General features: G+C 67.6%; 43 protein-coding genes and 4 tRNA genes. 27 read left to right on the top strand and 20 right to left on the bottom strand.

Annotated features, from left to right (window positions below; genetic code table 11):
- Positions 1-180, bottom strand: a 180-nt coding sequence (locus AC6EI8_RS05645) for a winged helix-turn-helix domain-containing protein (RefSeq protein WP_498381472.1), incomplete at its 3' end; no start/stop codon positions are given.
- A 423-nt stretch (positions 181-603) separates the two neighbouring features.
- Here AC6EI8_RS05645 and AC6EI8_RS05640 point away from each other — a divergent pair.
- A complete protein-coding gene (locus AC6EI8_RS05640) occupies positions 604-1,479 on the top strand; it encodes a flagellar brake protein (RefSeq protein WP_150082188.1) in 876 nt (291 codons plus the stop codon).
- A gap of 159 nt (positions 1,480-1,638) precedes the next feature.
- Here AC6EI8_RS05640 and AC6EI8_RS05635 read toward each other — a convergent pair whose 3' ends face one another.
- The gene (locus tag AC6EI8_RS05635) at positions 1,639-3,327 is read right to left on the bottom strand and encodes an electron transfer flavoprotein-ubiquinone oxidoreductase (RefSeq protein ID WP_149319244.1); all 1,689 of its coding nucleotides are present in this window, start codon (positions 3,325-3,327) and stop codon (positions 1,639-1,641) included.
- A 420-nt stretch (positions 3,328-3,747) separates the two neighbouring features.
- Between AC6EI8_RS05635 and AC6EI8_RS05630 the strand changes: the two genes are divergently transcribed.
- The 5 genes from AC6EI8_RS05630 to AC6EI8_RS05610 all read left to right on the top strand — a co-directional run bounded on the left by AC6EI8_RS05630 (position 3,748) and on the right by AC6EI8_RS05610 (position 8,505).
- On the top strand, positions 3,748-4,533 hold the full coding sequence (locus tag AC6EI8_RS05630; protein WP_006578585.1) for an SDR family oxidoreductase: 786 nt from the start codon (positions 3,748-3,750) through the stop codon (positions 4,531-4,533).
- A gap of 408 nt (positions 4,534-4,941) precedes the next feature.
- Positions 4,942-5,547: a TRAP transporter small permease gene (locus tag AC6EI8_RS05625; protein ID WP_149319242.1), complete on the top strand. Its 606-nt coding sequence runs from the start codon at positions 4,942-4,944 to the stop codon at positions 5,545-5,547.
- A complete protein-coding gene (locus tag AC6EI8_RS05620) occupies positions 5,544-6,848 on the top strand; it encodes a TRAP transporter large permease (RefSeq protein WP_187829260.1) in 1,305 nt (434 codons plus the stop codon). Before AC6EI8_RS05625 ends, AC6EI8_RS05620 begins: the two co-directional genes overlap by 4 nt.
- Before the next feature lie 88 nt (positions 6,849-6,936).
- Positions 6,937-7,965 carry a DctP family TRAP transporter solute-binding subunit gene (locus AC6EI8_RS05615; protein WP_149319241.1) on the top strand — a complete coding sequence of 343 codons (1,029 nt, stop codon included), beginning with the start codon at positions 6,937-6,939 and terminating at the stop codon, positions 7,963-7,965.
- Positions 7,966-8,091: 126 nt separating this feature from the next.
- Positions 8,092-8,505: an acyl-CoA thioesterase gene (locus tag AC6EI8_RS05610; RefSeq protein ID WP_149319240.1), complete on the top strand. Its 414-nt coding sequence runs from the start codon at positions 8,092-8,094 to the stop codon at positions 8,503-8,505.
- A gap of 58 nt (positions 8,506-8,563) precedes the next feature.
- Here AC6EI8_RS05610 and AC6EI8_RS05605 read toward each other — a convergent pair whose 3' ends face one another.
- On the bottom strand, positions 8,564-9,109 hold the full coding sequence (locus AC6EI8_RS05605) for a PAS and helix-turn-helix domain-containing protein (protein WP_006575476.1): 546 nt from the start codon (positions 9,107-9,109) through the stop codon (positions 8,564-8,566).
- A gap of 173 nt (positions 9,110-9,282) precedes the next feature.
- Here AC6EI8_RS05605 and AC6EI8_RS05600 point away from each other — a divergent pair, with 173 nt between their 5' ends.
- The 3 genes from AC6EI8_RS05600 to AC6EI8_RS05590 all read left to right on the top strand — a co-directional run bounded on the left by AC6EI8_RS05600 (position 9,283) and on the right by AC6EI8_RS05590 (position 13,163).
- The gene (locus AC6EI8_RS05600) at positions 9,283-9,984 is read left to right on the top strand and encodes a CoA transferase subunit A (RefSeq protein WP_149319239.1); all 702 of its coding nucleotides are present in this window, start codon (positions 9,283-9,285) and stop codon (positions 9,982-9,984) included.
- A gap of 18 nt (positions 9,985-10,002) precedes the next feature.
- Positions 10,003-10,641 carry a CoA transferase subunit B gene (locus AC6EI8_RS05595; RefSeq protein WP_149319238.1) on the top strand — a complete coding sequence of 213 codons (639 nt, stop codon included), beginning with the start codon at positions 10,003-10,005 and terminating at the stop codon, positions 10,639-10,641.
- Positions 10,642-11,105: 464 nt separating this feature from the next.
- Positions 11,106-13,163 (top strand): hypothetical protein, encoded by a 2,058-nt coding sequence (locus AC6EI8_RS05590; protein WP_498381471.1) that lies wholly within the window; start codon positions 11,106-11,108, stop codon positions 13,161-13,163.
- 22 nt (positions 13,164-13,185) lie between these two features.
- On the opposite strand, the gene AC6EI8_RS05585 is transcribed toward AC6EI8_RS05590, so the two are convergent.
- Positions 13,186-13,707 (bottom strand): DUF411 domain-containing protein, encoded by a 522-nt coding sequence (locus tag AC6EI8_RS05585; RefSeq protein WP_498381470.1) that lies wholly within the window; start codon positions 13,705-13,707, stop codon positions 13,186-13,188.
- 22 nt (positions 13,708-13,729) lie between these two features.
- Positions 13,730-14,506, bottom strand: a complete 777-nt coding sequence (locus AC6EI8_RS05580; protein ID WP_149319234.1) for a 3-hydroxybutyrate dehydrogenase — start codon at positions 14,504-14,506, stop codon at positions 13,730-13,732.
- 205 nt (positions 14,507-14,711) lie between these two features.
- Between AC6EI8_RS05580 and phaZc the strand changes: the two genes are divergently transcribed.
- The 13 genes from phaZc to AC6EI8_RS05515 all read left to right on the top strand — a co-directional run bounded on the left by phaZc (position 14,712) and on the right by AC6EI8_RS05515 (position 26,993).
- Positions 14,712-15,602, top strand: coding sequence for a 3-hydroxybutyrate-oligomer hydrolase PhaZc (phaZc, locus tag AC6EI8_RS05575; protein ID WP_498381469.1), 891 nt, complete (start codon positions 14,712-14,714; stop codon positions 15,600-15,602).
- Positions 15,603-15,658: 56 nt separating this feature from the next.
- The gene (locus tag AC6EI8_RS05570) at positions 15,659-16,021 is read left to right on the top strand and encodes a RidA family protein (protein WP_149319232.1); all 363 of its coding nucleotides are present in this window, start codon (positions 15,659-15,661) and stop codon (positions 16,019-16,021) included.
- 99 nt (positions 16,022-16,120) lie between these two features.
- Complete coding sequence (locus tag AC6EI8_RS05565; RefSeq protein ID WP_226109059.1) at positions 16,121-18,349, top strand: RelA/SpoT family protein; 2,229 nt, start codon at positions 16,121-16,123, stop codon at positions 18,347-18,349.
- Positions 18,350-18,370: 21 nt separating this feature from the next.
- Positions 18,371-18,447: transfer RNA gene (locus tag AC6EI8_RS05560), tRNA-Val, on the top strand.
- Positions 18,448-18,774: 327 nt separating this feature from the next.
- A complete protein-coding gene (gene thrS / locus AC6EI8_RS05555; RefSeq protein ID WP_498381468.1) occupies positions 18,775-20,682 on the top strand; it encodes a threonine--tRNA ligase in 1,908 nt (635 codons plus the stop codon).
- A 41-nt stretch (positions 20,683-20,723) separates the two neighbouring features.
- The gene (infC, locus tag AC6EI8_RS05550; protein ID WP_149319229.1) at positions 20,724-21,245 is read left to right on the top strand and encodes a translation initiation factor IF-3; all 522 of its coding nucleotides are present in this window, start codon (positions 20,724-20,726) and stop codon (positions 21,243-21,245) included.
- A gap of 162 nt (positions 21,246-21,407) precedes the next feature.
- A complete protein-coding gene (gene rpmI / locus AC6EI8_RS05545; protein ID WP_006575466.1) occupies positions 21,408-21,605 on the top strand; it encodes a 50S ribosomal protein L35 in 198 nt (65 codons plus the stop codon).
- 28 nt (positions 21,606-21,633) lie between these two features.
- Positions 21,634-21,990: a 50S ribosomal protein L20 gene (gene rplT / locus AC6EI8_RS05540; RefSeq protein ID WP_006575465.1), complete on the top strand. Its 357-nt coding sequence runs from the start codon at positions 21,634-21,636 to the stop codon at positions 21,988-21,990.
- Positions 21,991-22,167: 177 nt separating this feature from the next.
- Positions 22,168-23,205, top strand: a complete 1,038-nt coding sequence (pheS, locus tag AC6EI8_RS05535; RefSeq protein ID WP_190286290.1) for a phenylalanine--tRNA ligase subunit alpha — start codon at positions 22,168-22,170, stop codon at positions 23,203-23,205.
- 123 nt (positions 23,206-23,328) lie between these two features.
- Complete coding sequence (pheT, locus tag AC6EI8_RS05530; protein ID WP_498381467.1) at positions 23,329-25,776, top strand: phenylalanine--tRNA ligase subunit beta; 2,448 nt, start codon at positions 23,329-23,331, stop codon at positions 25,774-25,776.
- Positions 25,777-25,837: 61 nt separating this feature from the next.
- Positions 25,838-26,254 carry an integration host factor subunit alpha gene (locus tag AC6EI8_RS05525; protein WP_149319226.1) on the top strand — a complete coding sequence of 139 codons (417 nt, stop codon included), beginning with the start codon at positions 25,838-25,840 and terminating at the stop codon, positions 26,252-26,254.
- A gap of 160 nt (positions 26,255-26,414) precedes the next feature.
- Entirely contained in the window at positions 26,415-26,858 is a 444-nt protein-coding gene (locus AC6EI8_RS05520) for a MerR family transcriptional regulator (protein ID WP_150082177.1), read from the top strand.
- 58 nt (positions 26,859-26,916) lie between these two features.
- Positions 26,917-26,993: transfer RNA gene (locus AC6EI8_RS05515), tRNA-Pro, on the top strand.
- Between the two features lie 87 nt (positions 26,994-27,080).
- On the opposite strand, the gene AC6EI8_RS05510 is transcribed toward AC6EI8_RS05515, so the two are convergent.
- A complete protein-coding gene (locus tag AC6EI8_RS05510; protein ID WP_498381466.1) occupies positions 27,081-27,452 on the bottom strand; it encodes a DUF2188 domain-containing protein in 372 nt (123 codons plus the stop codon).
- Positions 27,453-27,676: 224 nt separating this feature from the next.
- Here AC6EI8_RS05510 and AC6EI8_RS05505 point away from each other — a divergent pair, with 224 nt between their 5' ends.
- The gene (locus AC6EI8_RS05505) at positions 27,677-27,907 is read left to right on the top strand and encodes a hypothetical protein (RefSeq protein ID WP_149319211.1); all 231 of its coding nucleotides are present in this window, start codon (positions 27,677-27,679) and stop codon (positions 27,905-27,907) included.
- Positions 27,908-29,172: 1,265 nt separating this feature from the next.
- Here AC6EI8_RS05505 and AC6EI8_RS05500 read toward each other — a convergent pair.
- From AC6EI8_RS05500 to AC6EI8_RS05470, 7 genes are all read right to left on the bottom strand, one after another.
- Complete coding sequence (locus AC6EI8_RS05500; protein ID WP_498381465.1) at positions 29,173-29,607, bottom strand: hypothetical protein; 435 nt, start codon at positions 29,605-29,607, stop codon at positions 29,173-29,175.
- Positions 29,608-29,665: 58 nt separating this feature from the next.
- A complete protein-coding gene (locus tag AC6EI8_RS05495) occupies positions 29,666-30,217 on the bottom strand; it encodes a GNAT family N-acetyltransferase (RefSeq protein ID WP_498381464.1) in 552 nt (183 codons plus the stop codon).
- Between the two features lie 31 nt (positions 30,218-30,248).
- Entirely contained in the window at positions 30,249-30,887 is a 639-nt protein-coding gene (locus tag AC6EI8_RS05490) for a sugar O-acetyltransferase (protein ID WP_498381463.1), read from the bottom strand.
- A gap of 112 nt (positions 30,888-30,999) precedes the next feature.
- Positions 31,000-31,269 (bottom strand): DUF2188 domain-containing protein, encoded by a 270-nt coding sequence (locus tag AC6EI8_RS05485; RefSeq protein ID WP_498381462.1) that lies wholly within the window; start codon positions 31,267-31,269, stop codon positions 31,000-31,002.
- A 64-nt stretch (positions 31,270-31,333) separates the two neighbouring features.
- Positions 31,334-31,585 carry a DUF2188 domain-containing protein gene (locus tag AC6EI8_RS05480; protein ID WP_187829258.1) on the bottom strand — a complete coding sequence of 84 codons (252 nt, stop codon included), beginning with the start codon at positions 31,583-31,585 and terminating at the stop codon, positions 31,334-31,336.
- Positions 31,586-31,619: 34 nt separating this feature from the next.
- Complete coding sequence (locus tag AC6EI8_RS05475) at positions 31,620-31,844, bottom strand: DUF2188 domain-containing protein (protein WP_149319205.1); 225 nt, start codon at positions 31,842-31,844, stop codon at positions 31,620-31,622.
- Entirely contained in the window at positions 31,820-32,365 is a 546-nt protein-coding gene (locus AC6EI8_RS05470; RefSeq protein WP_498381461.1) for a YkvA family protein, read from the bottom strand. Before AC6EI8_RS05470 ends, AC6EI8_RS05475 begins: the two co-directional genes overlap by 25 nt.
- Positions 32,366-32,477: 112 nt before the next feature.
- Between AC6EI8_RS05470 and AC6EI8_RS05465 the strand changes: the two genes are divergently transcribed.
- The gene (locus AC6EI8_RS05465) at positions 32,478-32,756 is read left to right on the top strand and encodes a hypothetical protein (protein ID WP_149319204.1); all 279 of its coding nucleotides are present in this window, start codon (positions 32,478-32,480) and stop codon (positions 32,754-32,756) included.
- Between the two features lie 145 nt (positions 32,757-32,901).
- Here the strand turns inward: AC6EI8_RS05465 and AC6EI8_RS05460 are convergent, their stop codons facing one another.
- The 5 genes from AC6EI8_RS05460 to AC6EI8_RS05440 all read right to left on the bottom strand — a co-directional run bounded on the left by AC6EI8_RS05460 (position 32,902) and on the right by AC6EI8_RS05440 (position 42,637).
- Entirely contained in the window at positions 32,902-33,891 is a 990-nt protein-coding gene (locus AC6EI8_RS05460) for an aldo/keto reductase (protein ID WP_498381460.1), read from the bottom strand.
- Positions 33,888-35,732 (bottom strand): FAD-dependent oxidoreductase, encoded by a 1,845-nt coding sequence (locus AC6EI8_RS05455; RefSeq protein WP_226106556.1) that lies wholly within the window; start codon positions 35,730-35,732, stop codon positions 33,888-33,890. Before AC6EI8_RS05455 ends, AC6EI8_RS05460 begins: the two co-directional genes overlap by 4 nt.
- Positions 35,733-36,124: 392 nt before the next feature.
- Positions 36,125-40,984 (bottom strand): NAD-glutamate dehydrogenase, encoded by a 4,860-nt coding sequence (locus AC6EI8_RS05450; protein WP_498381459.1) that lies wholly within the window; start codon positions 40,982-40,984, stop codon positions 36,125-36,127.
- 347 nt (positions 40,985-41,331) lie between these two features.
- Positions 41,332-42,321: a Bug family tripartite tricarboxylate transporter substrate binding protein gene (locus tag AC6EI8_RS05445; RefSeq protein ID WP_370639505.1), complete on the bottom strand. Its 990-nt coding sequence runs from the start codon at positions 42,319-42,321 to the stop codon at positions 41,332-41,334.
- A 240-nt stretch (positions 42,322-42,561) separates the two neighbouring features.
- Positions 42,562-42,637: transfer RNA gene (locus tag AC6EI8_RS05440), tRNA-Lys, on the bottom strand.
- 168 nt (positions 42,638-42,805) lie between these two features.
- Between AC6EI8_RS05440 and AC6EI8_RS05435 the strand changes: the two genes are divergently transcribed.
- Together AC6EI8_RS05435 and AC6EI8_RS05430 are read left to right on the top strand one after the other, a co-directional pair.
- Positions 42,806-43,720, top strand: coding sequence for a LysR family transcriptional regulator (locus AC6EI8_RS05435; RefSeq protein WP_498381458.1), 915 nt, complete (start codon positions 42,806-42,808; stop codon positions 43,718-43,720).
- Positions 43,721-43,851: 131 nt separating this feature from the next.
- Positions 43,852-45,231: an 8-oxoguanine deaminase gene (locus AC6EI8_RS05430; protein WP_498381457.1), complete on the top strand. Its 1,380-nt coding sequence runs from the start codon at positions 43,852-43,854 to the stop codon at positions 45,229-45,231.
- A 201-nt stretch (positions 45,232-45,432) separates the two neighbouring features.
- On the opposite strand, the gene AC6EI8_RS05425 is transcribed toward AC6EI8_RS05430, so the two are convergent.
- Positions 45,433-45,508, bottom strand: a tRNA-Lys gene (locus tag AC6EI8_RS05425).
- Positions 45,509-45,722: 214 nt separating this feature from the next.
- Between AC6EI8_RS05425 and AC6EI8_RS05420 the strand changes: the two genes are divergently transcribed.
- The gene (locus tag AC6EI8_RS05420) at positions 45,723-45,986 is read left to right on the top strand and encodes a DUF1488 family protein (protein ID WP_006579010.1); all 264 of its coding nucleotides are present in this window, start codon (positions 45,723-45,725) and stop codon (positions 45,984-45,986) included.
- A gap of 136 nt (positions 45,987-46,122) precedes the next feature.
- Here AC6EI8_RS05420 and AC6EI8_RS05415 read toward each other — a convergent pair.
- Positions 46,123-47,970 (bottom strand): SulP family inorganic anion transporter (locus AC6EI8_RS05415; RefSeq protein WP_498381456.1); only part of this gene is annotated, 1,848 nt, incomplete at its 5' end.

Below are 47,970 nucleotides of genomic sequence, written 5' to 3'. Positions count from 1 at the left end.
GTCGGCCTTCAGTTGCGCGATGGCCTCGCGCACGATCGGCCGGCTGACGCCGAACGCCGTCGCCAGCGCGGACTCGGCCGGCAGGCGGGCGCCGGCGACGAAGCGGCCGGCGCCGATATCGGCGCGGATCGCATCGGCGATGCGCGAAGCCAGGGAGGAGGGGCGGGTCAGCGGTTCCAAGTGGAGCGTTCCGGCGGCTTGTGCGGGGCTTGTGAATACGGGAGGATCGGCGTCAAGCCGGCCCGCCGCATAAATCTGTAAGGCTGTCAGACAGCTTTTGCGCGATTTTGGCCCGCCTTTGCGCCGACGTCAAGGCGTGGACGACGGGCCGCCGGTGCGCGCCGTGCCCGCTCCGTCCCGCCTTGCGCGCCGCTGTCGGCGCCGGCGTCAGGGTGCGGTGACGGGCCGCCGGTTCCAGCCGTGCCGCCGTCCGCGCCGCCGCCATCCGCCCCGCCAATCGTTCCGCTATCCCCCTTAGGTAGGGGGTTGCTAAACCTTTGGGGCGTGGCGCCGATAGCTGTGGAATCGGGAAGGCGCGGCCGCGGCCCGGCGGCCGCCTCCGCACTGTCGCCCACGCCGGTGGGCATTGAGATTGGGATGCCCATGATTCCTCTGACACCGAACGACCTGCCGGTCGGCCAGCCCTTGCCCTGGTCGCTGCTGGACGGGCAGGGCAACCTGCTGCTCGGCAGCGGCAAGGTACTCGCCGACGGCCGCGACGTTGCGCTCGTCTTTCGCCACGGCTCGGTATGCCGGCCCGATCCGCTGCCCGTCTCGCTGCCGGCCGACGACGCCGCGCCGGCGGACGCGGTGCCCGCGCACGCGTCGGGCCCACTCGGGCTGCAGGTCGGCACGCTGCTGCAGATCAAGGCGCCCGACGATGGCGGCCGCGCCGCGGCGAGCCGGCTGATCGGCTTTATCGACCAGGGGCTGTTCGTCAGCTGGCCGCAGTTCGGCGGCAAGGATGCCACCTTCCAGGCGGGCGAGGAGGTGCTGCTGCGCGGCTTTACCGGGCGCTCGATCTACAGCTTCCACTGCACGGTGACCGCGGTGTGCCGCAGCCCGTTCCGCTATCTGGTGCTGTCCGTTCCGACCGAGGTACAGCAGGTGCCGGTGCGCAGCAGTCCGCGCGTGCAGACCCGGCTGGCGGCACAGCTGATGCATCAGGACGGCGACACGGCGAGCCCGCCGCGGCTGGCGGTGCTGTCGGATCTGAGCGCCGGCGGCGCGCTGGTGCAGACCGCCGCGCCGCTGCCCGCGCCCGGCACGCGCCTGCAGCTGCGGTTCGTGCTGCGGACGGTGGGCACCGACAGCGAGATCACGGTCGACGCGTGGGCGCGCAATCCCGCGCGCGACGACGGCGACGCCGAGTTTCCGGCGTTCGGCGTGGCGTTCGACCTGCTGGGGGAAAGGGAGGCCGCGCTATTGCACTGCTATATCTACGAGCAGCTGCTGGCGGCGGCGAGGATGCCGGTGTAGGGAGGAATGGATCCTCTCCCATCGCGTGGGAGAGGGCTGGGGAGAGGGCCCGGCGCTCGCGGGATGGCGGCGTTCGCGATTGCGGAGGGTGTTTGCCCTCTCCCCCGCCCCTCTCCCACCGTGTGGGAGAGGGGAGGAACGACAGCCGCGGAAGGCTGCCTACATCCCCACGTAGTTCGGACCGCCGCCGCCTTCCGGCGTCACCCAGACGATGTTCTGGGTCGGGTCCTTGATATCGCAGGTCTTGCAGTGGACGCAGTTCTGCGCGTTGATCTGCAGGCGCTGCCCGCCGCGTTCCTCGTCGGCGACGAACTCGTACACGCCCGCCGGGCAATAGCGGCTTTCGGGGCCGGCGTACTTGTCCAGGTTGATCTGCACCGGCACGCTCGCATCCTTCAGCGTCAGGTGAGCGGGCTGGTTTTCCTCATGGTTGGTGTTGCTGATGAACACCGAGCTGAGGCGATCGAAGGTCAGCTTGCCGTCCGGCTTCGGATAGACGATCTGCTGGCATTCGGCGGCCGGCTTCAGGTAGACGTGGTCCGGCTTCTCGCGGTGCAGCGTCCACGGCGGGTTGCGGATGCCGAGCTTGGGCAGCAGCCATTGCTCGATGCCGGTCATCAGCGTGGCGGTGGTGCGACCCTTCTTGAACCACTGCTTGAAGTTCTTCGCCTGCAGCAGTTCCTTGTACAGCCAGCTGTTCTCGAACGCGGCCGGATAGGCGGTCAGCTCGTCGTGCTGGCGGCCGGCCTGCAGCGCCTCGAAGGCGGCCTCGGCGGCCAGCATGCCGGTCTTGATCGCGGCGTGGCTGCCCTTGATGCGCGAGGCGTTCAGATAGCCCGCGTCGCAGCCCACCAGCGCGCCGCCCGGGAAGATCGTCTTGGGCAGCGACAGCAGGCCGCCCGCCGTGATCGCGCGCGCGCCGTAGCCGATCCGCTTGCCGCCCTCGAAGTACTGGCGGATCTCCGGATGGGTCTTGAAGCGCTGGAATTCCTCGAACGGCGACAGCCACGGGTTGGTGTAGTCCAGGCCCACGACGAAGCCCACCGCGACCTTGTTGTCCTCCATGTGATAGAGGAAGGAGCCGCCGTAGGTCGCCGGGTCCAGCGGCCAGCCGGCGGTATGGACCACCAGGCCGGGCTTGTGCTTGGCCGGGTCGATCTCCCACAGCTCCTTCAGGCCGATGCCGTAGCTCTGCGGGTCCTTGCCGGCGTCGAGGCGGAAACGTTCGATCAGCTGCTTGCCCAGATGGCCGCGCGAGCCTTCGGCGAAGATCGTGTACTTCGCGTGCAGCTCCATGCCGAGCTGGAAGTTGTCGGTGGGCTCGCCATCCTTGCCGATGCCGAGGTTGCCGGTGGCCACGCCCTTGACCGAGCCGTCCTCGTTGTACAGCACCTCGGCGGCCGGGAAGCCCGGGAAGATCTCCACGCCCAGCGCCTCGGCCTGCTGGCCGAGCCAGCGCACGAAGTTCGACAGGCTGACGATGTAGTTGCCTTCGTTATGGAAGCACTCGGGCAGCAGCGCCGGCGGCGTGCCGCGCGAGCCGGTCTCGTTCAGGAACAGGAACTGGTCCTCGGTGACCGGCTGGTTCAGCGGCGCGCCCAGTTCCTTCCAGTTCGGCAGCAGTTCGTTCAGCGCGCGCGGGTCCATGATCGCGCCCGACAGGATGTGGGCGCCGGGCTCCGAGCCCTTCTCCAGCACGCAGACATTGACTTCGCTGCCATTGTCCTGCGCCAGCTGTTTCAGGCGGATGGCCGTCGCCAGGCCGGCGGGACCGCCGCCGACGATGACGACATCGTATTCCATGGATTCGCGGGGGCCGAACTGCTCCACGAGCTGCTGCTGGTCCATTGTCTCTAACCCTCTTTTGTTGCTGCGTACTTGTGTATGGGGAAGCGGTGATCCGGGATGGCCTGTGTCGCCGGAACCGGGCGACGGCAAGGTCGGCAAGGATGGCATGGGGCCGGCAGGCGGGGGACGGAATGCTGCGGATTGACGCGTGGTCCGGCTGCTTGTGATCGGCTCTTCTGCTGGATCGCGATGGATCGGCGCGCGGTGTTTCGCTCGCACGCTGTCGCCTCGCTGTTTCCTTTTTGTGCCCGAGTTCTTAGAATCTCCGGCATTGTCCGGGACTCGACACCCACAGGCAAGCAATTTTTTGGAACGATCGTTCGTTTTTTAATATACTGCCTCCGTTTTCCCACGCAACGGGGCAGCCATCGAACGCGCATGACGGCGCCAGCCGCGGCGCGTTCCACTGCAGAGGTCCATATGGGTTTGTCGATCAATCTCGAAGGGAAGGTCGCGATGGTGACCGGTGCGTCGAGCGGACTGGGCATGCGCTTCGCGCAGGTCCTGTCGGCCGCCGGCGCCAAGGTGGTGCTGGCCTCGCGCCGCGCCGAACGGCTCAAGGAGCTGCGCGCGGCGATCGAAGCCGACGGCGGCAGCGCGCATGTGGTGCGGCTCGACGTGACCGACCCCGACAGCATTCGCGCCGCGGTGGCGCATGCCGAGACCGAGGCGGGGGCGATCGACATCGTCGTCAACAACTCGGGCGTGTCGACCACGCAGCGGCTGACCGATGTCACCGCCGAGGACTTCGACTTCGTCTTCGACACCAATACCCGCGGCGCCTTCTTCGTGGCGCAGGAAGTGGCCAAGCGGATGATCGCGCGGTCCAAGGGCGCCGAGCGCAACGGCACGCCGCTGCCGCAGTCGCGCATCATCAATATCGCCTCGGTGGCGGGGCTGAAGGTGCTGTCGCAGATCGGCGTCTACTGCATGAGCAAGGCCGCGGTGGTCCACATGACCAAGGCGATGGCGCTCGAGTGGGCCCGCTACGGCATCAACGTCAACGCGATCTGCCCGGGCTATATCGACACCGATATCAATCACCATCACTGGGACACCGATGCCGGCCAGAAGCTGATCCAGCTGCTGCCGCGCAAGCGGCTCGGCAAGCCGGAAGACCTCGACGGCCTGTTGCTGCTGCTGGCTTCGGACCAGTCGCAGTTCATCAACGGCGCCGTGATCACCGCCGACGACGGTATGGTATAAAGCCAGCCGCGCGCGCCGCCGATATCGAATCATCACGATCCGGCGAGCGCGCCCGACGGCGTTCGCCTGTGCCCGACTCCCGCCAGAAGCGGGGCGGGCCTTCCAGCCCGGGGCTTATCCGGTCCCCTCGGGCGCCACGGCCGACGCCTGGCCACCTGCATGCCGCTGCCGATCCCCTAGGGTATTGGAGGTGTCCGCCCATCGCCAGTGTGGGCATAATTCGCTGGTGCCGATTCCATAAGCCTTTAATTAGCTGAGCCCGATCGCTGCGACCATGCCCCGTGCGTGAGGGAACGCCAGCGACAGCGTCGGCGACGACAAGGCATTCACAAAAGTACGCCGCCAAGGCGTCATGCAGCAGCTGCCGCGGTCCTGCAGGCCCGGCAGACCGGACCGGAGGCCGGGGAGATGGAGCAGCAAGAGCAGGCACGGCGCGACGCCGCGCCACAGCACGCGGTCGATTCGGCCTTGATCACCGAACCCGTGGACCAGGCAGCGGATGCCGAATTCCGCATCAGCCCCCGCATCGAAGACTGGATCGGCATCGTCGTGATGATGCTGCTGGTGATCATCACGTTCGCCAACGTCGCGGTGCGCTATCTGACCGATGAGTCGTTCGCCTGGACCGAGGAATTCTCGGTCTTCCTGATGATCGTGCTGGCGCTGGTCGGCGGCAGCGCCGCGGTCGCGCGCGACCGGCATATCCGCATCGAATTCTTCTTCGAGCGCGGCAGCGAGGCACGCCAGCGCCGGCTGGCGGTGGTGTCGGCGGTCGCCGTCGCCATCATGTTCGTCGCGCTGGCGGTGCTCGGCGCGCGTATCACCTGGGACGAATACACCTACGGCGAGACCTCGCCGGGCATCGGCGTGCCCAGCTGGTGGTACTCGGTCTGGCTGCCGCTGCTGTCGGCCTGCATCGCGCTGCGTGCGCTGGCGCTGGCCGGCCGCAACCTGCGGGCGCTGAAGGCTCTGCATGCGCAGCGCGTGCAGGACGGCGGGGAGCGCCAGCCATGACGCTGATCGCCATCGTGCTGTTTGCCGTCTTCATCGTGCTGATGCTGCTCGGCGTGCCGATCGGCGTCGCGCTCGGCCTCGGCGGCCTGGCGGCGATCGGGCTGTCCAATCTCGACACGCAGATGTTCGGCCTGCTGGCGGTGCCGCAGAACTTCTACGCGGGCCTGGCCAAGTACCCGTTGCTGGCGATTCCGATGTTCGTGCTGGTCGGCTCGATCTTCGACCGCTCCGGCGTCGCGCAGCGGCTGGTCACGCTGGCGATCGCCGTGGTCGGACGCGGGCCCGGCATGCTGCCGCTGGTGGCGATCCTGGTGGCGATGTTCCTCGGCGGGATTTCCGGCTCGGGGCCGGCCAACGCCGCCGCGGTCGGCGGCGTGATGATCGCCGCTATGTCGCGCGCCGGCTATCCGGGCTCGTTCAGCGCCGCCGTGGTCGGCGCCGCCGCGGCCACCGACATCCTGATTCCGCCGTCGGTCGCCTTCATCGTCTACAGCGTGCTGGTGCCCGGTGCCTCGGTGCCGGCGCTGTTTGCCGCCGGCATGATTCCCGGCGTGCTGGCCGGCATCGCGCTGATCGTGCCGGCGGTCTGGCTGGCGCGCAAGCACAGGATGGGCGCGGCCGAGGCCTCGCTGCCGCGGCCGCCGTTCTGGCGAAGCCTGCGCGAGGCGGCCTGGGGACTGTTCGCGCCGGTGCTGATCCTGGGCGGCATGCGCGCGGGCTGGTTCACGCCCACCGAGGCCGCGGTTGTCGCGGTGGTCTACGGCCTGTTCGTCGGCATGGTGGTCTACCGCTCGATCGGCCTGCGCGACCTGTACGTGATCTTCCGCGAGGCCGCCGAGACCTCGTCGGTCATCCTGCTGGTGGTGGCGCTGGCCGGCATCTTCGCCTACGCGCTGTCGACGCTGGGCGTGATCGATCCCCTGGCGCATGCCATCGCCAATTCCGGTGTCGGCGAATACGGCGTGCTGGCGCTGATCGTGCTGCTGCTGATCACGGTCGGCATGTTCCTCGACGGCATCTCGATCTTCCTGATCTTCGTGCCGCTGCTGCTGCCGATCGCCAATGCCTTCCAGTGGGATCCGGTGTGGTTCGGCGTGGTGCTGACGCTCAAGGTCGCGCTCGGCCAGTTCACGCCGCCGCTGGCGGTGAACCTGATGGTATCTTGCCGGATCGCCCGCGTGCGCATGGAAGAGACCGTGCCGTGGGTGGTATGGATGCTGCTGGCGATGTTCGGCGCGATGCTGCTGGTGCTGGCGTTCCCGCCGCTGGCGACATGGCTGCCGGCGAAGCTCGGTTATTGAGTAGCGAGGTTCGCTGCCGCCCCCGTATTTCTGCTTGATCTTCGGTCCATTCAGTCCAAATAACGATTCCCGAGAGGAGAACTGACTCATGAAACGCCGTGTCCTGATGCTGTCGATGGCCGCCACCATCGCCGCCGCCGCGCTCGCGCCCGCCGGTGCGATGGCGCAGACCTACAAGTCCGAATACAAGATGTCGCTGGTGCTCGGCCCGGCCTTTCCCTGGGGCAAGGGCGGCGAGATCTGGGCCGACCTGGTCCGCCAGCGCACCAACGGCCGCATCAATATCAAGCTCTATCCGGGCACCTCGCTGGTGGCCGGCGACCAGACCCGCGAATTCTCGGCGATCCGCCAGGGCGTGATCGACATGGCGATCGGCTCGACCATCAACTGGTCGCCGCAGGTGCGCGAGCTGAACCTGTTCTCGCTGCCGTTCCTGATGCCCGACTACAAGGCGCTCGACGCGCTGACGCAGGGCGAGGTCGGCAAGCAGCTGTTCGCCACGCTGGAGAAGGCCGGCGTGGTGCCGCTGGCCTGGGGCGAGAACGGCTTCCGCGAGGTGTCGAACTCCAAGCGCGAGATCCGCAAGCCCGAGGACCTGAAGGGCCTGAAGCTGCGGGTCGTCGGCTCGCCGCTGTATATCGACACGTTCAACGCGCTGGGCGCCAATCCGACCCAGATGAGCTGGGCCGACGCGCAGCCGGCGATGGCCTCGGGCGCGGTCGATGGCCAGGAGAACCCGCAGTCGGTGTTTGCCGCCGCCAAGCTGTACACCGTTGGCCAGAAGTTCGTGACGACCTGGGGCTATGTCGCCGATCCGCTGATCTTCGTGGTCAACAAGCAGATCTGGGAAAGCTGGACGCCGGCCGATCGCGAGATCGTGCGGCAGGCGGCGATCGATGCCGGCAAGCAGGAAGTGGCGCTGGCCCGCAAGGGCCTGGCCGAGCCGGGCGCGCCGGCGTGGAAGGAGATGGAGGCCCACGGCGTCAAGGTCACGCACCTGAGCCCCGCCGAGCATGACGCCTTCCGCAAGGCGACCGCCAAGGTCTACGACAAGTGGAAGAAGCAGATCGGCGCCGACCTGGTCGGCAAGGCCGAGGCGGCCATCGCCAAGCGCTGATGCGGGCGTGAACCGTTCCCGCGCCCCGCGCGCGGGAACGGCCGGCTGCCGTGGGCGACGCGGCAACCCTGATCCACATTCCCGATCCACAATCCCGAACCACACGGCAACCCCGAACCACACGCGATGAAACACGTCTTCACGCTGCGCATGCCGATCCGCTGGGGCGACATGGACGCGATGGGCCACGTCAACAACACCGTCTATTTCCGCTACCTGGAGCAGGCGCGCATCTCGTGGTTCGAATCGCTGGGCTGCAACGGCCGCGACGAGAACGGGCAGGGGCCGGTGATCGTCAACGCCCATATGAATTTCCGCCGCCAGCTGCGCTATCCGGGCGAGATCGAATGCCGCGTCTTCGCCGGCGAACTGGGCCGCAGCAGCTTCGAGACGCGCACGGAAATCCGCCGCTGCGATGACGACGACACCAACGCCGACACCGTGTTCGCCGATGGCGGCGCCAAGGTGGTCTGGTGCGACTACGAGGCGGAGAAATCGGTGCCGCTGCCGGCGGCGATCCGGACGCTGCTGGAGAGCTGAGGGACCCGGCTACGGGGTCGGTTTTCTCCCATCCCGCTTGTCGGAGAGGGGAGCAACCTCAATGATTGACCAGCCGCTGCACTAGGTCCACCGCCGTATGCGCGCCGTATTTCTTCATCAGGCGCGCCCGGTAGATGTCGACGGTGCGCGGGCTGATCGATAGCGACTTGCCGATCTGCTTGCTGGTCTTGCCCTCGACCAGCTGGGCCGCGATATCGCGCTCGCGCGCCGTCAGCTGCGCGGTCACCGGGCGCTTCTGCGACAGGTCCTCGAAGCTCCAGATGCCGGCCCCCAGCGGCTGTTGCCGGTCCAGCGCGCGGCCGGTGACGTGGCACCAGAACAATTCCCCGTTGGCCCGCTTCATGATCCGTTCGTCGGAATAGAGCCCGCGTGCGTTCATGATCGGCACGATGCGCGCGCCGGTACGCTCGAACTCGTCGGCGGTCGGGTACAGTACCTGGAACGACTGGCCGATCAGCGCCTCCCGCGTCGTGCCGAAGATGCGGCAGACCTCGTCGTTGCAATCCTCGATCCTGCGCTCGCGCGAGAGCACGAGGCCGACCGGCGCCAGCTGGAAGGCGGTCTGATAGTCGATGGCAGGCATTGTCCTTATGTATTTCTACGTACTGGCGTCCGCCGCGGGGCTTGCGTATCCTTTGGAGCGCTGTCGACGGCCGGCGCGCGGGTCCCGCCCGGCGCGGCCGTAGCGATTGTAACGTTACCCGCGAGCGGCGTCGCCGCCTCGTCCGGGAACATCATCGAGGAAGGAGAGACGATATGAACAAGGTCTACGCCAGCGCCGCCGAGGCGCTTGCCGGCGTGGTCCGCGATGGACAGACCATCGCGGTCGGCGGCTTCGGCCTGTGCGGCATCCCGGAAGCCCTGATCGCGGCGTTGCGCGACAGCGGCGCGAAAGGGCTGACCTGCATCTCGAACAATGCCGGCGTCGACGGCTTTGGCCTGGGCCTGCTGCTGGCCACGCGGCAGATCCGCAAGATGATCTCGTCCTATGTCGGCGAGAACAAGGAATTCGAACGCCAGTACCTGGCCGGCGAACTGGAACTCGAATTCACGCCGCAGGGCACGCTGGCCGAGAAGTTGCGCGCCGGCGGCGCCGGCATCCCGGCCTTCTTCACCAAAACCGGCGTCGGCACCATCGTGGCCGAGGGCAAGGAGATCCGCGAATTCGACGGCGAGCAATACGTGATGGAGCGCTCCCTGACCGCCGACGTCGCGCTGGTCAAGGCCTACAAGGCCGACAAGGCCGGCAACCTGATCTACCGCCGCACCGCGCGCAACTTCAACCCGATGTGCGCGATGGCGGGCAAGGTCACCGTCGCCGAGGTCGAGCAGATCGTCGAGATCGGCGAGCTCGATCCGGACGAGATCCACACCCCGGGCATCTTCGTGCAGCGCCTCGTGCTGAACGCCCATCCCGAGAAACGCATCGAGCAGCGCACCGTGCGTGCCGCGGCCTGACGATCAAGGAGACAGATCATGGCATGGACACGTGATGAAATGGCGGCGCGCGCCGCGCGCGAGCTGCAGGACGGCTTCTATGTGAACCTGGGCATCGGCCTGCCGACGCTGGTGGCCAACCATGTGCCGCCGGGCGTCGAGGTCTGGCTGCAGTCGGAGAACGGATTGCTGGGCATCGGCCCGTTCCCGACCGAGGAAGAGGTCGACGCGGACATGATCAATGCCGGCAAGCAAACCGTGACCACGCTGCCGGGCTCGTCGATCTTCTCGTCGGCGGACTCGTTCGCGATGATCCGCGGCGGCCATATCAACCTGGCCATCCTCGGCGCGATGCAGGTCAGCCAGAAGGGCGACCTCGCCAACTGGATGATCCCGGGCAAGATGGTCAAGGGCATGGGCGGCGCGATGGACCTGGTGGCCGGCGTCGGCCGCGTGGTGGTGCTGATGGAACATACCGCCAAGAAGAAGGACGGCAGCGAGGACCTGAAGATCCTGGAGGCCTGCACGCTGCCGCTGACCGGCGTGGGCGTGGTCGATCGGATCATCACCGACCTGGGCGTGATGGACGTCACGCCCGAAGGGCTGAAGCTGGTCGAGACCGCACCGGGCGTCAGCCGCGAGGAAATCCAGAGCAAGACCGGCGTGCCGCTGCTGTAAGGGCTCGGTCCACGCGACCGCGTCGGCGCGACCGGCGTCAGCCGGGCAGCAAGCCCCGCCTCGTATCGAGGCGGGGCTTTTTGTTTTCGGGTCGCCCGTGAGGGCATGCCATCGGGGGCGGCGCGCGGACGCCATGGCGCTGCCGCCGAAAGCGAAAGGATTCTTGGGGACCAAAAGCGCGGGGAGGCGATCCGGACCACAGTGCGGCCGTGCCGCGTGCCGGCACGCCCAACGACTCCCGACTCCCGACTCCCGGCTCCCGGCTCTCGGCTCTCGGCTCTCGGCTCCCGGCTCCCGACTCCCGACTCCCGGTCCCGACTCCCGGTCCCGACTCCCACTCCCGACTCCCGGTCCCTGCCATCATGCCCCTGCAATCTTCCTCTGCCATTTCGCCCGCTGCTCCGGCAGCGCCCGGCGCCGATACCCGGACGGGTGCCGCGCATGCCGATCCATCCGTATCGGGCATGCTGCCGATCCCCACCCAGCCCGCGTCCGCTTCTCCATCTGCCGCCGCGCCCGACGCCACGGCATCCATCCGCCTGTTGCCCGGCGATTCCCTGATGCATATCGTGGGCCTTCTCGATGCGCCGTCGCGGCGCGCGCTTGCCGGCGCGAACCGGCACATGCGCGCCTTGCTGGCGCCACTGCGCCGGTTCGACCGCCTGTATGCCACGATCCGCTGGACCCATTCGAGCGAGCGGCTCGCCGGGCTGCTTGGCAGCCTCGCCGGCGAACCGGCGCGGCAACGCGGCATCCTGCTGCGCGGCGTGGTCGAGCGGATTCCGCGCTTCAGGAGCGTTTCGCGGTTGCTGTCGGTGCAACTGATCGATCAGATCGCGCGGTTGCCCGCCGCCGAGAAAGCCGGGCCGCTGGTCGCGCTGGCCGCGCAGCTCCCCCGCGATCCGGAACTGGAGCGACGCATGCTGGCGCTGGCCGAACAATTGCCATCAAGCATGCGTGGCCAGGTGCTGGGACAGTGTCTGAAGTCCTTCTGCCCGGCAACGCCCGCGGGCTTCGAGCAATGGATGGCGACGGCCGATGCCTTGCCGCCCCAGGGCGCGAGCCGCCTGTTGGAGGCGCTCGTTCATGTCGCCGCGCGGCATGGGCAACTGAGCGAAGGGTTGGCGCTAGCCGTGATCGAGCGGGTCCGCGCGCTGCGCACGAGCGACGGCATGCCGGCACCCTGCCAGGAATGGGTACTGAACAAGCTGGTCGATGAACTGAATCTGGTGGTGGAGGCGGGGAGCGGGGCGAAGTCCCGTCTGGTGGTTTGGGATGCCATGCTCGAGACCGCTCGGGCCGCGCTCCAAGGCGGGCACTGGCCCCTGCTCGTGGCCGTGGTGCTGCACCGCTGGCTGCGCGGCGGGAACGTGCCATCGGCCGACCGGTCCCGCCGCATGGCGCAGCTGACAGCGCTTTATGCGGGGTTCAGAGCGGAGAAGCTGTTGGCAGCGGCAGCCGGGCAGGCGGGCCCGGTCATGCACCCGATGTGGTCGGTCCGGCAGGCGATGTCGATCGACCGATGCTTCGCCGAGGCCTCCGAACTGGACGCCGCGACCCAGGCGGCGCTATTCACCGAGTACTCCCATCTGTTCGTCACCATGCCAGGCGTCGAGCCCGACGATGACATCGAGCGCGATCGCTTCCTGCTGGGGCTGCAGCACATCGATGCGTTGAAGCCGGCGTCCTTGCGCGTCGGGCCGCTGACGAAGTGGGGGGAAGCGCTGCAGCTTTCGGAGGATGCGGCGCTGTGGATGCGCTTCACGGAAGCTGCCCATGCGCTGCCCGTCGAGTACCGCGCGACCGTGCTGATGCAAACGATATCGGCATCTCACTCGCGGACAGGGTTTTGGGTCCTGCTGGAGCAGACCGCGGTGCTGCCGCCCGCGCTCGGTGGGCCGCTGCTGGGCGGGCTTGCCTTCAGGGTGATGGGGGAAGACGCAGACGAGCAGCAGAGGCGGGCACAGGTGCTGATCGCGCTCGCATCGAAATGGCCGCCTCTCGCCTGCACGGATTTCGTGGTGAACGCGATGTCCACCGCGGGGTTTCTGAAGGGGGACGCCAGCCGGATGCTGCGGCAGTTCGCGACGGACATCGTCCAGCGCCTGCCGCTGGCGCGGCGCGCAGGGGTCCTGGCGGTGATTGCCACGCATCGCAGCCCCGAAGCGAAGGGCTGGGTCCTCGAGCAGTTGCCCGCGCTGGCCGATGACCAGCAGCGCTTTGCGGTTCCCGGCGAGCCGTTGCAGCCCTATCGCGCCGAGATCGTGCGCAGAATGATTCTCGCGCTGGGCGTGGGCGACATACCGACGGAAACCCAGTTCCGCGCGCTGTGGCCATCGTTACGCGAGGCATTGGACGGATTGGAGGCGGAGGCGCGCGGCTCGGCCGTCGCCGCTTTGGGCAGCCTGCTGACAGCACTGCCAACCGCGTTGCGCGACGACGTGGAGCAAGCCCTGGCGACCCACCGTGCAGGGGACCGGCCGGCGCAGCCGCCATTGCCCGCCGGGGCGCCAGGCAGCTGAGCCGCCTGCTTGTCCAGGCGGTCTAGTGCTGCGCCGCCGGGCGAGCGGGATAACGCGCGAACACCGACGCGCCGCCGTCGGCGCGCACCAGCAGCACCGAGTAGGGATCGACCCGCGGTCCCTGTTCCATGCCCGGCGAGCCGACCGGCATGCCGGGCACCGCGAGGCCGACCGCCTTGGGGCGGGCGGCCAGCAGCTTGCGGATCTGCTCGGCGGGCACATGGCCTTCTATCGCATAACCCTCGACCACGCCGGTGTGGCAGGAGCCGAAACGCTCCGGCATGCCGAGCCGGGTGCGGTGCACGCCGGTGTCCTCGACGTCGTGCACCTTGACCGCGAAGCCATGCTCGCGCAGATGCGCGACCCAGCCGTCGCAGCAACCGCACAGCGGGCTCTTGTAGACCTCGATCGGGGTTCTTGCCGCTGCCGCCTTTGTGGTCGGCGCGGCAGGGGCGGCGGGGGCAGCGGCCCGGGCCAGCGGTGCCAGGCCGGCCGACAGGGCGGCGCCGCCGATCAGGCCTTTCAGAACGTCTCTTCGCTTCATCGCTTGTCCGTAGGGCGCGCCATCACTGCGCGACCCAGCCTCCATCCATGTTCCAGATCGCGCCGCGCACCTGGCGCGCGGCATCGCTTGCCAGGAAGACCGCCAGCGCGCCCAGCTCGTCGGGCGTGACGAACTGCCCCGAGGGCTGCTTCTCCAGCACCAGCTCGCGCTTGGCCTGCTCGACGGGAATGCCCTCGCGCTCGGCGCGGGCCTCCACCTGCTTCTGCACCAGCGGCGTCAGCACCCAGCCCGGGCAGATCGCATTGGCCGTGACGCCGGTCTGCGCGGTTTCCAGCGCGGTGACCTTGGTCAGCCCGACGATGCCGTGCTTGGCGGCGACATAGGCCGATTTCTGCGCCGAGGCGACCAGGCCGTGGGTCGAGGCGACGTTGATCACGCGGCCCCAGTCCTTGCGCTTCATGCCGGGCAGCGCGAGCCGCGTGGTGTGGAAGGCCGAGGTCAGGTTGATGGCGATGATCGCGTCCCAGCGCTCGATGGGGAAGTCCTCGATGTTGGCCACATGCTGGATGCCGGCGTTGTTGACGAGGATGTCGACGCCGCCGAACTCGCTGTCGGCATAGCGCATCATGTCCTCGATCTCGTCGGCCTTGCTCATGTCGGCGCCGTGATAGCCGACGCGGATGCCGCTGCCGGCCTGCTCGATCTGGCGCCTGGCGCCGTCGGCGTCGCCGAAACCGTTGACGATCAGATGCGCGCCCTGCGCGGCCAGCGCCTGGGCGATGCCCAGACCGATTCCGCTGGTCGAACCGGTCACCAGCGCTGTCTTGCCCTTCAGCATATGAGCCTCCGTGGAGAAATGGGGTGCAATGCGCCGTGCCGCCGCGGCACGGTCGTCGTTGCTGTCGCATTGTAGCGCTGGCGTACAATCGGGCTTTGCCCAGCCGGCGCCGCTGCCGCGGCGTCATGCGCGACGCTCATGTGTCGCGGTTTTCGTCGTGCGCCATTGCCGCGCCTTATTCGCGTTCCTCGCGCAGGGAGTCAAGATGTCAGCCAGTCCGCGCCTCGGCTTCGTGCAGTGCATCAGCCCCGCTGGCCTGCATCGCATGGCGTACCACGAGTGGGGCGACCCCACCAATCCGCGCGTGCTGATGTGCGTGCACGGCCTGACCCGCACCGGCCGCGATTTCGACGACATCGCGCGCGCGTTCAGCGGCGAATACCGCGTGGTCTGCCCGGATGTGGCCGGCCGCGGCCGCTCCGACTGGCTTGCCGATCCGCGCCGCTACATCGTGCCGCAGTACGTGTCGGACATGGTGACGCTGATTGCGCGGCTGAACGTCGAGCAGGTGGACTGGTTCGGCACCTCGATGGGCGGACTGATCGGCATGGGCCTGGCCGCGCTGCCGAAGAGCCCGGTGCGCAAGCTGCTGCTCAACGACGTCGGTCCGCGCATCGCCGCCTCGGCGCTGGAGCGGATCGGCTCCTACCTGGGGCTGCCGGTGCGCTTCAAGACCTTCGAGGAAGGCCTGGCGTACCTGCAGACCATCAGCGCCTCGTTCGGCCGCCATACGCCGGAGCAGTGGCGCGAATTGAACGGCGCGATCCTGAAGCCGGTGCAGGGCGCCGAGGGCCTGGAATGGGGCCTGCACTACGATCCGGCGCTGGCCGTGCCGTTCCGCGAGACCACGCCCGAGATGGCCACGGCCGGGGAGGCCGCGATGTGGCGCATGTTCGAGTCGATCGCGGTGCCGGTGCTGGTGGTGCGCGGCGCGCAGTCCGACCTGCTGACGCGCGAGACCGTCGCCGAGATGGTGGCGCGCGGCAAGCAGGTGCGCTCGGTCGAAGTGCCGGACGTGGGCCATGCGCCGACTTTCGTCGATCCGGCGCAGATCGCGATCGCGCGCGAATTCTTTGTCGGCACGGGCGGGGCCTGAGCCCCGCGCCGCGCCAATAACCCAGAGCAGCGCAGGCTGCATCCATACAACGAACGATGAGCACGACCGCATTGAAACGCGCCCATGTGGGCAAACGTCTTTCCGAATATGCCGTCTACAACGGCGTGGTCTATCTGGCCGGCCAGGTGCCCGAGGTCGATCCGGAGGCCGATATCCGCGGCCAGACCCGCGAGGTGCTCGGCCATATCGACCGGCTGCTGGCCGAGGCGGGCAGCGACAAGACGCGCATCCTGTCGTGCCAGATCTTCCTGACCGATATCGCCGATATCGGCGCGATGAACGAGGTCTGGGACGAATGGGTGCCGCAGGGCAATACGCCGCCGCGCGCGACGGTCGAAGCGAAGCTGGCCAATCCGAAGTACCGGATCGAGGTGGTGGTCACCGCGGCGCTCAGTTGAGCGCCGCGCGGAAAGGCGTATTGAATCGCGTATTGAATCGCGCATTGATTTGCGCATTGATCTGAATGGCGTGGCAGGGGCAGCAGGGGAAGTGGTGACATGGTGACGTCCACCGACGCGACCGGGCAGATCGCCGGCACGCCGGACGCGGGCCTGGTCGAGCAGGCGCTGGCGTATGCGCGCGAGCATGGCGAGGCGGTGGCGCTGCCCACCGGCGAGAGCGTGCTGTCGCATGCCGAGGGGATGCTGCGCATCCTCGACGGCCTGCGCATCGACGACGCCGCGCGCGCCGCCGCCTGCCTGTTCCCGGTGGCGGCCTTCGTGCCGGAGACCGAGGGCGAGATCGCCGAGCGCTTCGGCGACGAGGTCGCGCGCCTGGTCAAGGACGTGCGCCAGCTGCTGCGCATCGGCGCGATCGCCGTCAATCGCGGCGACACCGTCGAAGCGCCGTCCTCGCGCAACGAGGCGCAGGCGCGCCACGAGCAGGTCGAGGCGCTGCGCAAGATGCTGCTGGCCTTCGCGCAGGACATCCGCGTGGTGCTGGTGCGCCTGGCCTCGCGGCTGCAGACGCTGCGCTGGCTCGCGCAGACCAAGAACGCGCCGCTGCCGGGCGTGGCGCGCGAAACGCTGGACATCTACGCGCCGCTGGCCAACCGGCTCGGCATCTGGCAGATGAAGTGGGAGCTGGAGGACCTGGCCTTCCGCTTCGAACAGCCGGACACTTACAAGCGCATCGCGCGGCTGCTCGACGAGAAGCGCATCGAGCGCGAGGGCTATATCTCGCAGGCCATCGAACGGCTGCAGCGCGAGCTGGCCGCGGCGGGCATCCGCGCGGAGGTCAGCGGCCGCCCCAAGCACATCTACAGCATCTGGAAGAAGATGCGCGGCAAGGATCTGGACTTCGCCGATCTCTACGATGTGCGCGCCTTCCGCGTGATCGTCGACGACATCAAGGACTGCTATGCGGTGCTCGGCATCGTGCACCACGTCTGGCAGCCGATTCCGCGCGAGTTCGACGACTACATCTCGCGCCCCAAGGCCAACGGCTACAAGTCGCTGCACACGGTGGTGATCGGCGACGACGGACGCGCCTTCGAGGTGCAGATCCGCACCCACGAGATGCACCACTTCGCCGAATACGGCGTGGCCGCGCACTGGCGCTACAAGGAGGCCGGCGGCAAGGGCTACAGCGGGCAGTTCGCCGCCAACGAGAGCTACGACGAGAAGATCGCCTGGCTGCGGCAGCTGCTGGCGTGGAAGGACGATGCCGACCACACGGTGGCGCACGACGAGTCGCCGTGGGAGCAGCTCAAGCATGCGGCAATCGACGACCATATCTACGTGCTGACGCCGCAGGCGCGCGTGGTGGCACTGCCGCAAGGTGCAACGCCGGTCGACTTCGCCTACTACCTGCATACCGACCTGGGGCATCGCTGCCGCGGCGCGCGCGTCGACGGCGCGATGGTGCCGCTGAACACGCCGCTGAAGAACGGCCAGACGGTCGAGATCGTCGCGGTCAAGCAAGGCGGGCCGTCGCGCGACTGGCTGAACGCGGATCTCGGCTACCTGGCCAGCTCGCGGGCGCGCGCCAAGGTGCGCGCCTGGTTCAACGCGCTCGATTCGCAGGAGACCATCGCGCAGGGCCGCGTGCTGATCGACAAGACGCTGCAGCGCGAGGGCAAGACCGCGGTCAACCTGGACGTGCTGGCGACGCGGCTGGGCTTCAAGACGCCCGACGAGCTGTACGCGGCGGTGGCCAAGGAGGAGTTCAGCCTGCGCCACGTCGAGCAGGCGCTGCGCCATCCGGAAGGCGAGGGCGCGCCGCAGGTCAGCGAGGAAGAGGCGGTCACCAAGAAGAGCCGCGCCACCAGCGTCGCGCGCGGCGCCAAGAGCGGCGTGCTGGTGGTCGGCGTCGATTCACTGATGACGCAGATGTCGCGCTGCTGCAAGCCGGCGCCGCCCGACGACATCGTCGGCTTCGTCACGCGCGGACGCGGCGTGTCGATCCACCGGCGCCAGTGCCACACCTTCCAGCAGCTGGCGGCGCGCGCGCCCGAGCGCATCATCCAGACCGAATGGGGCAAGAAGAGCGACGCGGTCTATCCGGTCACGATCCACGTCGAGGCAATCGACCGCCAGGGGCTGCTGCGCGATATCTCCGAGGTGCTGTCGCGCGAGAAGATCAACGTCACCGGGGTCAAGACGCTCAGCAGCAAGGGCGTGGCGCGGATGCAGTTCACCGCCGAGGTGGCGGAGGCCACGCAGCTGCAGCGCGCGCTGGGATTGATCGAAGAGGTGTCCGGGGTGTTGCAGGCTCAAAGAAAGTGATGCTATACTTGCGGCTTCGCTAGGCTCGTAGCTCAGCTGGTTAGAGCACCACCTTGACATGGTGGGGGTCGTTGGTTCGAGTCCAATCGAGCCTACCAACGAATTGCAGTACCGAAGACAGCAGCACCCAGACATTTCACCGAAGGACATCCAGACGCCATGGTTATGACACCGCGAACTACTACCGCTGACAAGCGACAGTAGGTCGAGGTGCGTCTTCGTCCCAGGTCGCCCGGAACATCGGGTCGATCGATTGGGTGAAATTATGAAAAACGCGGCCTTGGCCGCGTTTTTTTTCGCCTGTCGCCTGCCAGCACCCTGATAAGCTGCCGGTCGCCCGGTCCCGTGCGGGGCGGCCAGTCGAGAAATATTCATCCGCCCGAGGCAACGACCCTTGCCGGCGGATTCCCTGTAAGAGGTCCAAGATGATCGCAATCACGCTGCCGGATGGCTCCCGCCGCGAGTTCCCCGAACCCGTCACGGTTGCCCAGGTCGCGCAGAGCATCGGCGCCGGCCTGGCCAAGGCCGCGCTGGCCGGCAAGGTCGACGGCAACCTGGTCGATACCAGCTACCTGATCGACCGCGACGCGTCGCTGGCCATCGTCACGGACAAGGATCCGGAGGGCGTCGACATCATCCGCCACTCCACGGCCCACCTGCTGGCCTACGCGGTCAAGTCGCTCTATCCCGACGCGCAGGTCACGATCGGCCCGGTGATCGAGAACGGCTTCTACTACGACTTCGCCTACAAGCGTCCCTTCACGCCGGAAGACCTGGCCGCCATCGAGAAGAAGATGGCCGAGCTGGCGAAGAAGGACGAGAAGGTGTCGCGCGAGGTGTGGGATCGCGACGAGGCGGTCAAGCTGTTCGAGTCGATGGGCGAGAAGTACAAGGCCGAGATCATCGCGTCGATTCCCGCCGGCGAGGAAATCGGCCTGTATCGCGAAGGCGAGTTCGTCGACCTGTGCCGCGGCCCGCACGTGCCGTCCACGGGCAAGCTCAAGGTCTTCAAGCTGATGAAGGTGGCCGGCGCCTACTGGCGCGGCGACGCCAACAACGAGATGCTGCAGCGGATCTACGGCACGGCCTGGGCCCGCAAGGAAGACCAGGACGCCTACCTGCACATGCTGGAGGAGGCCGAGAAGCGCGACCACCGCAAGCTGGGCAAGCTGCTGGACCTGTTCCATCTGCAGGAAGAGGCGCCCGGCATGGTGTTCTGGCATCCGAAGGGCTGGCAGATCTGGCAGGCGGTCGAGCAGTACATGCGCGGCCGGCTGACGGAGGCCGGCTACAGCGAAGTGCGCACGCCGCAGGTGATGGACCGTTCGCTGTGGGAGAAGTCCGGCCACTGGCAGAACTACAAGGAAAACATGTTCGTCACGGAGTCGGAGAAGCGCGACTACGCGATCAAGCCGATGAACTGTCCGGGCCACGTGCAGATCTTCAACCACGGCCTGCGCTCGTACCGCGACCTGCCGCTGCGGCTGGCCGAGTTCGGCTCCTGCCACCGCAACGAGCCGTCCGGCGCGCTGCACGGGCTGATGCGCGTGCGCGGCTTCGTGCAGGACGATGCCCACATCTTCTGCACGGAAGAGCAGATCGTCGCCGAGGCCAAGGCCTTCAACGACCTGGCCTTCTCGGTCTACGACGACTTCGGCTTCAAGGATGTGGCCGTCAAGCTGTCGCTGCGCCCGGAGCAGCGCGCCGGTTCCGACGAGGTGTGGGATCACGCCGAGAAAGGGCTGCGGATGGCGCTGCGCGCTTGCGGTGTGCAGTGGGAGGAACTGCCGGGCGAGGGCGCCTTCTACGGCCCGAAGGTCGAGTACCACATCAAGGACGCGATCGGCCGCTCCTGGCAGTGCGGCACGCTCCAGCTCGATCTGGTGCTGCCCGAGCGTCTGGGTGCCGAGTTCGTCTCCGAGGACAACTCGCGCAAGCGCCCGGTGATGCTGCACCGGGCGATCCTGGGCTCGTTCGAGCGCTTCCTGGGCATCCTGCTGGAAAACCACGCCGGCGCGCTGCCGGCCTGGCTGGCCCCGGAGCAGGTTGTGGTGATGAATATTGCAGATTCGCAGGCGGAATATGCGGAAAACGTCGTGCAACTGCTGCAAAAACAAGGGTTTAGGGCCAAGGCGGATTTGCGTAACGAGAAAATTACGTATAAAATCCGCGAGCACTCGCTGCAGAAGGTGCCGTACCTGATCGTGGTCGGCGACAAGGAGCGGGATGCCAATCAAGTGGCCGTGCGTGCCCGTGGCAACGTGGATCTGGGTGTGATGCCCGTCTCCGCGTTCGTGGAGCGTCTGAACAACGACGTTGCCACCAAAGCCTGATGGGAGCACGGCTTGTTTTTTTCTTCTTGAGGTAACGGAACATCGCTACGGACAAAGGTCATCGCATCAACCGCGAAATCAGCGCGCCCGAAGTGCGCCTGGTAGGGGTTGATAACGAACAGCTGGGCATCGTCAAATTCATGGACGCACTGCGGCTGGCAGAAGACAAGGACTTGGATCTGGTGGAGATCGCGCCCAACGCGGCTCCTCCCGTGGTTCGCATCATGGACTACGGCAAGTTCAAGTACGAGGAAGCCAAGCGCGCCCACGAGGCCAAGCTGAAGCAGAAGATCATCCAGGTCAAGGAAGTCAAATTCCGCCCTGGCACGGATGACGGCGACTACAACGTCAAGCTGCGCAATCTGAAGCGATTCCTGGAAGAAGGCGACAAGACCAAGATCACGTTGCGTTTCCGTGGTCGCGAGATGGCCCACCAGGAAATCGGCGCGCGCATGCTCGAGCGGCTCAAGAGCGATCTGGAGGAGTTTGGCCAGGTCGAGCAGATGCCGAAGATGGAAGGCCGCCAGATGGTCATGGTGCTGGCCCCCAAGAAGAAAAAGTAAGCCAAGGTTTTGCGTGGCGTGCGGGCGCCGGTTGTGCGCCCGGACGACGCGCGAACACAGCGCGGGCCGCTCGCGGCGCCGTGCAAAACAAGTGGATGCGGGTCTTGCAAGCGTCGGCGTCAGCCGTCCACCTGCATGCATGTCATAGAGCTGGAGTTTTTCATGCCGAAGATGAAGACCAAGAAAAGCGCTTCCAAGCGCTTTACTGCGCGTCCGAACGGTTCGTTCAAGCGTGGCCAGGCCTTCAAGCGTCACATCCTGACGAAGAAGACCACCAAGAACAAGCGTCAACTGCGTGGCACTCAGGACGTCCATGAGACGAACCTGAAGTCCGTTCGCGCGATGATGCCCTACGCCTAACCCCTGACGAAAACGAAAGGAGAGTTTCATGCCTCGAGTCAAACGTGGGGTCACCGCACGGGCCCGCCACAAGAAAGTCATTGACGCTGCCAAGGGTTACCGCGGCCGTCGCAATAATGTCTATCGCATCGCCAAGCAGGCGGTCATGCGTGCTGGCCAGTACGCATACCGCGATCGTCGCAACAAGAAGCGCGTGTTCCGCGCCCTCTGGATTGCACGTATCAACGCGGCGACGCGTGAGCATGGCATGACCTACAGCGTGTTCATGAACGGTCTGAAGAAGGCCTCGATTGAGCTGGACCGCAAGGTGCTGTCGGACATGGCGATTCACGACAAGCCTGCCTTTGCCGCCATCGTCAACCAGGTGAAAGCCGCCGTTGCCTGATGCCGGTTCCGGTCGCGCGAGCGACCGGGCGCATGCACCGACCGCAAGGTCGAAAGCGGCCTCCGCCAAGGGGTCGCCGAAACGGGGCTCCGAATCGAGTCCCGTTTTTTTTTGCCGGTCCTGCCGTGTGCGGGGCCGGGAGCCATACACCATTCATCGCCGACCACCGCCATGTCACTGGATCCGGACCAAATCGTCGCCGACGCGCAGGCCGCCTTCGCCGCCGCCAACGACAACGCCACGCTGGAAAACGAGAAAGCGCGCTTTCTCGGCAAGACCGGCGCGCTGACCGAGCTGCTCAAGGGCCTCGGCAAACTGGACCCGGAAGCCCGCAAGGAGCAGGGCGCCCGCATCAACCAGGCCAAGCAGCAGGTCGAGGCCGCGCTGCAGGCGCGCCGCCAGGCGCTGGCCGACGCGCTGATGAACGCCCGGCTGGCGGCCGAGGCGATCGACGTCACGCTGCCCGGACGCGCCGTCGCGCGCGGCAGCCTGCATCCGGTCATGCGCACCTGGGAGCGCGTCGAGCAGATCTTCGGCTCGATCGGCTTCGACGTTGCCGACGGTCCGGAGATCGAGACCGACTGGATGAACTTCACGGCATTGAACAACCCGGACAACCACCCCGCGCGTTCGATGCAGGACACGTTCTACGTCGACGGCCGCGACAGCGACGACAAGCTGCTGCTGTTGCGCACGCATACCAGCCCGATGCAGGTCCGCTATGCGCGCATGCACGTCGAGAAGTACCGGGGCAAGGCGATGCCGCCGATCAAGGTGATCTGCCCCGGCCGTACCTATCGCGTCGACAGCGACGCGACCCATTCGCCGATGTTCAACCAGGTCGAGGGCCTGTGGATCGGCGAGAACGTCAGCTTTGCCGACCTGAAAGGCGTCTATACCGATTTCCTGCGCAAGTTCTTCGAGCGCGACGATATCCAGGTGCGCTTCCGTCCGTCGTACTTCCCCTTCACCGAGCCGTCGGCCGAGATCGACATGGCGTTCGAGGAGGGCAAGAACGCGGGCCGCTGGCTGGAGATCTCCGGCTCGGGCCAGGTGCACCCGAACGTCATGCGCAACATGGGGCTGGACCCCGAGCGCTATATCGGCTTCGCATTCGGCTCGGGGCTGGAGCGGCTGACGATGCTGCGCTATGGCATCAATGACCTGCGCCTGTTCTTCGAAGGCGACGTGCGTTTCCTGCGCCAGTTTGCGTGAAAGGCATCGGGCGCGTGTGTTTTTCCGCGCCTTGCCTGCCTCCCCGAACGGCCGTAGCGTCATCGTCGAACCCTGGCGGCGCCATGCCGCCGCCCACAGCATACCCACCGGATCAGTAGCGCCATGCAATTCTCGGAATCCTGGCTTCGTACCTTCGTCAATCCCGACAATCTGACCACCGACGCGCTTTCGCACCGCCTGACCATGGCCGGGCTGGAAGTCGAAGAGGTCGGGCCGGTCGCGCCGCCGTTCGACAAGATCGTGGTCGCCCGCGTGCTGGCCACCGAGCGCCATCCGAACGCCGATCGCCTCAACGTCTGCCAGGTCGATGCCGGCACCGGCGAGACGCTGCAGATCGTCTGCGGCGCGCCCAACGTCAAGCCGGGCATCCTGGTGCCGTGCGCGCTGGTGGGCGCGGTGCTGCCGCCGACCGAAGCGGGCGGCAAGCCGTTCGAGATCAAGGTCGGCAAGCTGCGTGGCGTCGAGAGCTACGGCATGCTGTGCTCGGCGCGCGAGCTGAAGCTGTCCGAGGACCATGAAGGGCTGCTGATCCTGCCCGAGGACGCGCCGGTCGGCGAGAACATCCGCCGCTACCTGGACCTCGACGACCAGGTCTTCGTGATCAAGCTGACGCCGAACAAGGCCGACTGCCTGTCGATCCACGGCGTCGCGCGCGAAGTCGCGGCGCTGACCGGCGCGCCGCTGACGCTGCCGGCGATGGAGCCGGTGGCGGTCACGATCGACGACCGCCTGCCGGTGAAGATTTCCGCGCCCGATCTGTGCGGCCGATTCAGCGGCCGCGTGATCCGCGGCGTCAATGCCCGCGCCGCGACGCCGGCGTGGATGGTGCAGCGGCTCGAGCGCGCCGGCCAGCGCAGCATCTCGGCGCTGGTCGACATCTCGAACTACGTGATGCTCGAGCTGGGCCGTCCCTCGCACGTGTTCGATCTGGACAAGATTCACGGCGGGCTCGACGTGCGCTGGGGCCGCAAGGGTGAGCAGCTGAAGCTGCTGAACGGCAATACCGTCGAGGTCGACGAGACCGTCGGCGTGATCGCCGACGACAAGGAAATCGAGAGCCTGGCCGGCATCATGGGTGGCGACAGCACCGCCGTGACGCTGGACACCACCAATATCTATCTGGAGGCCGCCTTCTGGTGGCCGCAGGCGATCCAGGGCCGCGCGCGCCGCTACAACTTCTCGACCGATGCCGCGCATCGCTTCGAGCGCGGCGTCGACTATGCGACCACGGTCGAGCATATCGAGCGTATTACCGCGCTGATCCTGCAGATCTGCGGCGGCCAGGCCGGCCCCGTCGACGATCAGGCGGTCAACCTGCCGCAGCGTCCGCCGGTGCGGCTGCGCGTCGCGCGCGCCGAGCGCGTGCTCGGCATCGCGCTGAACCCCGCCGAGATCGCCGACGTGTTCCAGCGCCTGGGCCTGCCGTTCACGCAGGGCGAGGGCGCCGAAGGCACCGTGTTCGAGGTCACGCCGCCGAGCTATCGCTTCGATCTGGAAATCGAAGAGGACCTGATCGAGGAAGTCGCCCGCATCTACGGCTTCGAGCGCATTCCGGCGCGGCCGCCGGTGGCCGAGAGCGAGATGCGTCCGACCGGCGAGGCGCGCCGTTCGACCCATGCAGTCCGCCATGCCGTTGCCGCCCGCGACTATCAGGAGGTGATCAACTTCGCCTTCGTCGAGGAGAAGTGGGAGCGCGATTTCGCCGCCAACGACAATCCGATCCGCCTGCTGAATCCGATCGCCAGCCAGCTGGCCGTGATGCGCTCGACGCTGATCGGCGGGCTGCTCGACAAGGTCCGCTACAACCTCAATCGCAAGGCCGCGCGTGTGCGCCTGTTCGAGGTCGGCCGCGTGTTCCTGCGCAATGCCGGCACCGGCGATGGCGGCCTGACCGTGGCCGGCTACGATCAGCCGATGCGCGTGGCTGGCATCGCCTGTGGCCCCGCCTTCGAGGAGCAGTGGGGCGTGCCGACGCGACCGGTGGACTTCTTCGACATCAAGGGCGATGTCGAGGCGCTGCTGCATCCGCGCCAGGCGCGCTTCGAGCCGGTCTCGCATCCCGCGCTGCATCCGGGCCGCGCCGCCACCGTGCTGCTCGAGGGCAAGCCGATCGGCGTCATCGGCGAATTGCATCCGCAGTGGCTGCAGGCCTATGAGCTGAGCAACGCGCCGGTGCTGTTCGAACTGGACCTGGATGCGGTGCGCGACATCGGTCTGCCAGGCTACACCGAGATCTCGAAATTCCCGGCCGCCGTGCGCGACCTGGCGCTGGTGGTCAAGCAGACCGTGCGCGTGCAGGACCTGACCGATGCGATGCGCGCCGCGCTCGACAAGCAGGGCTTCGGCCGCTATCTGCAGAGCCTGGTGCTGTTCGACGAATTCCGCCCGAAGGCCGCTTCGGCGGTCATTGGCGCGGACGAGAAAAGCCTTGCCTTCCGCTTGACCTTGCAAGATACTGGGGCGACCCTCCAGGACGAGACCGTCGACAGCGCCGTGCGCTGCATGGTCGAAGCCGCCACCGCCGCCTTCGGCGCCCGGCTGCGCGGCTAGCCACAGCCCGAACCCTGAATGGGCCGCCCGGGCACCCGCATCCGGGCGGCAGACTGACGAGATGAACGACCAACACGCGACTCTGATGACCGCAGCAGCATTGGGCGAAGCTGGCGACCGGCACGCGGCTACGCAGGCGGACGAAACGCCGGAACCGCGCGTCACCGAGGTCCCGACCCTGACCAAGGCCGAACTCGCCGAGATGCTGTTCGATCAGGTCGGTCTCAACAAGCGTGAATCGAAGGACATGGTCGAAGCCTTCTTCGACGTGATCCGCGAAGCGTTGGAGCAGGGCGACAGCGTCAAGCTGTCCGGCTTCGGCAACTTCCAGTTGCGCGACAAGCCGCAACGCCCCGGCCGCAATCCGAAGACCGGCGAAATCATTCCGATCACCGCCCGCCGCGTGGTGACCTTCCACGCCAGCCAGAAGCTCAAGAGCCTGGTGGAGGAACGCGCCGGCCTGGCGCCCAGCGACTGATTGACCTGACTTACCGCCCTGGCTGACTGACCGTCGATAGCCATCCCGCGCGGTCCATTGCCGCTGCCGCGGCCAGTCTGTATGCTGCTGCTGCGCGCCGAATCGGCGCCATTCCCCTCCAACCACCGCCGGCCCGGCCTGAAACCCGTCCGTCCACTGCATGTCGGATAAATCGAGCGAGCGCATCACGTTGCCGCCCATTCCCGCCAAGCGCTATTTCACCATCGGTGAAGTGAGCGAACTGTGCGCCGTCAAGCCGCACGTGCTGCGCTATTGGGAACAGGAATTCACGCAACTCAAGCCCGTCAAGCGGCGCGGCAACCGGCGCTACTACCAGCACCACGAGGTGCTGCTGATCCGCCGCATCCGCGAGCTGCTGTATGAGCAGGGCTTCACCATCAACGGCGCGCGCAACCGGCTCGACGAAGGGCGCCATCACGCCGAACCGGCCATGCCGGAAGAAGCCGCGCCGCTGCCCTCGGCAGGCACGGGCATCGCACCTGCGGCGTCCGTATTGACGGTCGATGTTCCCGCCTTGCGCGGCGAACTGATCGAGGTCCAGCACGTGCTCGCGCAACTGAAGCAGATCGCCGCCAAGGACTAAAAAATGCGCTCCACCGCCTATTCATTTCGGTGGGGCTTCTGATATACTCTTGTGCTTTCGGGGCGTAGCGCAGCCTGGTAGCGTACCTGCATGGGGTGCAGGTGGTCGGAGGTTCAAATCCTCTCGCCCCGACCAAATTGAAGCCCGCGTAATCGGAAGATTACGCGGGCTTTTGCCTTTTGGCGGGGTAGCCCCTTCAAGCCTGCCGCGTCCCGACCATGTCTACCCCTTGATGTCGCGCGGATCGTTGCCGAAGCTGTTTCGCTCGCGGATCTGGCCGTCGCGGCCGTGGATGATCAGCTCGACCTTTGCCTGCTGTGCTGCTTCGGTGCCGGATGCAATGGCTTCCTGCTGGGTTTCGTAAGTCGGGCCGGTGCCGTCAGTGCCTTCAATCCGGACCGCCCATTTGCCGTCGGCTTCCGGCACGACGTGGACATTTCCTGCCATGGTTGCCTCCTTTGGGATGTTGTTCGAGTTGTACGCGAGGGCATTGGGGACCGGTATCGGGCCACGTCCGACACGGGGAAGCGAGCGGGCGAAGGGCAGGGGGGCCATCGACTCTTGGCTTATTGATCGCCGCTCGTCATCGTCCATGGCCCTCGGAGGGTTGCAGCTCGTCCTCTGTCGAGGTCGTTGCGCACCGCTTCGGAGGCGTCGGCGTGCCACTGCCACGCCTCATGGATGGAGCAGACCCGAAGACGTGCACTGCAAACCTTCGATTTCCGCCCCAGTATCGACGATTCCCGTCACCGCCCGCTTCTTTGTTCCCGATTGGCTTGGCACCATGACAGCTCCCCAACCCCTGAAGGGAGGAACGTATGGACGAAAGCCATTCGCAAGAGCTGGTCAAGCATCTGAGAGAGATCGTCGAACGTCTCGACGACATGTCGTACTACGCTGCCTCGTCGACAAGTCAGCGCGTGCATTTCGCCGCGATGGCGATGCAGGGACTGGTCACCAGCATGTCGGGAGAAATGGAAGTCGAGGCTGCCGCGAAGCGGGCCGTTCAGTACGCGGACGCCTTGATTGCGGCGCTGGAAGACGAGTAGAAGCGCGGCGAGGCAGTGCAAGAAAGCCCGCGTGGTCGCAGCCACGCGGGCTTTTTGTTGTGTAGGCGCGGGAGGCTTTCGCGAGGATCGGACGATCATGGATTCGCGCTTGCGATGCGCTCGTCGGTTGTCTACAGAACCGCGCCCGTTTTCAGTATGAGAGGTGCCCGCCTCGAACTAATGTATCGGCAGGCAAGGGCGGGATGTGTAGGCCGGCAACAATGCCGCTGCCCCCATCAGCGGCAATGCGCCGGTCGCCGCGTCCCGCCCGAGCCTATTTCCTAGTCGGTTGCATTTGCCCGATACCTTCATTGGTATCGGGCTTTTTTCATTGGGCGTGCGCCATCCGAGGAAGGCGGTGCCTGGGGCCCGCCATCCCGCAACGCCGCCTCGGCGTGGCGCCAAGACAAAACGCCCGATGAAGTTCATCGGGCGTTCTCGGTACCGGCCTGACGGTCAACCCAAAGCGGGCATCGGGGTTACGGGTGCGTCGTTCTCGCGATCAGCCGCCAGCGAATGTGTCCCTGCAGTGCCCCATGAACATGGTGGTTCTGCGGGGGCAAGGGATGTTCGCGGGTTGAGATGGCGCTGGAACCGCAGCCCTCACATCGGTAGATGCCCGAGTACGGGGCTTGCGCGCCGGGCGCCAGGACGAGCTCGTAGGCGGGGTCTTCCTCTTGCGTGAAATAGCGGGTGTCGTTGCAGAACGGCATATCTCCTCCTTGGAAAGGGCCGGGCAGCCATTACGCCATCAGTCGGAGGAGCTTCTGTCGGATTCGAGTTTCCTTCTTTCACATTCGAATGCTGAGCCCTCGGCTTCGGAGAGCGGGCGCGCTCGCCGGGCGCACCGATACGCGTTCGGGCTCTCTGAGCCAATTCGGATTGCGGCCCTGGTAGACGAATGGCAGCACAGCGGGCCAACAAGGAAGAGCTGCGCCGCGGGGCCTGAGCGCGTCCTTTTCGCGATGATGGAGCCTTCATGGCTTTGCGCTTCTGCCAGTGCCGACGCTTGTCTACAGAACCGAGCCCGTTTTCAGTGTGAGGTGTGACGCGCCGCTACTAAGGTATCGCGAGGCGAGGACGAGGTGCGTAGGCCGGCAACAGCGCCGCTGCCCCCAATCAGCGGCAATGCGCCGGTCGCCGTGTCCCGTCCGAGCCTATTTCCTGGTCGGTTGCATTTGCCCGATGCCTTCATGGCATCGGGCTTTTTTATTGTTCGCTTCCACAGGCCGCGTTGCGAACACGGCGGCGCCGGACCCGCAGCATTATTTCCGCCCCTCGAACGTCGCCTCGAACGCCGTGGCCCGTGCCGTTTGCGGATCGAGCCGGCAGGTGAAGGTGAAATTGCGCCAACCGCTGCGGCCGCGTGCCTGGCCGTTTCCTTCGAGTACGGTATTGCCTTTCAAGCTCAGGCTTTGCGGCGTGTCGTCGCCGAGGAAAACGCGATCGACCTTGGCATCGGTGCGCTTCAGTTCCTGCAGGGCCAGCGGGCGGCACATGACTTCGGCGACTTTCCTGGCGTCGCTCCATTGACTGGCGACATTGCGGTCCGCGGGCGTGCGCAAGGTGCCGATGGCGCGGTCGAGCGCCTGTCGTTGCGAGTCCGTCAATGGGCTGCTGTCCTGGGCGGCGGCGGGGTAAGCGGCCGTCGCGACGAGGGCGGCCAGCAGGGCGCGATGCAGTCGGTTCGAGCGTGCCATACGAAGTCCCATCGGTTTCGAATATCGGCGATTCTACGGCGATGCCGGCGGGGCGGCTTCATTGCCGGTGTGACACGCATCCAGCGTCAGTCGCATCCAGCGTGAGCCGCATCGCGCAGCGCAGATGCACCGGCAAGCCAAGTTCGCGTTCGTGCTCGAGCACGGCGGTGAGCCGTTCATCGAGGGCATCGCCTTCGATCGCATCGAATCCCAGCCGGCCGTAGAACGGCCCGTTCCACGGGAGGTCGCGAAATGTGGTCAGCGTGACGGCCGCCAGCCGTTGCCGACGTGCATGCGCAATGGCCTGCGAAACGAGCGCGCGGCCGTAGCCCTGGCCCTGGCAATCGCGATGAACGGCGAGTTCCCAGATATGCAGCGCTTGCCCGAATCGCTCGGCGCTGATAAAGCCGCGCACTTTGCCGTTCTCGTCCTCCGCGACCCATTCAGTGCCCGCCGCAATGAAGCGAAGGTGGACTTCCGGGGACAGGACGTCGTCGTCGGCGATCCATGCCAATGCCGGCACGGTCCTGAACAGCTCGGCGGCGGAGCGTTCGATGTCCGGCAGCGATGGCGCGTCGCTGCCCGTTGCCGGCCGGATCAGCGGCGTCATTGCCGGCGCATGCCGTTGGTGCGCGACGGCATCATGCCTCGGCGCCGTTGGCCGGCTGCGCAATCTCGCGGATCACGCGCGCCGGATTGCCTGCCGCGACCACATTCGGCGGAATATCGCGCGTGACCACCGCGCCTGCGCCGATCACGCTGTTCTCGCCGATCGTGACGCCCGCCAGCACGATGGCGCCGCCGCCGAGCCAGACGTTGTTGCCGATCACGATGGGTTTGGCGGCTTCGTATTTCTGCCGGCGCAATTCCGGATCCACCGGGTGTGTCGGCGTCAGCAATTGCACATTGGGCCCGATCTGCACGTCTTCACCGATCGTGATCGGCGCGACGTCCAGTGCCATCAATCCGTAATTGGCGAAGGTACGCGCGCCGACCGTAATGTACTTGCCGTAGTCGACGTAAAGCGGTGGCTTGATATTGACGTCCGGACCGACGGCGCCGAGCATTTCATGCAGGACCTGTTGGGCGCTGTCGAGGTCGACGGCATAGCGCGTCTCGTATTCGCGCGACAGGCGATACGCGCGGCGCGATGCGGCCTGCAATTCCGAGTCTTCGGCGATATAGAGATCGCCGGCAAGCATTCTTTCCTTCTGGCTGCGATGGTCGATGTGCTCGGTGTGATCGGTGTGCTCGGTGTTATCGGTGCCGGTACTCGACATGGGTATGCTGAGGGTTCGTTGTCGCGCGGCCGATCATAGCAGGCCGTTGTTGCGGACTTGGCCGAGTGGCATTCGATCAGGCAGGTTCGCCTGCGGCCTGCACGCCCGCCCGTCAATCGCCGCCATCGCCACCGCCGTCGGCACCACCATCGCCCGCATCGCCCTCATGGCCACGGCCATCGCCGCCGTCATAGCGCGTGCGCTGCTGGACCTGTCCATCCGGCCCGTGAATGACCAGTTCGACCTGGTCCTTGCTGGCCTTTTCGCGTCCGGCCGCGATGGCTTCTTCCTGCGAAGGGTAGTGCGAGGTGGCGCCGTCGGTGTCTTCGACGGTCACCGCCCAGCCGCGGTCGGCGGGCAGCACGTGGACGGTACGGTTCATGGTCGTGTTCCATTGCCGGCAGCGGGCGGGGGCATGGCGGCCCTGGCCACCGCGCTGCCGGGGGTCAAGCCGCCAGGCTTTCCTGTTCGGTCAGGCGGCGGATTTCGCCGTCGGCCTCCTGGACCAGCAGGCCCACGCCGCGCCGCCGGGCGGCGGCCATGGCGAGCTGCAGGGCGTCATCGCGGCCGTCGTAGCGCAGGATCGATTGCGCCTGGCCTTCGACGGTCAATTCCCATCCGGTATGGGTGGCTTTCAATACGAAGTTGCGAGGCATGGTCTTCGGTCGAGAGCGGAGGGAACTTGCATCGTAGTGCATCGGGATGCCGCTCAGTATGCGAGTTCGTCCTACGTCATCCCTTGGACGCCGCCGGATCGTGGCCGAAGCTGTTGCGCATGCGGATCTGCCCGTCGCGCCCATGCACCAGCAATTCGACACGGTCGCGCCGCGCGGCGTCGGTGGCGACCTCGATGGCTTCTTCCTGGGTCTCGTGATGCGAGCTGGCGACGGGTTCGCCTTCGCGGCTGACATTCCAGCCGCTGCCATGCGGCGTCACATGGATATTGCGTCCTGCCATGGTGGCACCTCTTGGTCGGAACTTTCTTCCTTTCTAGAGCGGGGGCGGGGCGCGTGGTATCGGTGGCTGTCCGACAGTAAGCGGACGCGGGATGGCGCGCGCGCCAAAGGCCGCGGAGGCGGCGCGTGGCACAGCGGGGCTTCAGCCGTGCCACCACCGCCATGCAAGAGCGCCGCCCCCAGCCACAGGGCCACCACCATCGCGGCGCCCCAGTAGCTGCGGGGCCTGCCGCGCCGCTCGTCGAGCCACCGGCGGGCCTGCTCGCGGCAGGAGTCGGCCAGGGGCGCAGGCAGCGTGCGCAGCGCGCACCAGATCAGCGCGGGCAGCAGGACGATCTCGTCGAGGTAGCCGAGCACCGGCACGAAGTCGGGAATCAGATCGATGGGGCTGAACGCATAGGCGACGATCAACGCGCACAGGCCGCGGGTCAGCCCGGGCGTCGCGGGATGGCGGCAGGCGAACCACAGCGTCAGCACGTCGCGCCGCAGTCGTCCGGCCCACGCGCGCAAGGTCTCGAGCATGACGGGGATGGCAGGGATGGCGGGAGAAAGAAGGGGCTGGAGCGGATAGCGCACGTTGGCGCGGCAGCGCGCATGCTAGCATGGCCCGATCGAGGTCACGGGAGAGAACATCATGGCCAAGCGCGAACGGCCCGCACGTGCGCTGCAGGACGAAGTGAGCCGGCGTATCCAGCGACTGGACGAGATCGTCGACGAGGGATTGAAGGTGCGGGTGCCCGTGCCGCAGCCGCATCCGCGCGATGCGCGCGGGCGCAATTGGGATATGCAGGGCTTCGGCCATGTGCGCGGCCATGAGCGCGCGATTCGCGCCGTGGTCGACAAGGTGCGCGACGAGTTCGATCTGTCCGACAACCCCGCCGCGCCAACGGATCCATTCGCGCCGGCATCGTGACAGGCGTCACGATCTGCGGACCCTGAGCGCAACCCGGGGGCAACTTCAGCGCAACCTCGGCGGAACCTCGGCGCACTTCCAAGCGCCGCCGCTCAAGCGCCCCCAAAGCGCACCCCAAGCGCAGCCGAAGCGCAAATTCACCCTCTCATGCCGGCTCGTGTTCCGGCATATCGGTGCAGGGCCCATTGCGGCAAGGGCGCGGCGAACCGTCGCCCAGAATGGTGGGCGCCAGCGCTCGCCCGCGCTCGCCCAGCGCGCGATACCGGTCCAGCAGCGACAGGTTCTCGCGGATATGCTGCTCGGAAAACATCGAGGTGATGACGATGCCGTGCTCGCCGGCGAGGCTCAGCGCGAAATGCATCGCCAGCTCCTGTTCGGTCAGTTCCTCCAGCCCCAGCTTGCTGACGGCGTCCCGCACCGGCCGGCTGGCGGCGCTGGCCGCCAGGCTGTCGGGCCCGCCGCCATAGGGCCGCGACAGGAAACGCTGCCGCCCGGCGCCCATGCCGGCATGCAGCCGGTCGAGCACGTTCAGATTGGCCTCGAACAGCCACGCCGGCGCCTGCTGCGCCATCGGTGTGGCACTGATCTCCGGCGAATCGATGGTCACGCCCCACTGGCCGATCTTGCCGTCGCGCTGGGCCTCGTCGAGGAAGCGCTGCAGCTCGTCGGTCAGCACCTCCGGCGAAAGCGGTTCGTGAACCAGGTAGTAATCGATGCGCTCGCTGCGCAACTGGCGCAGCGATTGCTCCAGGCACGCGCGCGCATAGCCGACCTCATAGTTGCGCTGCGACAGCGCGGCACGCGAGGCGGCATGGACCATGCGGCGGCCCCCGGGCATGCGCTTGATCCAGCCGCGCGCCAGGCTCTTGGCCAGGCTCAGCGCGCGCGTATTGCGCGGCGGCACCACGCCGAACTTGCTGGTGACGGTGACGTGCTGGCGCTTGCCGGCGAGGAACTCGCCGAGCAGCGCCTCGGCTTCCCCAAAACCGTAGGACCGCGCGACGTCGAAATGACGGATGCCGTTGTCATACGCGACCGCCAGCGCCCGCAGCGATTCCTTCCTGCCCACCCGGCCCAGCATGGGAGCACAACCGAAACCCAATCGGCCCGACAATTCCTGGGAATGCTCACTCACCTTGGCGCTCCTGCGGTCGCTACGGCAACGGGCTCGTCGATCGGTTCGACGGACGGGGGATTCCGATCCGCCACGGGCGTCGCGTCGGTCGGCATGTCGTTAGGCATGCGGGCGTCGTTTCGGTTCTCGGTATCGTTTGCGGTATCGCTTGCCGCATCGCTCGCGTTCGGTCTGGCGAGCTGTGCCGCGATGTCGTCGGCGATACGCGCCGACAGCGCGACGATGGTCAGCGTCGGATTGGCCTGTCCGGACGACGGAAATACCGCGCTGCTGGCGACGTACAGATTGTCGGTGCCGAACACGCGGCAGCGGGGGTCCACCACGCCGTCGCGCCAGTGCGCCGCCATGCGCGCGGTGCCGATCTGGTGGAAGCCGTCGGCGGCCTGCGCCAGCACCGCGTCGACGCGCTCGGCCTCCGGCATCCAGTATTCGAGCCGGCCGGCACCGGTCTTGCGCAGATGCCGGTCCAGCAACGCATGGCAGCGCACCACCGAATCGGCGTCCGCGTGCTGATAGCGCAGATCGATCCGCAGCCGCCGCATGCCGTGGCAGTCGGCGGTGTCGGCCAGCGTCACGCGGCTCTCGCGCGAGGGCAACTGCTCGGCATGGTAGTGCAGCGCATAGACATTGTTCGGGCTCGGCAGGAAGAAGCCGGGCAGCCGCGGCCGCGCGAAGTAGCGCCGATAGACGAAGGGCGGCACGAAGGTCGCGATCTTGGCGAGGTCCTTGCAGACGTTGCGGACATGGGCGCCGCGGTCCTTGCGCGCGCTGGCGTTGGCGACCAGCTTGGCGATCGCCGGCGGCGCCAGATAGCGGCTGATCACCGGCGTGCACAGCGCCAGGTAAGCGAACGACAGGATGCCGTTGCCGTGCGCGGGGTCGGCGGGTGGATGGTTGTCCAGCCACATCGCGGTATTCAGCAACTGCTGCTCGCGCTGCACGCGGGCCGGCACGGTGAAGCGCCGCCGCGCATAGAAGCCCTGCGCATCGCGCTCGAAATGGTAGATGGTGCGCGCCGCCTCCGAATCGAACCGCACGCTGGCGATCTTGCCGGAGATGTGGCCCATGTAGTGCCGGCCCAGCAGGCCGCTGCGATTGCCGAGGCGATCGCCGTGCCGCGCATTGACGTTCAGCAGCAGGCGCGTCGCTTCCAGCCCGCCGCAGGCCAGCACGAAATGGTCGGCGACGATGCGCGTGCGCGCGGCGCCGCGGGCCACCACGATGCTCGCGATATGCTCGCGGTCCGCGCTGGGTTCGATATCGACACAGGTGGCGCCGAGCAGCAGCTGCACGGTGGGCTCGCGCTCGAACCAGTCGCGATAGCGGCGCGCGAAGTTGGGTTCGCCGCTCCAGCGCTCCAGATCGGAGGCGATCACGTCGCCAGGCTGGAAGCGCGCGGTGATGGGCCGGCTCGCCGATTCGGCGGCGAGGCGAGCGAGCGTGAAGGCGGGCTGGCCGCAGTTGGTGTACTCGCAGGCGCGCGCATAGTACGGCGACAGTTCTTCGTAGCGGATCGGCCAGGCGGTGCCGGGCGCGTAGTCGCGCGGCTCGAAGTCGATCGGATCGAAGGGGATGCAGCGCCCGCCCCAGAGCCACGACGTACCGCCGAACGCGCGCCGCACGGCATCCTGCATCGTCGCATGGCGGCGCGCATCGGCGAGCTCGGCGTCGCACATCGCCTGCGCTTCGTCCTGGAAGGTTTCGCCGCCGCTTTCGACCAGCATCACGGCGATGCCGCGGCGGGCGAGCTCCATCGCGCAGGTGATGCCGGCAGGCCCTGAGCCGACCACGCAGACGGTCGTACGCAAGCTCGCTTGGTGCGAGGGGGGACGCAGTACCATGGGAGGTTCTCCGGCAGCCTGGCGATCGCGGGATGACGCGGCACGGCCTGCCGCGCGCCCGGGTGGGGCGCGAGAGGCATGGGCCGGTTCGACACGCACAATCTATGGGCCAGGGTGGCCAGCGTCCGTACGTTGCCACACGCAGTGTTGCGCTGCGCAAGAGCGCGTGCCAGCGTAGTGCGTGCGCGAGGGCCTGTGCGAAGGGGCATGCGATGGCCTTCGCGATTGTCTTGGCGATTGTCTTGGCGACTTTCTGCGCAAATGTTTTGGCGATTGTCTTCGCGATAGCCTGCGCAAAAGCCCGCGTAATTGTCTTTGCGATCTTATTCGCGATGGCCTGCGCGACGCCGCGCGCGATTCCCTCGTTGCAGGCGCTGCCGCTGCCCGACGCCTCAGGCCGCGTGCTCGAGCATGCCGATCTCGCGCGTGGCCACCGACAGCATCGACAGCCCGGTGGCACCGGCGGCGCGTTGGTCCGCCAGCATGCGGCCGAAGCGTTCCAGCGGGGCATGACGGGCCTGGCGCCAGCGCTCGATCAGGCCGTCGGCGCCTTCCTCGCGCGCGCTCGGGCCGGCCTGCTGCAGCACGCTGACGGTCAGCGCGCGCTTGAGGCGGTCCAGATCGTCGAGCGTGGTGGTGCGGGCCAGCAGATCCCAGTGCGTATCCGCGGGCAGCGCCTGTGCGCGTTCGCGCAGCCAGCCGAAGCTCAGATGCCGGTCCAGCGCGAAATACACGTCGGCGACCTGCGCCAGGCTGCGCTCGCAGCCCGAGGCCACCTCGGCGATATCGAGCGCGGCGACCGCGATATCGCCGGCGGCGACCTGCAGGGCCAGCGCGTCGTCGATGCCGAGCGCGGTCAGCGCCTCGCGCCGCTGGGTCAGCGCGGCGGCCTCGTGCTCGGCCAGCAGCGTCGGCAGCCGCGGCGTCAGCCAGACCGCGGCGGCGGCGTAGTCGGGACGCGTGCCCGCCGGTGCACCGTTGGTCGGGCGGCGCCGCAGCAGCCATAGCGTCGCGCCTTCGAGCAAGCGCGCGAGGCCGGCGAACATGCCGGCCTGCACCTCGTCGGCGACGCGGTTGTCGAGCGCATCGATGGCCTGCCACAGCCCCGTCAGCCCGAACACATCGCGGGCGGTCAGGCAGGCGCGCACGATATCGGCAGGCCGCGCGTCGGTCTCCTCCATCATCCGATGCACGAAGGTCGGGCCGACGCGGTTGACCAGCGTGTTGGTCAGATAGGTGGCAAGGATCTCGCGCCGCAGCGGGTGCCGCTGCATCGTGTCGGCGTAGCGCACGCGCAGCGGCTGCGGGAAATAGTCGGACAGCAGGCCGGCCACCGTCGGGTCTTCCGGCACGTCGGAGGCGAGCAGCGCGTCGTACAGCCACATCTTGCTGTACGCAAGCAGCACCGCACGCTCGGGCGAGGTCAGCCCGAGCCCGGCGGCCTTGCGCTCGACGATCTCCTCGTCCGGCGGCAGGAATTCGAGCGCGCGATTGAGCCGGCCCGCGCGCTCGAGCGCGCGCATCAGCCGGGCCTCGATATCGAGCAGTTCGGCGGCGCGGCGGTTGGCGATCGACAGCGCCTGGGTCTGGTAGTAGTTGTCGTGCAGCACCAGCGCCGCGACTTCGTCGGTCATCTCGGCCAGCAGCTTGTTGCGCTGCTTGTCGGTCATCTCGCCGTCGGCGACCACCAGCCCGAGCAGGATCTTGATGTTGACCTCGTGATCCGAGCAGTCGACGCCGGCCGAATTGTCGATCGCATCGGTATGGATGCGGCCGCCGGCGCGGGCGTATTCGATGCGGCCGAGCTGCGTGAAGCCCAGGTTGCCGCCTTCGCCGACGACCTTGCAGCGCAGGGCCGCGCCATTGACGCGCACGGCGTCGTTGGCGCGGTCGCCGACCTGCTGGTGGGTCTCGTCGGTGGCCTTGACGTAGGTGCCGATGCCGCCGTTGTACAGCAGGTCGACCGGCGCGGTCAGGATTGCCTGGATCAGCTCGGCCGGCGTCAGCGCGGTGGCGTCGATGCCGAGCGCGGCGCGCACCTGCGGCGTCAGCGCGATGGTCTTGGCGCTGCGCGGATGCACGCCGCCGCCGGCCGAGATCTTACCCGCATCGTAGTCGGCCCAGCTCGAGCGCGGCAGCGCAAACAGCCGGCGCCGCTCTTCCAGGCTGACGGCCGGGTTCGGGTCCGGGTCCAGGAAGATATGGCGGTGGTCGAACGCGGCCAGCAGCCGGATATGCGGCGACAGCAGCATGCCGTTGCCGAACACGTCGCCCGACATGTCGCCGATGCCGACGACGGTGAAGTCGGTCGTCTGGATGTCGGTGCCGAACTCGCGGAAATGCCGCTTGACCGATTCCCAGGCGCCGCGCGCGGTGATCGCCATCTTCTTGTGGTCGTAGCCGACCGAGCCGCCCGAGGCGAAGGCATCGCCGAGCCAGAAGCCGTATTCCCCGGAGATCGCATTGGCATAGTCGGAGAAGCTGGCGGTGCCCTTGTCGGCCGCGACCACGAGATAGGGGTCGTCGTCATCGTGGCGCACCACCTGCGGTGGCGGCACCACCGCGCCGCCGGCGAGGTTGTCGGTGACATCGAGCAGGCCGCGCAGGAAGGTCTGATAGCAGGCCACCCCTTCGGCCATCCACGCATCGCGATCGGTGGGCGAGGGCGGGCGCTTGACGACGAAGCCGCCCTTGGAGCCGACCGGCACGATCACCGTGTTCTTGACCATCTGCGCCTTCATCAGCCCCAGCACCTCGGTGCGGAAGTCCTCGCGCCGATCGGACCAGCGCAGTCCGCCCCGCGCGACGCGGCCGCCGCGCAGATGCACGCCCTCGACGCGCGGCGAGTAGACCCAGATCTCGAACATCGGCCGCGGTTCGGGCAGGCCGGCGATGCGGGCCGGATCGAGCTTGAACGACAGGCACGGGCGGGGCGTGCCGTCGGCGCTCTGGCGGAAGCAATTGGTGCGCGTGGTGGCCTGGATCACGCCGAGGAACTGCCGCAGGATGCGGTCCTCGTCGAGATTGGGCACCTGGTCGAGCGCGGCGCCGATCGCCTCCAGCAACTGCGCGCAGCGCGCCTCGCGCGCCGGCTCGGAACCTGGGTCGATGGCCGGATCGAAACGGGCGGCGAACAGCGCCACCAGCAGCGCCGCGATGCGCGGATTGCCGGTCAGCGCGCGCTCGATATAGGCGTCGCTGAAGGTCGAACCGACCTGCCGCAGATACTTGGCGTAGGCGCGCAGGATCGTGACTTCGCGTGCCGGCATCTCGGCCAGCAGCACCAGCCGGTTCAGGTCGTCGTTCTCGATCGCGCCATCCCAGGCGCGCGCGAAGGCGTCCTCGAACAGGTCCTTGGCGCGCGCCATGTCGAGCTCGGCGCCGCCGACCAGTTCGAGGCCGAAGTCATGGATCCACAGCGGCGCGCCCTCGTCGGGCTCGATCCGGTAGGGGCGCTCCTCGTGCACCCGCACGCCCAGATGCTCGAGCATCGGCAGGCTGTGCGACAGCGCGATCGGCTCGCCGGCGCGATAGACCTTGAAGCGGAACGCGCGCGGCGGTGCCTCGATCGGCCGGTACAGGTTCATCGACAGGCCGCCGCGCCGGCGCGCCTGTTCCATCAGCTCGATATCGCGCACCGCGGTGCGCGCGGGGTAGTCCTCGCGATAGCCGGCCGGAAAGGAGTCGCCATAGCGGCGCAGCAGTCGGTTGCCCTGTTCCTCGCCGGCCTTGTCGAGCAGCGCCACCGCGAGGTCGTCCTGCCAGCGGCGTGTCGCCGCGACGATGCGTTCCTCCAGCGCGCGCGTATCGACCTCCGGCATCGTGCCCGGCTCGCCGCGCACGGTCAGATGAATGCGCGCCAGCGGGGACTCGGACAGCTGCGGTGTGAACTCGCAGCTGGTGCCGCCGAACGCCTGCATCAGCAGCTTCTGGATGCGCTGGCGCAGGTCGGTGTTGTACTTGTCGCGCGGCACGAACACCAGGCAGGAGACGAAGCGGTCGAAGCGGTCGCGCCGCACGAACAGCCGGATGCGCTGATGTTCCTGCAGCCGCAGGATGCCCAGCGCGATCTCGAACAGCTCATCCTCGCTGGCCTGGAACAGTTCGTCGCGAGGATATTGCTCGAGGATCGTGACCAGCGACTTGTACAGATGGCCGCGCTGCAGGAAGCCTGCGCGCGCCAGGATATGGGCGCACTTGCGGCGCACCAGCGGGATCTCGCTGGTCGACACCATGTAGGTCGTCGAGGTGTAGAGCCCGAGAAAGCGCCGTTCGCCGAACAGCTTGCCTTCGGCGTCGAGCAGCTTGATGCCGATGTAGTCCAGATAGCCCGGCCGATGTACGGTCGAGCGCGAGTTGGCCTTGGTCAGGAAGATCGGCGCCTCGCCCTGGATGATGCTGGTGGCGGCGGGCGGCAGCGGCGTCAGCTCTTCGGCCGTGGGCGCGCGCCGGCTCTCGCGCAGGATGCCGGCGCCCGAACCCGCCACGCCACGCAGCCAGAAGCGGCCATCCTGTTCGACCAGCTGGTAGTCGCGATGGCCGAGGAAGCAGAAGTGGTCGTCGACCATCCATTGCAGCAGCGCGCAGGCCTCGGCCGTATCGCCCTCGTTGCCGCCGGGCAGCCGCTGCAGGTCGGCGATGCTGGCGCGCGCGATGTCCAGCATCTTCGGCCAGTCCTCGACCGCCGCGCGCACATCGCCGAGGATGCGCGTGATGCCGGCCCGGAGCGCTTCCAGCTGGGCCGGTTCGCTGCAGCGATCGACCTCGAAGTGGATGAACGATTCGAGCCGCGATTCGGGGTCGGGCGCCTTGTCGCCGCCGAGCGCGATGCGCGCGATGCCGCCGTCCTGCCCGCGCCAGACGCGGAACACCGGATGGAAGGCCGAATGCAGCGTCAAGCCATGCCGGTTGATCTCCATCGTCACCGAGTCGACCAGGAAGGGCATGTCGTCGTTGACCATCTCGATCACGGTGTGGTCGGAATGCCAGCCGTGCTGCTCGAGATTGGGGTTGTAGACGCGGACCTGCGCGCGGCCCGGCACGAAGCGCTGGGCGGTCTGCCAGTGGGCCATCGCGGCGCCGTAGAGGTCGGCGATATCGCGCTCGGCCAGGTCCTCGGCGTCGGACACGTCGTAGTAGTGCCGCAGCAGCGGTTCGGCGATGGCGAAGGTGGCCTCGGGCAGCCGGGCCCGCGCGAACTCCACCAGGTCGGCCAGTCGTTCTTCGACGCGTTCTTCGCTGTCCGCTTGCATGATCTCTCCTTGGGGAAAGCCGCCGCCGGTCGCATCGGCGCGATGCGCTGCACCGCGTCCGGGCAGGGCGAGTGCCGGTGCCTGCTCTTAATGTAGAGCAAAAACACAGAGGTGGCGGGAAAGGGGGAGAGCGGCGGGAGGGCGTCAGGCCGGCGCTGCGAGCGGGCTGCGGAGAAGATGGCGGGGGAAGCCGGCCAGAGACGTCACGTCAGCCGGGGGAGGCCAGCGGAGGAGGTCATCCGGGAGAAGCCAGCGAGGGAGGCCAGCGTGATGCGACGGCGGGAAGACCAACCGTGGGCGGACCGCCGCCGACTGGGGCGGTCCGCCGATCCGTACAGGTACGGAAATTACTCGAGCGTGATCTTCTGCTCCTGCGCGATCTTCTTGCGCAGTTCCAGTTCGCGCTTGATCTGCGCGGCGAACTGCTGCGGCGTGTTGCCGTCCGGATAGGCGCCGCTCTCGGTCAGGCGGCGCTTGGCGGCCGGGTCCTGCAGGGCCTTGACCGCGGCGTCGTGCAGGCGCGCGACGATCGCGGGCGGCGTGCCGGCCGGCGCGACCAGCCCGTACCAGGCCATATTGTTGTTGTCCTTCATGCCTTCCTCGGCGAAGGTCGGCACATCGGGCAGGCCCTCGACGCGCTTGGGCGCCGCCACCGCCAGCGCGCGCAGCTTGCCGGCCTGGATATGCGGCATCGACGACGGCAGGTTGTCGAACTGACCGCTGACCTGGCCGGCCAGCGTGTCGTTCAGCGCCGGACCCGAGCCGCGGTACGGCACGTGGACCATGTCGGTCTTGGTGGTCAGCTTGAACAGCTCGCCGTCCAGATGCGAGATGCTGCCCTTGCCGGCCGACGCGTAGCTGTACTTGCCGGGCTCGGCGCGCAGCAGCGCGATGAACTCCTTCAGGTTCTTGGCCGGCACCTTCGGGTTGACCGTCAGCACGTTCGGCACGTTGACCAGGTTGGTGATCGGCGCGAAGTCCTTCAGCGGGTCGTACGGGTTCTTCGGATTGGTGGCCGGATTGGTCGCCATCGTGCTGACCGTGGCGATGCCGATCGTGTAGCCGTCGGGGGCCGACTTGGCCAGCGCGTCGGCGCCGATCGCGCCGCCGCCGCCGCCACGGTTCTCCACCACCACGGGCTGGCCCAGCGCGCGGCCCAGCGCATCGGAAACCGCGCGGGCGACGATATCGGTGGTGCCGCCGGCGGCGAACGGAACGATCAGCCGCACCGGCTTGTTGGGATAGGCCTGGGCGTGCGCGACGCCGTGGGTCAGGCCGAATGCGGCCAGGCAGGCTGCCACGCTGGCGGTCAATGCGGATTTCAAGAATGCCTCCATCTGTTGCGTTGGCCGGCGCGTCGCGAGGGGCGAGGGCGCCGGTCGGGGTCGGTCATGGTTCCGTATTGCGGAACTTGGTTTCGTAATATGCCCGGACCGGCATTCAACCCGGAAAGGCGCGGCGGGGATATCCGTAACAACCCGTAACAGGGGCTCGGGCCGCAGCCGCAGGGAAAGAGGCAAACAGCAGGCAAACAAAAAGGCCGGGCTGCGATGCAGTCCGGCCTTTCGGGAATTCGCTGGTGGGGCGTGAGTGACTCGAACACTCGACCTACGGATTAAGAGTCCGCTGCTCTACCAACTGAGCTAACGCCCCAACGAAGTCCGCTATTCTAGCGTGGACTTTTTGGGTTTGCAAGTACCGAAGCGATCTCGGGGACGCTCGGGCGGACTGCCGGGACGGCTGCCGACGCTCGCGCGGCTACAATGCCCCGCTGTCCGCGCGGCCCACCGGCGCGCCGCCGTTCTCGGGAGACCTGGTTCGATGCATGCCCGCGTGTTGCGCTATCTGGATGAAGTGGTCCGCCGCGGGTCGATCCGCAAGGCGGCCGAAGCGCTGCACGTCGCGCCGACCGCCATCAACCGGCAGATCCTCGACCTGGAAGCCGAACTCGGCGCGCCGCTGTTCGAGCGCATCCAGCGCCGGTTGCGGCTGACACCGCTGGGCGAGATGGTGCTGGCGCACGTGCGGCAGACGCTGCGCGAGCACGACGCGCTGCGCGAACGCATCGCCGCCTACAACGCGGGACAGCAGGGCATCGTCACGGTGGCCACCACCGCCGGGCTGGCGGGCTCCCTTTTGCCCGCGCTGGTTCACGACTTTCGCCGCCGCCACCCCGGCATCGCGGTGCGCGTGCTGGATCTCCCGGTGGCCGAGATCGTCGCCGCGCTGGCCGAGGGCGACGCCGAGCTCGGGCTCGGCTACGACCTGGCGCCGACGCCGGCCTTCGTCACGCTGGCGGCCGGCGAATGGCCGATTGGCGCGGTGGTCGCGCCCGGCCATCCGCTGGCCGAGCAATCGTCGGCGCTGCTGGCCGAATGCGTCGGCTATCCGCTGATCCTGCCCGTGGCGACGATGTCGATCCGCGGCCTGCTCGACGATGCCTTCGTCCGCGCGGCGATTCCGGTGCCCGCGGCGGTCGAGGCCGGCTCCACCGTGCTGATGCGCCGGCTCGTGATGCTGGGCGCCGGCATCGCGCTGCTCAATCCGCTCGATGCCATCGAGGAACTGGAGGCGGGCACGCTGGTGTTCGTGCCGTTGCGCGATCCGGCCTTGCCGCTGCAGCGGCTGACGCTGTTCGCGCGGGCGCGCGGCCCGCTGGATTCGGCGGCCTCGCTGATGGCCGAGCGGATCGGGGCCGCGCTGAAGGCGCTGTCCGGCGGCGGCGCGGGACATTAGCGTCGGCGTGGTTGTCAGGTGTGCGCGCGATGTGCACACCGTGGGCGCAAATCGGCGCTATCGCGCGTCCGGCCCCGCGCCGTAGACTGGCGCCCGCTATCTGACCCACCACGGAGACCGGAGACCACAAGATGACGCTGATCCTGACCCACGCCGACGTCCTGGTGACGATGGACGCGAACCGCCGCGAGATCGCCGACGGCGCGCTGGTCGCCGAAGGGCCGGCGATCCAGTGGGTCGGCGCGACCGCCGACCTGCCGGCCGCCTGGCGCGCGCGCATCGATGACGGCAGCGCGCAGGTGCTGGACATGCGCGGCCATGTGGTGCTGCCGGGCCTCGTCAACACGCACCATCACATGTACCAGAGCCTGACGCGCGCGGTGCCGGCCGCGCAGGACGCCGAACTGTTCGGCTGGCTCGGCGAGCTGTACATGCTGTGGGCCAACCTGACGCCGCGCATGATCGCCGCCTCGACCCGCACCGCGATGGCCGAGCTGATGCTGTCGGGCTGCACCACCACCAGCGACCATCTCTATCTGTATCCCAACGGCTCGCGGCTGGACGACGCGATCGAGGCCGCCGCGCAGATGGGCATGCGCTTTCATGCGGCGCGCGGCTCGATGAGCGTGGGACGCAGCAAGGGCGGGCTGCCGCCCGACGCGGTGGTCGAGCAGGAGGAGGCGATCCTGCGCGACAGCCAGCGGCTGATCGAGCAGTACCACGATGCCTCGCGCCACGCGATGCTGCGCGTGGTGCTGGCGCCGTGCTCGCCGTTCTCGGTGTCGCGCGAGCTGATGCGGGAGTCGGCGGTGATGGCGCGCCACTATGGCGTCTCGCTGCATACCCATCTGGCCGAGAACGACAACGACGTCGCCTATTCGCTGGAGCGCTTCGGCATGACGCCGGCGCAGTATGCCGAGGACCTGGGCTGGGTCGGCCACGATGTCTGGCACGCGCACTGCGTCAAGCTCGACGCCGACGGCATCGCGCTGTTCGCGCGCACCGGCACCGGCATCGCCCACTGTCCCTGCTCGAACATGCGGCTGGCTTCGGGCATTGCGCCGGTGCGCGCGATGCGCGATGCCGGCGTGCCGGTCGGCCTCGGCGTCGATGGCAGCGCCTCCAACGATGGCGCGCACATGCTGGGCGAGGCGCGCCAGGCCATGCTGCTGCAACGGGTGGGCTATGGACCGGCGGCGATGGGCGCGCGCGAGGCGCTGGAGATCGCCACGCTGGGCGGGGCGCGGGTGCTGAACCGCGACGACATCGGGGCGCTGGCGCCGGGCATGTCGGCGGACTTCGTCGCGTTCGACATGTCGGCGGTCGGCTATGCCGGCGCCGGTCACGATCCGGTCGCCGCGCTGGTGTTCTGCACGCCGGGCACGGTGTCGACCAGCGTGATCAACGGCAGGGTGGTGGTGCGCGACGGCGTGCTGCTGAGCGCGGATCTGCCGGCGGTACTGGCGGAGCATCGCCGCCTGGCGCGGGAGCTGGCCGCGGCGCGGTGTTGAATCGGGTTGAATGTCCCACGCTGCCGTCCGGGATTGCGGTGTGGTTCACCGTCCGGCGGTACCGCCGGACGGCGGCGTCCGGAGCCATCGTCCAGGGCTGCCAATCGCTGCCCGATGCGGGCCCAAACGGGGCCAAACGATTCGGGCCCAAACAAAAAGGCCGGCGCTGCGAAGCAGCCCGGCCTTTTCTACAATATTCGCTGGTGGGGCGTGAGTGACTCGAACACTCGACCTACGGATTAAGAGTCCGCTGCTCTACCAACTGAGCTAACGCCCCAACGAAGTCCGAGATTCTAGCATTATTTGCAAAGTTGTCAAATCCCGGCACGCTGAAACGCATCGGCGGCCGTGACAAAATTTGCGCTCGCCGATGGAACTCGGAATGGCCGCGGCAGTCTCGGCAGATGACCGATCTTCGCAAAGGACTTTTGTGCGACGTCGGCGGGACCCATGTTAGGATGCCCACTCACTTGCAATGGAGGGCTGTACCGATGGAGATCAAATTCCAGGAGCAAGATCGTTATGACATCAATAACGAGGGCTTGCTGTTTCACGCCATTGTCGACGGCCAGAAGGTGACCTGCGTGGTCACGCGCGAGGCATTGTGGGAAGGGTTCAGCGCCGACCAGGTGCTGTCGCTCGAAGAAGCATTCCGCGCCGGCCGCGATACCATCGAACGCGCCGCTGTCGTGTTGATCGAACAGGGCGTGCCGCAGCCCATCGTGGTCAAGCGCGCGCACGTGGCGCCCGTCTGAGCAGGGGCGCCCGCACCGGGCCGCTACGGTCCGGGCAACAGGGCGCGCTGCGGCTGGACCCAGTCTGGCGCCGGTTTCATACCGGCGTTTTTCATTTCCGCTTCGCGCATTCCCGCCGCGCTTGTTTCCGCCGCGTTCATTCCCCCCGCGCTTGTTTCCGCTTCACGGCTTCGATCTCACCAGCCGCCGCTTCCGGCCCGGCCACGCCGTCCGCTGCGTCCGCTGCGTCCGCCTTCGTCACCTGTGCGGCCCGCACCGGTTGACCCGGAATTCCCGGGGCCGCCGCCTCAAGCGGACACTCCTCGAACACCCGCACGGTACACGTCGCGCAGATCTTCGGATCCAGCGTGGGCACGATGCTGTGCAGGGCGTGCCGCTTGGTGGCGAAGATATGGTCGTCGCCCAGCTTGGTGATGAAGCCCGTCTGCGCCCAGGTCTGCAGCACCTGCGTGCGCGGGCGGTGGAAATAGAGATCGCCGCCCAGCGCGCGGCGCTCGGCCAGCTCCGCCTCCCACATTTCCGCGCCGGCCAGGTCGATGAAGTTCATGCTCTTGGTCATCGCCAGCAGCCGCGTCTGCGTCGGCATCTGCGCGCGCGCCTCGTGCAGCCTGTCGGTGACGTACTGCACGGCGCCGAAGAAGATCGCGCCCTCCATCCGGATCAGCTTCAGCTGCGGACATTCGGGCTGCGGGCGGCGTAGTTCGTCCAGCGGCGTGAAGCGGCGGTCGGGATCGTCGGCGTCGGGCACCAGCGTCCGCACCGCCGGGCGCGAGGTGCGATATAGATAAGCGACCAGCGACAGCACCGTACCCAGCAGCACCGCCATTTCGAGCCGGATCACCAGCGTGGCGGCGAAGGTGCCGAGCGCGATCGCGAACTCGGTGCGCGAGAGCCGCGCGATGCGGCGCAGGCGCGCGAAATCGAACAGGCCCCAGGCCACCAGCAGCAGCATCGCGGCGATCGCCGCCAGCGGAATCTGCGCCAGCAGCGGCGCGCTGACCGCGACCAGCGCGACCAGCAGCAGGGCGGAGAACACGCTGGCCAGCGGCGTCTGCGCGCCGGCCTCGAAATTCGGCATCGAGCGGTTCAGCGAGCCGCAGGAGATATAGGCCGAGAAGAAGCCGCCGGCGATGTTCGACAGCCCCTGTCCGATGAACTCCCGATTGGCGTCGATGTGCTGGCCCGACCGCAGCGCGACCGCCTTGGCGATCGAGATCGATTGCCCGAGCGCGACGATGGTCAGCGCCGACGCGATGCCCAGCAGATCGGACAGCCGGTCCCAAGGGATATCGGGAATGCGGAAGGGCGGCACCGCGGCCGGGATCGGACCGACCACGTCGACATGATGCGCGCCGCTCCAGCCGCTGCGGTTCAGCAGCCAGGCGCACAGGAAACCGGCCAGCAGCCCGAGCAGCATGAACGGCAGCCGGCGCGCGACCCGCTTGACCGCCAGCGTGACGGCCAGCGTCACCGCGCCCACCGCCGCCGCGCTCCAGTTGATGGTGGCGGCATGCTCGAACAGGTGGCGCACGACCCCGAAGGCGCTGGTGCCGGTCGGCACCTGCAGCCCGAACAGGTCCTTCAGCGCATACAGCGCGATCAGCGAGGCCGCGCCGCAGGTAAATCCGAGCAGCACCGACGGCGAGATGAAATTGGCCAGCGAGCCGAGCCGCAGCGTACCGACCGCAAGCTGCAGCACGCCGACCAGGATCGTGACGACCAGCGCCAGGTTGATGTACTCGGGGCTGCCGGCGAAGGCGATCGGGCTGAGCATCGCGAACAGCGCCAGCGAATTCGCATTGGTGGGGCCGGACATCACGTGCCAGCTGGAACCGAACAGCGCGGCCACGATGCAGGGCACCACCGCCGCGTAGATGCCGTATTGCGGCGGCAGCCCGGCCAGCGTGGCGAACGCCACGCCCTGCGGCAGCACCAGCACCGCGCCGAGCAGGCCGGCCAGCAGATCGGCGCGCAGCGTCGTCGC

The organism is Cupriavidus sp. R6-3 (assembly GCF_059772245.1).
This window is presented reverse-complemented; position numbering and strand designations above follow the sequence as displayed.

Excerpts from the sequence above, each read along its gene's own strand:
- AC6EI8_RS05565 (WP_226109059.1), top strand. The coding sequence starts at position 16,121 with ATGGTGACGTCCACCGACGCGACCGGGCAGATCGCCGGCACGCCGGAC.
- AC6EI8_RS05500 (WP_498381465.1), bottom strand. The coding sequence starts at position 29,607 with ATGGCACGCTCGAACCGACTGCATCGCGCCCTGCTGGCCGCCCTCGTC.
- rplT (WP_006575465.1), top strand. The coding sequence starts at position 21,634 with ATGCCTCGAGTCAAACGTGGGGTCACCGCACGGGCCCGCCACAAGAAA.
- phaZc (WP_498381469.1), top strand. The coding sequence starts at position 14,712 with ATGTCAGCCAGTCCGCGCCTCGGCTTCGTGCAGTGCATCAGCCCCGCT.
- AC6EI8_RS05470 (WP_498381461.1), bottom strand. The coding sequence starts at position 32,365 with ATGCTCGAGACCTTGCGCGCGTGGGCCGGACGACTGCGGCGCGACGTG.
- AC6EI8_RS05485 (WP_498381462.1), bottom strand. The coding sequence starts at position 31,269 with ATGAACCGTACCGTCCACGTGCTGCCCGCCGACCGCGGCTGGGCGGTG.
- AC6EI8_RS05630 (WP_006578585.1), top strand. The coding sequence starts at position 3,748 with ATGGGTTTGTCGATCAATCTCGAAGGGAAGGTCGCGATGGTGACCGGT.
- AC6EI8_RS05620 (WP_187829260.1), top strand. The coding sequence starts at position 5,544 with ATGACGCTGATCGCCATCGTGCTGTTTGCCGTCTTCATCGTGCTGATG.
- AC6EI8_RS05420 (WP_006579010.1), top strand. The coding sequence starts at position 45,723 with ATGGAGATCAAATTCCAGGAGCAAGATCGTTATGACATCAATAACGAG.
- AC6EI8_RS05615 (WP_149319241.1), top strand. The coding sequence starts at position 6,937 with ATGAAACGCCGTGTCCTGATGCTGTCGATGGCCGCCACCATCGCCGCC.
- AC6EI8_RS05585 (WP_498381470.1), bottom strand. The coding sequence starts at position 13,707 with ATGAAGCGAAGAGACGTTCTGAAAGGCCTGATCGGCGGCGCCGCCCTG.
- AC6EI8_RS05605 (WP_006575476.1), bottom strand. The coding sequence starts at position 9,109 with ATGCCTGCCATCGACTATCAGACCGCCTTCCAGCTGGCGCCGGTCGGC.
- AC6EI8_RS05600 (WP_149319239.1), top strand. The coding sequence starts at position 9,283 with ATGAACAAGGTCTACGCCAGCGCCGCCGAGGCGCTTGCCGGCGTGGTC.
- AC6EI8_RS05465 (WP_149319204.1), top strand. The coding sequence starts at position 32,478 with ATGGCCAAGCGCGAACGGCCCGCACGTGCGCTGCAGGACGAAGTGAGC.
- AC6EI8_RS05625 (WP_149319242.1), top strand. The coding sequence starts at position 4,942 with ATGGAGCAGCAAGAGCAGGCACGGCGCGACGCCGCGCCACAGCACGCG.
- AC6EI8_RS05490 (WP_498381463.1), bottom strand. The coding sequence starts at position 30,887 with ATGTCGAGTACCGGCACCGATAACACCGAGCACACCGATCACACCGAG.
- AC6EI8_RS05580 (WP_149319234.1), bottom strand. The coding sequence starts at position 14,506 with ATGCTGAAGGGCAAGACAGCGCTGGTGACCGGTTCGACCAGCGGAATC.
- AC6EI8_RS05505 (WP_149319211.1), top strand. The coding sequence starts at position 27,677 with ATGGACGAAAGCCATTCGCAAGAGCTGGTCAAGCATCTGAGAGAGATC.
- AC6EI8_RS05450 (WP_498381459.1), bottom strand. The coding sequence starts at position 40,984 with ATGCAAGCGGACAGCGAAGAACGCGTCGAAGAACGACTGGCCGACCTG.
- AC6EI8_RS05435 (WP_498381458.1), top strand. The coding sequence starts at position 42,806 with ATGCATGCCCGCGTGTTGCGCTATCTGGATGAAGTGGTCCGCCGCGGG.
- AC6EI8_RS05475 (WP_149319205.1), bottom strand. The coding sequence starts at position 31,844 with ATGGCAGGACGCAATATCCATGTGACGCCGCATGGCAGCGGCTGGAAT.
- AC6EI8_RS05590 (WP_498381471.1), top strand. The coding sequence starts at position 11,106 with ATGCTGCCGATCCCCACCCAGCCCGCGTCCGCTTCTCCATCTGCCGCC.
- rpmI (WP_006575466.1), top strand. The coding sequence starts at position 21,408 with ATGCCGAAGATGAAGACCAAGAAAAGCGCTTCCAAGCGCTTTACTGCG.
- AC6EI8_RS05445 (WP_370639505.1), bottom strand. The coding sequence starts at position 42,321 with ATGGAGGCATTCTTGAAATCCGCATTGACCGCCAGCGTGGCAGCCTGC.
- AC6EI8_RS05520 (WP_150082177.1), top strand. The coding sequence starts at position 26,415 with ATGTCGGATAAATCGAGCGAGCGCATCACGTTGCCGCCCATTCCCGCC.
- AC6EI8_RS05595 (WP_149319238.1), top strand. The coding sequence starts at position 10,003 with ATGGCATGGACACGTGATGAAATGGCGGCGCGCGCCGCGCGCGAGCTG.
- pheT (WP_498381467.1), top strand. The coding sequence starts at position 23,329 with ATGCAATTCTCGGAATCCTGGCTTCGTACCTTCGTCAATCCCGACAAT.
- AC6EI8_RS05430 (WP_498381457.1), top strand. The coding sequence starts at position 43,852 with ATGACGCTGATCCTGACCCACGCCGACGTCCTGGTGACGATGGACGCG.
- AC6EI8_RS05525 (WP_149319226.1), top strand. The coding sequence starts at position 25,838 with ATGAACGACCAACACGCGACTCTGATGACCGCAGCAGCATTGGGCGAA.
- AC6EI8_RS05640 (WP_150082188.1), top strand. The coding sequence starts at position 604 with ATGATTCCTCTGACACCGAACGACCTGCCGGTCGGCCAGCCCTTGCCC.
- AC6EI8_RS05635 (WP_149319244.1), bottom strand. The coding sequence starts at position 3,327 with ATGGACCAGCAGCAGCTCGTGGAGCAGTTCGGCCCCCGCGAATCCATG.
- AC6EI8_RS05570 (WP_149319232.1), top strand. The coding sequence starts at position 15,659 with ATGAGCACGACCGCATTGAAACGCGCCCATGTGGGCAAACGTCTTTCC.
- AC6EI8_RS05495 (WP_498381464.1), bottom strand. The coding sequence starts at position 30,217 with ATGACGCCGCTGATCCGGCCGGCAACGGGCAGCGACGCGCCATCGCTG.
- AC6EI8_RS05455 (WP_226106556.1), bottom strand. The coding sequence starts at position 35,732 with ATGGTACTGCGTCCCCCCTCGCACCAAGCGAGCTTGCGTACGACCGTC.
- AC6EI8_RS05610 (WP_149319240.1), top strand. The coding sequence starts at position 8,092 with ATGAAACACGTCTTCACGCTGCGCATGCCGATCCGCTGGGGCGACATG.
- AC6EI8_RS05510 (WP_498381466.1), bottom strand. The coding sequence starts at position 27,452 with ATGGACGATGACGAGCGGCGATCAATAAGCCAAGAGTCGATGGCCCCC.
- AC6EI8_RS05480 (WP_187829258.1), bottom strand. The coding sequence starts at position 31,585 with ATGCACTACGATGCAAGTTCCCTCCGCTCTCGACCGAAGACCATGCCT.
- thrS (WP_498381468.1), top strand. The coding sequence starts at position 18,775 with ATGATCGCAATCACGCTGCCGGATGGCTCCCGCCGCGAGTTCCCCGAA.